This is a genomic window from Herbaspirillum hiltneri N3 (assembly GCF_001267925.1).
GTDB lineage: Bacteria > Pseudomonadota > Gammaproteobacteria > Burkholderiales > Burkholderiaceae_D > Herbaspirillum > Herbaspirillum hiltneri.
The window spans coordinates 171218-227941 of sequence record NZ_CP011409.1 but is presented as its reverse complement, the minus strand read 5'-3'; the positions used below and the strand labels follow the sequence as shown (position 1 = coordinate 227941).

At 62.1% G+C, this 56724-nt stretch carries 54 protein-coding genes and 1 riboswitch (1 of these 55 running past the window's edge); of the genes, 20 read left to right on the top strand and 34 right to left on the bottom strand.

The window, feature by feature from the left end; translation table 11 throughout:
- Positions 1-528: the 3' portion of a carbohydrate kinase family protein gene (locus F506_RS01025; RefSeq protein ID WP_053194933.1), read on the top strand. 375 nt of this gene lie to the left of the window's left edge; the window shows 528 of its 903 coding nt (coding positions 376-903); its start codon lies off the left edge, out of view; it ends in the stop codon at positions 526-528.
- Positions 529-1223: 695 nt separating this feature from the next.
- On the opposite strand, the gene F506_RS01020 is transcribed toward F506_RS01025, so the two are convergent.
- Positions 1224-3521 (bottom strand): UvrD-helicase domain-containing protein, encoded by a 2298-nt coding sequence (locus F506_RS01020; protein ID WP_053201117.1) that lies wholly within the window; start codon positions 3519-3521, stop codon positions 1224-1226.
- A gap of 303 nt (positions 3522-3824) precedes the next feature.
- On the opposite strand from F506_RS01020, the gene F506_RS01015 reads away from it, so the two are divergent.
- Together F506_RS01015 and F506_RS01010 are read left to right on the top strand one after the other, a co-directional pair.
- Positions 3825-4988, top strand: coding sequence for an MFS transporter (locus F506_RS01015; RefSeq protein WP_053194930.1), 1164 nt, complete (start codon positions 3825-3827; stop codon positions 4986-4988).
- 101 nt (positions 4989-5089) lie between these two features.
- A complete protein-coding gene (locus F506_RS01010) occupies positions 5090-5578 on the top strand; it encodes a Dps family protein (protein ID WP_053194928.1) in 489 nt (162 codons plus the stop codon).
- An 82-nt stretch (positions 5579-5660) separates the two neighbouring features.
- On the opposite strand, the gene thiE is transcribed toward F506_RS01010, so the two are convergent.
- From thiE to F506_RS00960, 10 genes are all read right to left on the bottom strand, one after another.
- Positions 5661-6290, bottom strand: coding sequence for a thiamine phosphate synthase (gene thiE, locus F506_RS01005; protein ID WP_053194927.1), 630 nt, complete (start codon positions 6288-6290; stop codon positions 5661-5663).
- Positions 6287-7120, bottom strand: coding sequence for a bifunctional hydroxymethylpyrimidine kinase/phosphomethylpyrimidine kinase (gene thiD, locus F506_RS01000; RefSeq protein ID WP_053194925.1), 834 nt, complete (start codon positions 7118-7120; stop codon positions 6287-6289). The genes thiE and thiD overlap by 4 nt, the downstream gene beginning before the upstream one ends.
- Before the next feature lie 14 nt (positions 7121-7134).
- Entirely contained in the window at positions 7135-7944 is an 810-nt protein-coding gene (locus tag F506_RS00995; RefSeq protein ID WP_053194923.1) for a thiazole synthase, read from the bottom strand.
- Positions 7945-7962: 18 nt separating this feature from the next.
- Entirely contained in the window at positions 7963-8163 is a 201-nt protein-coding gene (thiS, locus tag F506_RS00990; RefSeq protein WP_053201116.1) for a sulfur carrier protein ThiS, read from the bottom strand.
- A 26-nt stretch (positions 8164-8189) separates the two neighbouring features.
- Complete coding sequence (gene thiC, locus F506_RS00985) at positions 8190-10103, bottom strand: phosphomethylpyrimidine synthase ThiC (protein WP_053194922.1); 1914 nt, start codon at positions 10101-10103, stop codon at positions 8190-8192.
- Between the two features lie 79 nt (positions 10104-10182).
- Positions 10183-10287, bottom strand: a riboswitch (TPP riboswitch).
- Positions 10288-10372: 85 nt separating this feature from the next.
- Positions 10373-12235 carry a TRAP transporter large permease gene (locus F506_RS00980; RefSeq protein ID WP_053201113.1) on the bottom strand — a complete coding sequence of 621 codons (1863 nt, stop codon included), beginning with the start codon at positions 12233-12235 and terminating at the stop codon, positions 10373-10375.
- Positions 12235-13275, bottom strand: a complete 1041-nt coding sequence (locus tag F506_RS00975) for a TRAP transporter substrate-binding protein (protein ID WP_053194920.1) — start codon at positions 13273-13275, stop codon at positions 12235-12237. Before F506_RS00975 ends, F506_RS00980 begins: the two co-directional genes overlap by 1 nt.
- 88 nt (positions 13276-13363) lie before the next feature.
- Positions 13364-14371 (bottom strand): transketolase family protein, encoded by a 1008-nt coding sequence (locus F506_RS00970; RefSeq protein ID WP_053194918.1) that lies wholly within the window; start codon positions 14369-14371, stop codon positions 13364-13366.
- A 35-nt stretch (positions 14372-14406) separates the two neighbouring features.
- The gene (locus tag F506_RS00965; protein WP_053194916.1) at positions 14407-15246 is read right to left on the bottom strand and encodes a transketolase; all 840 of its coding nucleotides are present in this window, start codon (positions 15244-15246) and stop codon (positions 14407-14409) included.
- 21 nt (positions 15247-15267) lie between these two features.
- Positions 15268-16017, bottom strand: a complete 750-nt coding sequence (locus F506_RS00960) for an SDR family NAD(P)-dependent oxidoreductase (protein ID WP_053194915.1) — start codon at positions 16015-16017, stop codon at positions 15268-15270.
- A 190-nt stretch (positions 16018-16207) separates the two neighbouring features.
- On the opposite strand from F506_RS00960, the gene F506_RS00955 reads away from it, so the two are divergent.
- The 4 genes from F506_RS00955 to F506_RS00940 all read left to right on the top strand — a co-directional run bounded on the left by F506_RS00955 (position 16208) and on the right by F506_RS00940 (position 22027).
- Complete coding sequence (locus tag F506_RS00955) at positions 16208-17095, top strand: LysR substrate-binding domain-containing protein (protein WP_053194913.1); 888 nt, start codon at positions 16208-16210, stop codon at positions 17093-17095.
- Positions 17096-17177: 82 nt separating this feature from the next.
- On the top strand, positions 17178-19997 hold the full coding sequence (locus tag F506_RS00950; RefSeq protein WP_053194912.1) for a valine--tRNA ligase: 2820 nt from the start codon (positions 17178-17180) through the stop codon (positions 19995-19997).
- A gap of 187 nt (positions 19998-20184) precedes the next feature.
- A complete protein-coding gene (locus F506_RS00945) occupies positions 20185-20637 on the top strand; it encodes a DUF2147 domain-containing protein (protein WP_053194910.1) in 453 nt (150 codons plus the stop codon).
- A 274-nt stretch (positions 20638-20911) separates the two neighbouring features.
- Positions 20912-22027: a branched-chain amino acid ABC transporter substrate-binding protein gene (locus F506_RS00940; protein ID WP_235471318.1), complete on the top strand. Its 1116-nt coding sequence runs from the start codon at positions 20912-20914 to the stop codon at positions 22025-22027.
- A 17-nt stretch (positions 22028-22044) separates the two neighbouring features.
- Here the strand turns inward: F506_RS00940 and F506_RS00935 are convergent, their stop codons facing one another.
- The 4 genes from F506_RS00935 to ruvA form a co-directional block, all read right to left on the bottom strand.
- The gene (locus tag F506_RS00935; protein ID WP_053194906.1) at positions 22045-22500 is read right to left on the bottom strand and encodes a YaiI/YqxD family protein; all 456 of its coding nucleotides are present in this window, start codon (positions 22498-22500) and stop codon (positions 22045-22047) included.
- 99 nt (positions 22501-22599) lie between these two features.
- Positions 22600-23442: a 2-keto-4-pentenoate hydratase gene (locus tag F506_RS00930; protein ID WP_200907697.1), complete on the bottom strand. Its 843-nt coding sequence runs from the start codon at positions 23440-23442 to the stop codon at positions 22600-22602.
- Between the two features lie 304 nt (positions 23443-23746).
- The gene (gene ruvB, locus F506_RS00925) at positions 23747-24802 is read right to left on the bottom strand and encodes a Holliday junction branch migration DNA helicase RuvB (RefSeq protein WP_053194903.1); all 1056 of its coding nucleotides are present in this window, start codon (positions 24800-24802) and stop codon (positions 23747-23749) included.
- A 10-nt stretch (positions 24803-24812) separates the two neighbouring features.
- Complete coding sequence (gene ruvA, locus F506_RS00920; RefSeq protein ID WP_053194902.1) at positions 24813-25391, bottom strand: Holliday junction branch migration protein RuvA; 579 nt, start codon at positions 25389-25391, stop codon at positions 24813-24815.
- 152 nt (positions 25392-25543) lie between these two features.
- On the opposite strand from ruvA, the gene F506_RS00915 reads away from it, so the two are divergent.
- A complete protein-coding gene (locus tag F506_RS00915; protein ID WP_053194900.1) occupies positions 25544-26455 on the top strand; it encodes a DUF808 domain-containing protein in 912 nt (303 codons plus the stop codon).
- Here F506_RS00915 and ruvC read toward each other — a convergent pair.
- From ruvC to tyrS, 9 genes are all read right to left on the bottom strand, one after another.
- The gene (gene ruvC / locus F506_RS00910; protein ID WP_053194899.1) at positions 26452-26994 is read right to left on the bottom strand and encodes a crossover junction endodeoxyribonuclease RuvC; all 543 of its coding nucleotides are present in this window, start codon (positions 26992-26994) and stop codon (positions 26452-26454) included. The two genes, F506_RS00915 and ruvC, sit on opposite strands and share 4 nt — an antisense overlap.
- Positions 26995-27047: 53 nt before the next feature.
- Complete coding sequence (locus F506_RS00905; RefSeq protein ID WP_083457498.1) at positions 27048-28247, bottom strand: branched-chain amino acid ABC transporter substrate-binding protein; 1200 nt, start codon at positions 28245-28247, stop codon at positions 27048-27050.
- A 146-nt stretch (positions 28248-28393) separates the two neighbouring features.
- On the bottom strand, positions 28394-29965 hold the full coding sequence (gene purH, locus F506_RS00900) for a bifunctional phosphoribosylaminoimidazolecarboxamide formyltransferase/IMP cyclohydrolase (protein WP_053194895.1): 1572 nt from the start codon (positions 29963-29965) through the stop codon (positions 28394-28396).
- A gap of 101 nt (positions 29966-30066) precedes the next feature.
- A complete protein-coding gene (locus tag F506_RS00895; RefSeq protein WP_007883354.1) occupies positions 30067-30300 on the bottom strand; it encodes a Fis family transcriptional regulator in 234 nt (77 codons plus the stop codon).
- 80 nt (positions 30301-30380) lie between these two features.
- Entirely contained in the window at positions 30381-31397 is a 1017-nt protein-coding gene (gene dusB / locus F506_RS00890; protein WP_053194893.1) for a tRNA dihydrouridine synthase DusB, read from the bottom strand.
- A 186-nt stretch (positions 31398-31583) separates the two neighbouring features.
- A complete protein-coding gene (locus tag F506_RS00885) occupies positions 31584-32282 on the bottom strand; it encodes a histidine phosphatase family protein (RefSeq protein ID WP_053194892.1) in 699 nt (232 codons plus the stop codon).
- Between the two features lie 21 nt (positions 32283-32303).
- On the bottom strand, positions 32304-32945 hold the full coding sequence (locus F506_RS00880; protein ID WP_053194890.1) for a YbhB/YbcL family Raf kinase inhibitor-like protein: 642 nt from the start codon (positions 32943-32945) through the stop codon (positions 32304-32306).
- Between the two features lie 50 nt (positions 32946-32995).
- Positions 32996-33448 carry a D-aminoacyl-tRNA deacylase gene (dtd, locus tag F506_RS00875; RefSeq protein ID WP_053194889.1) on the bottom strand — a complete coding sequence of 151 codons (453 nt, stop codon included), beginning with the start codon at positions 33446-33448 and terminating at the stop codon, positions 32996-32998.
- Between the two features lie 19 nt (positions 33449-33467).
- The gene (gene tyrS / locus F506_RS00870; protein ID WP_053194888.1) at positions 33468-34712 is read right to left on the bottom strand and encodes a tyrosine--tRNA ligase; all 1245 of its coding nucleotides are present in this window, start codon (positions 34710-34712) and stop codon (positions 33468-33470) included.
- A gap of 311 nt (positions 34713-35023) precedes the next feature.
- Between tyrS and F506_RS00865 the strand changes: the two genes are divergently transcribed.
- On the top strand, positions 35024-36424 hold the full coding sequence (locus F506_RS00865) for a M23 family metallopeptidase (RefSeq protein WP_053194886.1): 1401 nt from the start codon (positions 35024-35026) through the stop codon (positions 36422-36424).
- A 91-nt stretch (positions 36425-36515) separates the two neighbouring features.
- Positions 36516-37679: an anhydro-N-acetylmuramic acid kinase gene (locus F506_RS00860; RefSeq protein ID WP_053194884.1), complete on the top strand. Its 1164-nt coding sequence runs from the start codon at positions 36516-36518 to the stop codon at positions 37677-37679.
- Between the two features lie 34 nt (positions 37680-37713).
- Here the strand turns inward: F506_RS00860 and F506_RS00855 are convergent, their stop codons facing one another.
- Positions 37714-38169, bottom strand: a complete 456-nt coding sequence (locus tag F506_RS00855; RefSeq protein WP_053194882.1) for an outer membrane lipoprotein — start codon at positions 38167-38169, stop codon at positions 37714-37716.
- 289 nt (positions 38170-38458) lie between these two features.
- Here F506_RS00855 and F506_RS00850 point away from each other — a divergent pair, with 289 nt between their 5' ends.
- Positions 38459-39613 (top strand): branched-chain amino acid ABC transporter substrate-binding protein, encoded by a 1155-nt coding sequence (locus F506_RS00850; protein WP_235471316.1) that lies wholly within the window; start codon positions 38459-38461, stop codon positions 39611-39613.
- A 39-nt stretch (positions 39614-39652) separates the two neighbouring features.
- Here F506_RS00850 and corA read toward each other — a convergent pair whose 3' ends face one another.
- From corA to mpl, 8 genes are all read right to left on the bottom strand, one after another.
- Positions 39653-40618 carry a magnesium/cobalt transporter CorA gene (corA, locus tag F506_RS00845; protein ID WP_053194879.1) on the bottom strand — a complete coding sequence of 322 codons (966 nt, stop codon included), beginning with the start codon at positions 40616-40618 and terminating at the stop codon, positions 39653-39655.
- Positions 40619-40818: 200 nt separating this feature from the next.
- On the bottom strand, positions 40819-41574 hold the full coding sequence (gene mtgA, locus F506_RS00840) for a monofunctional biosynthetic peptidoglycan transglycosylase (protein ID WP_053194877.1): 756 nt from the start codon (positions 41572-41574) through the stop codon (positions 40819-40821).
- A 113-nt stretch (positions 41575-41687) separates the two neighbouring features.
- Complete coding sequence (gene aroE, locus F506_RS00835; protein ID WP_053194875.1) at positions 41688-42503, bottom strand: shikimate dehydrogenase; 816 nt, start codon at positions 42501-42503, stop codon at positions 41688-41690.
- A 24-nt stretch (positions 42504-42527) separates the two neighbouring features.
- On the bottom strand, positions 42528-43418 hold the full coding sequence (locus F506_RS00830; RefSeq protein ID WP_053194873.1) for a TonB C-terminal domain-containing protein: 891 nt from the start codon (positions 43416-43418) through the stop codon (positions 42528-42530).
- A gap of 46 nt (positions 43419-43464) precedes the next feature.
- The gene (locus tag F506_RS00825) at positions 43465-45522 is read right to left on the bottom strand and encodes a ribonuclease catalytic domain-containing protein (protein WP_053194872.1); all 2058 of its coding nucleotides are present in this window, start codon (positions 45520-45522) and stop codon (positions 43465-43467) included.
- Positions 45519-46106, bottom strand: a complete 588-nt coding sequence (locus F506_RS00820) for a chorismate--pyruvate lyase family protein (RefSeq protein ID WP_327063291.1) — start codon at positions 46104-46106, stop codon at positions 45519-45521. Before F506_RS00820 ends, F506_RS00825 begins: the two co-directional genes overlap by 4 nt.
- Positions 46106-46720, bottom strand: coding sequence for a YqiA/YcfP family alpha/beta fold hydrolase (locus F506_RS00815; protein ID WP_053194870.1), 615 nt, complete (start codon positions 46718-46720; stop codon positions 46106-46108). Before F506_RS00815 ends, F506_RS00820 begins: the two co-directional genes overlap by 1 nt.
- On the bottom strand, positions 46717-48117 hold the full coding sequence (gene mpl / locus F506_RS00810) for a UDP-N-acetylmuramate:L-alanyl-gamma-D-glutamyl-meso-diaminopimelate ligase (RefSeq protein WP_053194868.1): 1401 nt from the start codon (positions 48115-48117) through the stop codon (positions 46717-46719). The genes F506_RS00815 and mpl overlap by 4 nt, the downstream gene beginning before the upstream one ends.
- A gap of 191 nt (positions 48118-48308) precedes the next feature.
- Between mpl and F506_RS00805 the strand changes: the two genes are divergently transcribed.
- The 9 genes from F506_RS00805 (at position 48309) to F506_RS00765 (ending at position 56045) form a co-directional block, all read left to right on the top strand.
- Positions 48309-48929, top strand: a complete 621-nt coding sequence (locus tag F506_RS00805) for a hypothetical protein (RefSeq protein WP_053194867.1) — start codon at positions 48309-48311, stop codon at positions 48927-48929.
- Positions 48926-49465 (top strand): TlpA family protein disulfide reductase, encoded by a 540-nt coding sequence (locus tag F506_RS00800; RefSeq protein ID WP_053194865.1) that lies wholly within the window; start codon positions 48926-48928, stop codon positions 49463-49465. The genes F506_RS00805 and F506_RS00800 overlap by 4 nt, the downstream gene beginning before the upstream one ends.
- Positions 49466-49540: 75 nt before the next feature.
- Positions 49541-49975 (top strand): type II 3-dehydroquinate dehydratase, encoded by a 435-nt coding sequence (aroQ, locus tag F506_RS00795; protein WP_053194864.1) that lies wholly within the window; start codon positions 49541-49543, stop codon positions 49973-49975.
- A gap of 106 nt (positions 49976-50081) precedes the next feature.
- Complete coding sequence (accB, locus tag F506_RS00790) at positions 50082-50558, top strand: acetyl-CoA carboxylase biotin carboxyl carrier protein (protein ID WP_053194862.1); 477 nt, start codon at positions 50082-50084, stop codon at positions 50556-50558.
- A 134-nt stretch (positions 50559-50692) separates the two neighbouring features.
- Positions 50693-52072, top strand: a complete 1380-nt coding sequence (gene accC, locus F506_RS00785; RefSeq protein WP_053194860.1) for an acetyl-CoA carboxylase biotin carboxylase subunit — start codon at positions 50693-50695, stop codon at positions 52070-52072.
- 14 nt (positions 52073-52086) lie between these two features.
- Positions 52087-53001: a 50S ribosomal protein L11 methyltransferase gene (gene prmA / locus F506_RS00780; protein WP_053194858.1), complete on the top strand. Its 915-nt coding sequence runs from the start codon at positions 52087-52089 to the stop codon at positions 52999-53001.
- 82 nt (positions 53002-53083) lie between these two features.
- Positions 53084-54415, top strand: a complete 1332-nt coding sequence (locus tag F506_RS00775; RefSeq protein ID WP_053194856.1) for a DUF3426 domain-containing protein — start codon at positions 53084-53086, stop codon at positions 54413-54415.
- 96 nt (positions 54416-54511) lie between these two features.
- Positions 54512-55447, top strand: coding sequence for a carbohydrate kinase family protein (locus F506_RS00770; protein WP_053194855.1), 936 nt, complete (start codon positions 54512-54514; stop codon positions 55445-55447).
- A gap of 52 nt (positions 55448-55499) precedes the next feature.
- Positions 55500-56045: a peroxiredoxin gene (locus F506_RS00765; protein WP_053194853.1), complete on the top strand. Its 546-nt coding sequence runs from the start codon at positions 55500-55502 to the stop codon at positions 56043-56045.
- Between the two features lie 97 nt (positions 56046-56142).
- Here F506_RS00765 and F506_RS00760 read toward each other — a convergent pair whose 3' ends face one another.
- The gene (locus tag F506_RS00760; protein ID WP_053201110.1) at positions 56143-56685 is read right to left on the bottom strand and encodes a YggT family protein; all 543 of its coding nucleotides are present in this window, start codon (positions 56683-56685) and stop codon (positions 56143-56145) included.
- Between the last annotated feature and the right edge of the window lie 39 nt (positions 56686-56724).

The window sequence follows — 56724 nt, the reverse complement described above, 5'->3', positions numbered from 1 at the left end:
TTCGGCTGCATCAGCCTGACGCGCGAACCATTGGCGTCTCGCCTGCTTGCGATTGCCGCCGAAGGCGCGCAACGCGGCAAGCGCATTGCCTTCGATCCGAACTGGCGCAAGCTGATGGATCAGCCCGGCTATCACGTGCTGATGCGCAAGCTGCTGGCGTTATCGCATTACGTGAAGGTGTCGGACGAAGATCTGGAGAAATTATTCCCTGACGATGCGCAGCCGATGGCGACGCTGAAGTCGCTGGCGCCGCAGGCGGAGATCCTGTTCACGCGTGGAGCCGATGGGCTGTCCTGGATCAAGGGAGAGAGCGTTGTCGATCAAGCGGCTTATCGGGTGGAGGTGATTGATACCGTCGGTTGCGGCGATGCTTCCATGGGAGGCTGGATCGCCAGCATCTTGCGTCAGGCGGATGCGCCGGTGGTGACGCATTTGCAGTGTGCTGCTGCGGCGGCGGCGTTGTCGGCGGCGCGGGCGGGGGCTTATGCGGCGACCTGGGATGAGGTGCAGGAGCTGGTTAATCGCTGAGCGCTTTTTTGTTTTGTTCCGACTGGTGGTTCTTCGGTAATTTGGATTTTTTTCTTCGATCAACCCTTCGCCGGGGGTAGCCCGGCAGCTACTCACTTTTCTTGTCTCGCCAAGAAAAGTAAGCAAAAGAAGCGACCGCTGGTTCGTAGCCCCCTGCCGGGGGTTCCCGGCGTCGTCAGGCGCAAATCGGGAGGGGAAACAAACTCGCTGCGCTCAGACAAGTTTCCCCTCTTTATCCGATTTGCACCTGCCGCCACCGGCTACTCGCAAGCGGACGGCCAGACTGGCTCGCTGCGCGTCGCCAGGGGATGGAGGTGGAGTGAAAGCCACAGTTCTCCGCTATCAATCAAACCAAAGATGGCAATCACGATGCCGAAGGCGAGCCCCCCCAAGGCAATGCGAAGCGAGCCGAGAAAGAAGTTCCGCTTATGAGTCGCCGTTGGTGCCGTACTCAAATCGGATAAAGAAGGGAAACTTGTCTGAGCGCAGCGAGTTTGTTTCCCTTCCCGATTTGAGTACGGCACCAACGGGTACCCCGAAGGGGCGGCGAATCGCGGTCGCCTTTCTTTGCTTACTTTCTTTGGCGAAGCAAAGAAAGTGAGCGGCTGCCGGGCCGCCCCCGGCAACCACGGTCGTCCGAAGAAAGAAAAGATTTAGGTAGATAAGACAAGTCCGTCGGAACAACCGACAAGAACTCACCCCACCTTATCCAACTTCGCCACACTCAAATCCAGCAACTTCATCCCGAACTTCCCGAAGTTGATATGCGCCCGCGTACTCCCCCCGCCGCCTTCGATATTGACGATCACCCCCTCGCCAAACTTGGCATGCGCCACATTCTGCCCGATCCGCCATCCGGAATCCGGCCGCGAAAAGTTTTGTGCGATCTTGTTGTTGCCGGATTCCGGCGCAGCGTCCCAGGCCGACTTGGGATGCGCAAACCAGCTGTGCTGCTGCGGCTGAATCTTCGGCGAAAGCCACTTGATGGACTCGTCCGGGAGTTCGTCAAAGAAGCGTGAGCGCATGTTGTAACGCGTCTGGCCATGCAGCATGCGCGTCTGGGAAAAACTCATGTACAACCGCTTGCGCGCGCGCGTGATGGCCACGTACATCAGGCGCCGCTCTTCTTCCACGCCGCCCTCTTCCTTGGCACTGTTCTCGTGCGGGAACAAGCCCTCCTCCAACCCGGTAATGAACACCGCGTCGAACTCCAGTCCCTTGGCCGAGTGCACGGTCATCAGTTGCAAAGCATCCTGCCCGGCCTGCGCCTGGTTGTCGCCGGCTTCCAGCGATGCATGCGAGAGGAAGGCCGACAGGGGCGACATGATGGTCGTCAGCGCGGCGTCGGCGTCGATGATCTCGATACCGTCGGCGGTCGTGATGGACGTGCCGGCAACGGCTTGCGCCTGCGGTCCCAGGAAGGCAGGCGCATCCAGGCCGTAGCCTTCTTCCGAGACGAACAAGGTCGCGGCGCTGACCAGCTGCTCCAGATTCTCGATGCGGTCGGCGCCCTCTTTCTCGTTGCGGTAGTGCGTCAGCAAACCGCTGCTGTCGAGCACCACCTGCACCATTTCCTGCAAGGGCAGATTCTGCGTTTCAAAACGCGCGGCTTCGATCAGCTTGACGAAACCGTTGAGCGTCGAACCGGCCTTGCCCGCCACGTAAGGCACCGCCGCATACAGCGAGCAGTTGTACTGGCGCGCAGCATCCTGCAATTGCTCCAGCGCCTTGGCGCCGATGCCGCGCGTAGGGAAGTTCACCACGCGCAGGAACGCCGAGTCGTTGTGCAGATTGTCCATCAGCTGCAGATACGCGATTGCGTGCTTGACTTCGGCACGCTCGAAGAAGCGCTGGCCGCCGTACACGCGATACGGAATCGCCGACGAAAACAAGGCATGCTCGAGCACCCGCGACTGCGCATTGGAACGATACAGCAAGGCGATCTCGCTGCGCGCCCAGCCTTCGGCGATCAGGTTCTTGACCTGCTCGATGATCCATTGCGCTTCCTGCAGATCGCTGCTCGCTTCGAACACGCGCACCTGCTCGCCATGGCCGGCGTCGGTGCGCAGATTCTTGCCGAGGCGCTTACTGTTGTTGGCGATCAGGATGTTGGCGGCGTCGAGGATGTGGCCGTGCGAGCGGTAGTTCTGCTCCAGCTTGATCAGGTTCTGCACGCGGAACTCGCGCTCGAACGCCGTCATGTTGCCGACATTGGCGCCGCGGAATGCATAGATGCTCTGATCGTCGTCGCCCACCGCAAACACCGCGCCGCCGTCGACCTGGCCCTGGCCGGACATGATCTTGAGCCACTTGTACTGCAGGTCGTTGGTGTCCTGGAACTCATCCACCAGCACGTGGCGGAAGCGGCGCTGGTAATGCTCGCGCAACGGCTGGTTGCGCGACAGCAGTTCATAGGTGCGCAACAGCAGCTCGGCAAAATCGACCACGCCTTCGCGCTGGCATTGCTGGTCATACAGGTCGTAGAGCTCGACGAACTTGCGGTTGTAGTCGTCATGCGCCTCGACGTCCTTGGCGCGCAGGCCCTGGTCCTTGGCGCCGTTGATGAAGTACATCAGATTGCGCGGCGGATACTTCTCGTCGTCCACGTTCATCTGTTTGAGCAGACGCTTGATGGCCGACAGTTGATCCTGCGAGTCGAGGATCTGGAAAGTCTGCGGCAACGCGGCGTCGCGGTGATGCGCGCGCAGCAGGCGGTTGCACAGGCCGTGGAAGGTGCCGATCCACATGCCGCGCGTGTTGATCGGCATCATCGCCGACAGGCGCGCGGTCATTTCCTTGGCCGCCTTGTTGGTAAACGTCACCGCCAGGATGCCCGAAGGCGACACTTGCCCGGTCTGGATCAGCCACGCGATGCGCGTGGTCAGCACGCGCGTCTTGCCCGAACCGGCGCCGGCTAGGATCAGTGCGGATTGTGCGGGAAGGGTGACGGCGGCAAGCTGCTCGGCGTTGAGATTGTGGAGAAGATTTTGCATCCCGCGATTATACGTCCGCACGTCATCGCGGATGCGCGCAGCCTGCATATTCCGGCTTGGCGCGGCCCCGCCGGCCCGCCGAAATCCCGCGCCGCCGGCAGGTTTCCGTCAAACGGCGTAAAATTCTGCACGGCAACACGGTATCACGGCATCGCCGCCGCTTGCCCTCCTGCTCGCCCTCCTCTTACGTCCAACATGTCCGAAGAAGCATTACGCCCAGTTCCCCTCGCCGCCGAAGGCGCATCCCCGCACGCACACGCGCAGTCGACGCCGATTTCGGCATCGCCCTCCCAAACCGCCGTCATGGTCCAGATCCTGTCGACCGTGCTGTTCACCTTCCTTGCCTACATGACCATCGGCATCCCGCTCGCGGTGTTGCCCGGCTATGTCCACCTGGATCTCGGTTACAGCTCGTTCATCGCCGGCCTGTCCATCAGCGTGCAATATCTGTCGACCTTGATCACGCGCGCCCAGGCCGGCCGCATGGTCGACACCGTCGGCCCCAAGAAGACCGTCATGCGCGGCATGCTGGCCTGCGTCGCCAGCGGCGCTTTCCTGGTGCTGGCGGCATGGTCGGCGGAACTTCCGTGGCTGAGCCTGTCCATGATTCTGGTCAGCCGCTTCTGCCTCGGCATCGGCGAAAGCCTGGCCGGCACCGGCTCCATCATCTGGGGCATCGGCCGCATCGGCGCCGCCCATACCGCGCGCATGATTTCGTGGAACGGCATCGCCACCTATGGCGCACTGGCCATCGGCGCGCCGCTGGGCGTGGCGCTGCTGCACGTGGGCGGCTTTGCGGCCATCGGCTTCCTGGCGCTGGCGTTGCCGCTGATCGGTTACGCGATCGCGCGCCGCCGCCCTGCCGTCCCCGTCGTGCGCGGCGAACGCCTGGCCTTCCGCCTGGTGCTCAACCGCGTGCTGCCATACGGCATCGGCCTGGCGCTGGGCACGGTCGGCTTCGGCGCCATCGCCACCTTCATCACCCTGTATTACGCCAGCCATCAGTGGTCCAACGCGGCGTTTTCGCTGACGCTGTTCGGCGGCTGCTTCATCGGCTCGCGCCTGTTGTTCGCCAACGCCATCAATCGTTTCGGCGGCTTCAAGGTGGCGATTGCGTCCTTCATCGTCGAGGCATCCGGCCTGATCATCTTGTGGCTGGCCGGTTCTGCGGAAGTCGCCATGGCCGGCGCCGCGCTGGCCGGTTTCGGTTTTGCGCTGGTGTTCCCGTCGCTGGGCGTGGAAGCGGTCGGCCTGGTGCCGGCGCCCAACCGCAGCGCGGCGCTGGGCGCGTATTCGGTGTTCCTCGACCTGGCGCTGGGCATCACCGGTCCGCTGGCGGGCCTGATCGTGGGGCAATTCGGCTACGAAGAAGTATTCCTCTTCGCCGCCGTCGGCGCACTGTGCGCGGTGGTGCTGACGCTGTCCCTGTTCCGGCGTGCGCAACTTGCCGTCGAAACAACACGCTGACGCCTTGTGATGATGCCTTTCATCCCCAAGTGTTATTCATGGGGCTGCAGTTTTGGCATAAAATCGCAGCGTTGCATTCCATCACACCAAGGAGCGAAACAATGGCAAAGAAAAACGTAGCAGCGATCAACATCGGCATCAACGACAAGGATCGCAAGAAGATTGCGGACGGTCTCAGCAAGCTGCTGGCCGATACCTACACGCTCTACCTCAAGACCCACAATTTCCACTGGAACGTCACCGGCCCGATGTTCAACACGCTGCACCTGATGTTCGAAGGCCAGTACAACGAACTGGCGCTGGCCGTCGACCTGATCGCCGAACGTATTCGCGCGCTGGGTTATCCGGCGCCCGGTTCGTACAAGGAATTCGCCAAGCTGTCGTCGATCCCCGAAGCCGAAGGCGTGCCATCCGCACAAGACATGATCGCCCAACTGGTGGCCGGCCAGGAAGCGGTGACCCGCACCGCGCGTTCGCTGTTCCCGGCCGTCGACGCCGCAGCCGACGAACCGACCGCCGATTTACTGACGCAGCGCATGCAGCTGCATGAAAAGAACGCATGGATGCTGCGCAGCCTGCTCGAAGGCTGATATCCGGCATCTGCCGCGCATGAAAAAATGCCGCTGACATCATGACGATGCAGCGGCATTTTTCATTTCCGGCACGACGCGTTCAGAACAGATCGGCAAACCGGCGCGCCGCCGCCTCCGGATCGTCGGTCATGTAGACGCTGCTGATGGCGGCCACCATGTCGGTCCCCTGAGCTATCAGCGGCAGGCAGTTTTCCTGCGTCATGCCGCCGATGACGACCACCGGCAGCGGTATTTCCTTCTTCGACTCTGCCACGATTTCCGGCGCGGTCCTGAAATCGTACTTCTTCACGCGCGACGGGTAGAAGCCGCCGAACGCCACGTACGTCGCTCCGGCCGCGTACGCATCGCGCGCCAGTTGCAAGGTCCCGTAGCACGAGGCGCCGACGATCTTGTCCTTGCCGACCCGTGCGCGTACGTCCGCCACCGACGCATCGGTGCCGCCGACATGGATGCCTTCGGCGTCAAGTTCCAGGCAGAGGTCGACGTGGTCGTTGATGATGAAAGGCGTATCGTGGCGGCGGCAGACTTGCAGCAAGGCGCTCGCCTGCTCCTTGCGCAGGTCCGCAGCAGCGGTCTTGTGCCGGTACTGCACCAGCTTCGCGCCCCCTCTAATGGCTTGTTCGGTTGCGTCGACCAGTTTGCCGGTCTCGTCCCAGTCCGGCGTCACGATGTACAGTCCGCGCAAGGACCATGGTTTCACTTCACTCATTTGTATTCTCCTGCAAAGGATTTTTCATGCAACGGCACGCGATTGGGAATGCGCTGCCCGGGTGCAATCGCATAGGAGGTCGCCAGCGCGTGCTGGCAATAGTGCTGTGCCGCGTCGATGGCGTCGCGCATGCCGAGGCCGTGCGCCAGCATCGCCGACAAGGCCGCCGCCAGCGTACAGCCGGTGCCGTGGAATTCATCCGGCAAACGCGGCCAGCGCCACGATGCACCTGCGCCCTCCGGACCGAACCAGCGATTGACCACATCTTCCTCTTGCGGACCGTGGCCGCCTTTCAGCAAGACATGTTCGCAGCCGCGTTGCATCAATATCGCGGCCTGCGCTTCCCTGCCATGCTCGCCGCCGCACAGGCGATCTGCTTCATTCAGATTGGGCAAGATGACGGTGGCGACGGCATACAGAGGCGCAATCGCCTGCGCGGGGTCATCCGTGGACAGGCGATTGCCATGGCCGCTGGCCAGCACCGGATCGACCACCACGGGCAAATCCGGCCGGCGGGATCGCAACTGCAAGATCAATTCGACGATCGTCTCGGCGTTGCGCCGATTGCCGGCGATGCCCAGCTTGACCGCGCGAATGTCGAAGCGGTCGATCAGCACCTGCGCCTGATGGCGGATCAGCTCCGCATCGATCGGATGCACGGCAAACACGCTGACGTTGTCCTGCACCGTCAGCGCCGTCGGCACCGACAGCGGATGGCAACCGAGCGCGCTGATGGCAGGAATATCGGCCTGCATCCCTGCACCGCCGCTGGGGTCGGACCCGGAAAACACCAGCACGCACGGTGGCGCCGGACGATAGGAAGTCGTCATCAGGCCCGGCCCGCTCAGACTACGCGTCCCGCCATCGGCGACGACGGCGACGCCGCGAAGCGTTTCGGGATACGACCGGCGAGGAAGGCTTCGCGGCCGGCTTCCACCGCCAGCTTCATCGCCCGCGCCATGCGAAGCGGATCGCGCGCACCGGCGATGGCCGTATTCATCAGCACGCCGTCGCAACCGAGTTCCATCGCAATGGCCGCATCGGAGGCCGTGCCGACACCGGCATCGACCAATACCGGAATCTTCGACTGCTCGATGATCAGCGAGAGATTCCACGGATTCAGGATGCCCATGCCGGAGCCGATCAGCGACGCCAGCGGCATCACCGCGACCACGCCGATATCTTCCAGCATGCGCGCCTGGATAGGATCGTCGCTGCAATAAACCATCACGTCGAAACCATCCTTGACCAGCGTCTCGGCGGCTTTCAGCGTCTCCGGCATGTTCGGGAACAGGGTCTTTTCATCGCCCAGTACTTCCAGCTTGACCAGCTTGTGGCCGTTCAGAAGTTCACGCGCCAGTTGCAAGGTGTAGACCGCATCCTCAGCGTTGTAACAGCCGGCGGTGTTCGGCAGGATGGTGTAGCGCGAAGGCGGCACCGCGTCGAGCAGGCTGGGCGCATTCGGGTCCTGGCCGATGTTCACGCGACGGATCGCCACGGTGATGATATCCGCGCCGCTGGCCTCGGTGGCCAGACGGGTTTCGTCGAGATCCTTGTACTTGCCGCTGCCGACCAGCAGGCGCGAGTTGTAGGTCTTGCCTGCAATGGTCAGACCCGCATCTGCAGTCAGCGCGGGAGCGTCGTTCATATTCATGTCAATTCCTTTCAGGTTTCAGCCGCCGCCGATGGCGCGCACCACGTCGACACGATCGGCGTCGGCCAGCACGCGTCCGGCCCACAGCTGCGACGGCACCACTTGCCGGTTCACGGCCACCGCCACGGCCTTGCCGGTCAGCTCCAGCTCGGCGATGAGCTGGGCCAGGTCGGCACCGTCGGCCAGGGCGTGCGGCTTGCCATTCAATTCAATCTGCATCGCATTCACCGCAATCGTCAAAGCAATCAGGTCTTGGAGTAAATCTCGGCGCCCATCTTCACGAACTCCACCGACTTCACTTCCATGCCCTGCTTCAATGCGGCGATCTCCGAGATGCCTTCCTTGGCGGCGTAGTCGCGCACTTCCTGGGTGATCTTCATCGAGCAGAAATGCGGTCCGCACATGGAGCAGAAATGCGCCACCTTGGCCGAATCCTTGGGCAAGGTCTCGTCATGGAATTCGCGCGCCTTGTCCGGATCGAGGCCGATGTTGAACTGGTCTTCCCAGCGGAATTCGAAACGCGCCTTCGACAGCGCGTTGTCGCGGATCTGCGCGCCCGGATGGCCCTTGGCCAGGTCGGCTGCATGCGCGGCGATCTTGTAGGTGATGATGCCGTCCTTGACGTCGACCTTGTTCGGCAGGCCCAGATGTTCCTTCGGCGTGACGTAGCACAGCATCGCCGTGCCGTACCAGCCGATTTGCGCGGCGCCGATACCGGAAGTGATGTGGTCGTAACCCGGCGCGATGTCGGTGGTCAACGGTCCCAGCGTGTAGAACGGCGCTTCGTGGCACTGCTCCAGCTGCAGGTCCATGTTTTCCTTGATCAGGTGCATCGGCACGTGGCCGGGACCTTCGATCATGACTTGCACGTCATGCTTCCAGGCGATCTGCGTCAGTTCGCCCAGGGTCTTCAGTTCGCCCAGTTGCGCTTCATCGTTGGCGTCGTAGATCGAACCCGGACGCAGGCCATCGCCAAGGCTGAAGCTGACGTCGTAGGCCTTCATGATCTCGCAGATGTCTTCGAAGTGCTCGTACAGGAAGGATTCCTTGTGATGCGCCAGGCACCACTTGGCCATGATGGAGCCGCCGCGCGAGACGATGCCCGTCATGCGCTTGGCGGTCAGCGGCACGTATTGCAGGCGTACGCCGGCGTGGATGGTGAAGTAGTCGACACCCTGTTCGGCCTGCTCGATGAGCGTGTCGCGGAAGATTTCCCAGGTCAGGTCTTCGGCCTTGCCGTTGACCTTTTCCAGTGCCTGATAGATCGGCACGGTGCCGATCGGCACCGGCGAATTGCGGATGATCCATTCGCGCGTTTCGTGGATGTTCTTGCCGGTCGACAGGTCCATGACGTTGTCGCCGCCCCAGCGGATGGCCCAGGTCATCTTTTCGACTTCTTCGCCGATGGAAGAGGTTACGGCCGAGTTGCCGATGTTGGCGTTGATCTTGACCAGGAAGTTGCGGCCGATGATCATCGGCTCGACTTCAGGGTGGTTGATGTTGGCGGGGATGATGGCGCGGCCGCGGGCGACTTCGTCGCGCACGAATTCCGGCGTGATCATGGCCGGGATCGAGGCGCCGAAGGACTGGCCCGGATGCTGGCGGCCCATCAGGTCGGCCAGCTTGTTGCCCATCGGGCCGGAGGCCTTCAGCTGCTCCAGGTATTCCTGGCGGCGCAGGTTTTCGCGGATGGCGATGAATTCCATTTCCGGCGTGATGATGCCTTTGCGCGCGTAGTGCATCTGGGAGACATTGCCGCCGGCTTTGGCGCGGCGCGGTTTGCGGTGCAGGTTGAAGCGCAGCTCGGCGAGCGCCGGGTCGTTCAGGCGCGCCTGGCCGTATTCGGAAGTCGGGCCATCCAGTTCCTCGGTGTCGTCGCGCTCGAGGATCCACGGCAGGCGCGGTGTCGACAAGCCGTTGCGGATGTCGATCTTGGCGTCCGGATCGGTGTACGGACCGGACGTGTCGTAGACGTAGATGGGCGGATTCTTTTCCGAACCGAACATGGCAGGCGTATCGGACTGGCTGATCTCGCGCATCGGCACGCGGATGTCTGGACGCGAACCGGTGACATAGATCTTGCGGGAATTCGGTAACGGCTGGACGGCTGCTTCGTCTACCGTGGCGGTAGCGGAGAGGAATTTCGGATTGGCGTTCATTTTGGCTCCTTTGCGGTTGGCTTTTGGAGCCAGCAAAGGAGGATTCGGAAAGGGACCTGTTGCGTGCAGAAGATGCAATACGGTAGTTCCGGCGCTTCCCTTCGCTGGCATTACCCAGATCAGGTTCAAGGGTATTTCTCACCCGTTTGCCGTATGTTGGCATTCAGGACCCCTAGCATTTGTTCTCTTACCACGTTCAGTTTCAAACGTCGTGGGCCGGATTCTACACCCATAATCCGGCCCGTGACATCACAAATTTCGACTAGTTGTCATGAGAGAAATCCTATGGAAATCCATGGCACCGCAGCAACAATCAGCAGCCCGGCAAGCAGCGCGCCGAGGTAAGGCCAGATCTTGCGCATGCCGGCATCGGGGCTGACGCGGCCGATGGTGCAGGCGCTGTAATAGCCCAATCCGAACGGCGGCGCGAACAGGCCGATGCCCATCGCCAGGATCACCACCATCGCGTAATGCACCTCGTGCACGCCGAGTTGCCTGGCGATCGGAAACAGCAGCGGCCCGAACAGCACCATCGCCGGGATGCCTTCCAGCACGCTGCCCAGCACGATGAAGGTGACGATGGAAATCAGCAGAAAACCCCAGCGTCCGCCCGGCATCAGCGACATGATGTGCGCCAGGTCGTGCGAAAAGCCCGACTGCGTCAGTGCCCATGCCATGCAGGTCGCGGTGCCGATGATGAACAGGATCGCGCCTGACAGCGAAGCGGTTTCGACCAGCATCGGATACAGGCGCTTCACGTCGAAGCGGCGATAGACGAGGATGCCGACCACGATGGTGTAGGCGATGCCGATGGTCGAGACTTCGGTCGCCGTCGCCACGCCTTCCACCACGGCGGTGCGGATCAGCACGGGAATCGCCAGCGCCGGCAGCGCCACGACGAAGGTGCGCAGCACGACTTGCAGCGATGCACGCTTGACGTCCTTGAGGTTGCTCTCCGAGATGCGCTGGCGCGCAAGGATCGCCAGCGCGATCGCCAGCACGATGCCCGGCAACAGGCCGCCGGTGAACAAGGCGGCAATCGACACGCCGGTGACCGAGCCGATGGTGATGAGGACCAGCGACGGTGGGATTGTCTCGGCCATCGCGCCCGATGCCGCCAGCAGGGACACCAGTTCGCCTTCCTCCATACCGCGTTTTTTCATCTCGGGGAACAGCACCGGCGCTACCGCCGCCATGTCGGCCGTCTTGGCGCCGGAGATACCCGACACCAGCATGATCGCGCCCAGCAGCACGTACGACAAACCACCGCGCACGTGGCCCAGCAGCGAGGCAAGAAAAGCCACCATGGCCTTGGCCATCTGCGTCATTTCAATCAGTTGCCCGAGGAGGATGAACAGCGGCACCGCCAACAGGATCAGCGAACTCATGCCTTCGTTGATGCGGCCCGGCACCACCTCCAGCGGCGTCGACGTAGTGCACAGCAGATAGGCAATCGTCACCAGCCCGAAGCAGAATGCAATCGGCACGCCGGCCAGCACGCCCGCCCCCAGCAACGCGATAAAGAAGAACGCCAGGTTCCAGTTGCCCATGGCCTGCAACTGGCTGCCGCCCAGATACAAGGCGGCGGCAATCGCCGCCAGCACCACGGCGACGAATCCCAGATCGCGCCAGCCGTGCCGCGCCAGACGCAGGCCGGAGACGCACAGCATCAGCAGACATCCCACCGCCAGCGCCGCCTCGCGCACGGTGCCGGGCAAACCCAGCGCAGGCGTCTCCACCACCCATTCGTTCTGTGCGTAGTCGACGGCGGGCAGCAACAGCATGCCGATGAACAGGCAAGGCGTACCGACCGCAATCGCTTCGATGCGCGCGCGCCAGGCCGGCGACAGTTTGCCGATCAGCGCCGTCATGCGCATGTGTTCGCCGCGCCGCAAGGCGACCGCGGCACCGAACATCGCCAGCCACAGGAACACCGTCGACGCCAGTTCATCGGCCCACACCAGCGGCTGATGCAGCACGAAGCGCGAGAACACGCTGGTCAGCAAAATGCCCACTTCCGCCACCACGGCGATGGCAGCCGGAATCTCGATGAGCATGCCCAGCGCACGGTCCAGATGCGTCAAACCCAGACTGGGGCACGGCATGGTCTCTATGTGATGGCCGGCGGCCATCATGCCAGCTCTCCGGAATATTGCTGCAGCAAATGCCAGCCTTGTTCGCCGAACTTGGCTTTCCAGTCTTTATAGAACGTGGTCTTGCGCAAGGCATCGCGGAAGGCGTTCTTGTCGACGTCGATGAATTGCAGGCCCTTGCCGCTGAGCTCCTGGCGCAGCGAATCGTTGAGCCTGGCGATGTCGGCGCGCTGATCCAGCGCCGCCTTGTCGAATTCACGCAGCACGATGGCCTGCACGTCCGCCGGCAATTTCTGGAAGGCGCGCTTGTTGCCGAGCACCAGATACGCATCCCACACGTGGCTGGTCATGCTGCAATACTTTTGCACTTCATACAGGCGCGCCGTAGCGATGATGGGCAACGGATTTTCCTGGCCTTCGACCAGCTTGGTCTGCAGCGAGGAATACACCTCGTTGAAATTGATCGGCGTCGGACCTGCGCCCAGCGACTGGAACAGCGAGGTCAGAATGGGCGCCGCCGGCACGCGCAGCTTCATGCCGCGCAGGTCGTCCGGCGTGCGGATCGGCTTGACGCCCGAAGTGATCTGGCGGAAGCCGTTGTTCCAGGCGCGTGACATGCTCATCACGCCGACCTTGTCGATCTGGCTGAAGATGTACTTGCCGAGATCGCCGTCCATCGCCTTCCACACTTCATCGTAGTTGGAGAAGGCGAAGCCGGTGTTGACGATGCCGGCCGCCGGCACCAGCGTCGCCAGGATGGACGCGGCGATGTTGAAGAACTCGACGCCGCCGTTGCGCACCTGCGCCAGCAAGTCGGTATCCGAGCCGAGCTGGTTGGCAGGAAACAGCTTGATGTCGACGCGACCGCTGGTGGCTTCCTTGATGCGGGTGATGGCGTCTTGCGCGCGTTTGTTGACCGGGTGCGTGGGATCCTGGCCGGTGGCGAACTTGTAATTGAATTCGGCGGCATGGGCATATTTGGCGATCCATGCCGACATCGGCAAGGCCGCACCGGCGGCACCGTAGGTGAGTAGCTTGCGGCGGGTGGTCCCGCTCTGCGTGAGTGTGTCCTTGGTCATGTCTGTCTCCTTGATTTTGGTTTTACTTGTTATTGCATGCAGTCGTTCCTGTTTTTCCTGTCTTGTTTCCTTTTCTGGTGCGCAGTACTTATAGCCACGACTTGATGTTGGCCGACATCACTGCGGCCGAGATACCGTAGCGGTCGTGCAGGGTCGGCAAGGCGCCGGCGTCGAGGAAGGCGTCCGGCAGGCCGATCTGGCGGAAAGCCGGCGGCCGCACGTTGGCGCGCATCAGCACGCCGGCCACCGCTTCCCCGAGACCGCCGACGACGGAATGGTTTTCCGCGACGATGACCATGCGGCCGCTGCGCGCCGCTTCCTTGCGGATGGTCTCCTCGTCGAGCGGCTTGATGGTCGGCACATGCAGTACGCCGACGTCCACGGTGTCCTTTTGCAGCAGCTTGGCCGCCTCCAGTGCGCGCATGGTCATCAGGCCGGTGGAAATGATCAGCACATCGCGGCCGTCGCGGATCATCTTGGCCTTGCCCAGCTCGAACTTGTAGTTGTACTCGTCCAGCACCGCAGGCACGTTGCCGCGCAGCAGGCGCATGTACACCGGTCCCCGGTGATCGGCGATCTGCGGTACGGCCTGTTCGATATCGAGCGCGTCGCAGGGATCGACGATGGTCAGGTTGGGCATGGCGCGGAAAATCGCCAGGTCGTCGGTGGCCTGATGGCTGGGGCCGTAACCGGTGGTCAGTCCCGGCAAAGCGGCGACGATCTTGACGTTGAGGCTCTCCTCGGCGATCGCCATGCAGATGAAATCGTAAGCGCGGCGCGACGCAAACACGGCGTAGGTCGTGGCGAACGGCACCATGCCTTCGCGCGCCATGCCGGCGGCGGCGCCCATGAGCAGTTGTTCCGCCATGCCCATTTCATAGAAACGTTCCGGATGTTCCTTGGCGAAGATATGCAGGTCGGTGTACTTGGCCAGATCGGCGGTCATGCCGACGATGTCGGTGCGCACGTTGGCCAGCTCCGCCAGCGCGTGGCCGAACGGCGCCGGACGCGTGGCTTGCCCCTCCGCCGCCAGCGAGGCGATCATCGCGGAGGTGGTCAAACGCGGCTTGGCGGGCGCCTCGTTCTTTGCGTCCATTTGTTTTTCTATTACCTGATTTTCTTTTACCTGACTCATGCTTCGCTCCCGACATAAAGCGTATCGAGCGCGAGTTGCCATTCTTCAGGATCGACACGGATAAAGTGATTCTTTTCGCGCCCTTCGAGGAAAGGCACGCCCTTGCACATCTTGGTGTCGCAGATGATCACGCGCGGCTTGTCTTCCGCCAGCACGCGCGCACGATCGAATGCCGCGACCACTTCCTTGAGGTTGTTGCCGTCGACGCGCTGCACGTACCAGCCGAAGGCTTGCCATTTGTCGGCCAGCGGTTCGAAGTTGAGCACGCTCCTGGACGGACCGTCGGCTTGCTGGTTGTTGACGTCGACGATGGCGATCAGGTTGCCGAGCTTCCAGTGCGCGGCGGACATGGCCGCTTCCCAGGTCGCGCCTTCATCGAGCTCGCCGTCCGACAGCAGGTTGTAGACGAAAGAAGAAGATTTCTTGCGCTTGAGGCCGAGCGACATGCCGACCGCCACCGTCAGTCCCTGCCCCAGCGAGCCGCCGGTGATTTCCATGCCGGGCGTATAGGCCGCCATGCCCGACATCGGCAAACGGCTGTCGTCGCCGCCATAGGTTTCCAACTCTTCCTCGGGCAGCACGCCGGCCTCGATCAGCACCGCATACAAGGCGATGGCGTAGTGGCCGATCGACAGCAGGAAGCGATCGCGCTCTTCCCAGTGCGGATTGCCCGGCTTGTAGCGCAGCGCGCGAAAATACGCGACTGCCAGCACGTCGGAGATGCCCAGCGCCTGGGCGATATAGCCCTGTCCCTGTACCTCGCCCATGCGCAGCGCTTTCTTGCGGATGCGGTAGGCGCGTTCGGCGAGCGTGAAATTTTGTTCCGTGGTGGTCATTGCAACTCCTTGGTGAATCGGCTAGTGAATCAGCATGCCGCCGTTGACGTCCAGCGTGACGCCCGTCAGATAGGACGACAGGTCGCTGGCGAGGAAGAGGCAGCTGTTGGCAACGTCATCCGCAACGCCGAGACGATTGAGCGGAATGCCCTTGAGGATGTCGACCTTCATCTCGTCGGTCAGCTTGCCGGCGGTGATGTCGGTCTGGATCAGGCCGGGCGTGAGCGAGTTGACGCGGATGTTGTCCGGTCCCAGTTCACGCGCCATGGCGCGCGCCAGTCCGAGAACGCCGGCCTTGGCGGCGGAGTAATGCGGGCCGCCGAAGATGCCGCCGCCGCGTTGTGCCGACACCGACGACAGGCAAACGATGGAACCGCTGCGGCGGCTGCGCATGTGCGGGATCAGCGCCTGGCTCATGTAGAGCGTGCCGCGCAACGAGACGTCGGTGACGGCTTCGTAGTTCTCCGGCCGGATGTCCATGATCTTCAACGGCTGCGTAATGCCGGCGTTGTTGACCAGGATGTCGACCTGGCCGAGACGCTGCAGGATTTCTCCGGCGGCGCGTTCGCAATCGGCCTTGACCGTGACGTTGCAGGCCAGCCCGATATGGCCGGCGCCGATGTCGCCGGCAGCAGCGACGGCGGCGGCTTCGTCCAGATCGAGAATGGCGACGCGGCCGCCATGCGCGGCAAACAAACGGGCCACGGCCTTGCCGATACCGCGAGCGGAAGCAGCGCCGGTGATGACGGCGACTTTGTCTTTGAGTAACACTTTTGTCTCCTTGATGGATTTGTTCGTTCCTGGCGCCAGGCCGGCTCTATTAGATTTATTTCACAACGGGCCTGGCGACGGATGGAGTATTCACCCCGCTCAATGGGCCGGCAAGCTAGAATCCCTCAACATGCTTTGAATAATTTTCATAACAAGAACAAGCAAAAGAACCCCTGCAGGGAGACACGCCATGCACCATCTGCCGCCACTCAAGTCGGTGATCGCCTTCGAGGTAGTCGCGCGCCTGGGCAACATCAGCAAGGCCGCCGAAGAGCTGAACCTGACGCCCTCGGCCGTCAGCCACCAGATCACCAATCTGGAGAATTTCGTCGGCCTGAAACTGTTCGGCCGCACCTCGCGCGGCGTCGTGCTGACGCCGGCCGGGGAGCGCTATCAGCAAAGCCTGGCCGGCGCGCTGGCACTCATCGCCAGCGCGGCGCAAAATGCGCATGCCGACGACGGCATCGAAGTGCTGCGGGTGCATGCTTCGCCGAGTTTCGCCAGCTTGTGGCTGATGCCAAGGCTGCCTGCCTTCATGCACGAACATCCCGACATCCGCATCCGGCTATCGGCGTCGTACATGCATTCCGATTTTTCGCAGGGGGAGATCGACCTCGATATCCGCTATGGCGCGGCGCGCTGGGCCGACCTGCATGTGGAAACGATCTCGACGGAAGAGGTCATGCCCATGATCAGTCCCGCGCTGGCGCAACGGCTGAATCTGCACAATCCGCACGACCTGCTGCAGCAAAGCCTGATCTTTTCCGAAGTCAATCTGGTGCAATGGCCGCAATGGTTTGCCGCACACGGCATCCAGGTCAGTCCGAGCCAGTACGCGCTCAGTTTCGATCGCGCCTATCTGGCCATCGAAGCAGCGATACAGGGATTGGGAATCGCGCTCGACAGCACCTGGCTGGCCGCCACGGCGCTCAAGGAAGGCCGGCTGGTGCCGGTGTTTCCGGATCGCAAGGGCATCCGCGTCCATGCGCATCACCTGGTGTATCCGGCCACGCATGGAAAATGGGCCAAGGTGGAGCGCTTCAAGCGCTGGCTGTCGGCGCAGGCGCAACACGGCTGAATGTGCCGAATTCCGGGCTGGGAGCCTGTTTGGGCGGCGACTCCTTTATAATGGACGGTTTCGCAAAAACACACGTCAAATCATGGAATTAGCCAAGTCGTTCGAGCCTGCCGATATCGAAAAATTCTGGCGCGAGGAGTGGGAAAAGCGCGGATATTTCGCCGCCACCACCGCGCCTGAAAAGCCGTCGTTCAGCATCCAGCTGCCGCCGCCGAATGTGACCGGCACGCTGCACATGGGCCATGCGTTCAACCAGACCATCATGGACGGTCTGACCCGCTACCATCGCATGCGCGGTTTCAACACCGCCTGGATCCCGGGCACCGACCACGCCGGTATCGCCACGCAGATCGTGGTGGAGCGCCAGCTCGATGCGCAGAAAATTTCACGCCATGACCTCGGCCGCGAGAAGTTCGTCGAGAAAGTGTGGGAATGGAAAGAAAAATCCGGCTCCACCATCACCGGCCAGATGCGCCGCATGGGCGCCTCGACCGACTGGGACCGCGAGTACTTCACGATGGATCCCAAGATGTCGAACGTCGTTACGGAAGTGTTCGTGCGCCTGTTCGAGCAAGGCCTGATCTATCGCGGCAAGCGACTGGTGAACTGGGATCCGGTGCTGGGCACCGCGGTCTCCGACCTGGAAGTGGTGTCGGAAGAGGAAGACGGTTCGATGTGGCATATCCGCTATCCGCTGGCGGATGGCAGCGGCAGCATCACGGTCGCCACCACGCGTCCCGAGACCATGCTGGGCGACGTCGCCGTGGCGGTGGATCCGACTGACGAACGCTACGCGCACCTGGTCGGCAAGATGCTCAAGCTGCCGCTGTCGGATCGCGAGATCCCGATCATCAAGGATGAGTACGTCGACAAGGAATTCGGCACCGGCTGCGTGAAGATCACCCCGGCGCATGACTTCAACGATTATCAGGTCGGTGCGCGCCACAACCTGGAAAAGATCAGCATCTTCACGCTGGACGCCAAGATCAACGAAAACGGCCCGGCCAAATACCAGGGTATGGACCGCTTCGAAGCCCGCAAGCAAATCGTTGCCGATCTGGACGCCGCCGGACTGCTGGATCTGGTCAAGCCGCACAAGCTGATGGTGCCGCGCGGCGACCGCACCGGCGTCGTGATCGAGCCGATGCTGACCGATCAATGGTTCGTCGCGATGAGCAAGCCGGCGCCGGAAGGCACCTACTTCCCCGGCAAGTCGATCGCCGAAGTGGCGCTGGAAAAAGTCGCCAACGGCGAGATCAAGCTGATCCCGGAAAACTGGAGCAACACCTACAACCAGTGGCTCAACAACATCCAGGACTGGTGTATCTCACGCCAGCTCTGGTGGGGCCATCAGATCCCGGCGTGGTACGACGAAGACGGCAAGGTCTACGTTGCCCGCACCGAAGCGGAAGCGCAGGCGCAGGCCGGCGGCAAGGCCGTGACGCGCGACAACGACGTGCTCGATACCTGGTTCTCGTCGGCGCTGGTGCCGTTCTCGACGCTGGGCTGGCCGGAAATTACGCCCGACTACAAACTGTTCCTGCCGTCGTCGGTGCTGGTGACCGGCTTCGACATCATCTTCTTCTGGGTGGCGCGCATGGTCATGATGACCACGCATTTCACCGGCCAGGTGCCGTTCAACACGGTCTACGTGCACGGCCTGGTGCGTGACGCCAGCGGCCAGAAGATGTCCAAGTCCAAGGGCAACACGCTCGATCCGATCGACCTGATCGACGGCATCGGCGTGGATGACCTGGTCGCCAAGCGCACTGCCGGCCTGATGAATCCCAAGCAGGCCGCCAGCATCGAGAAGGCCACGCGCAAGGAATTCGCCGACGGCATCCCGGCCTTCGGCACCGATGCGCTGCGCTTCACGTTCGCTTCGCTGGCGACCCTGGGCCGCAACATCAACTTCGACCTCGGCCGCTGCGAAGGCTATCGCAACTTCTGCAACAAGCTGTGGAACGCCACCCGCTTCGTGCTGATGAACACCGAAGGCCAGGACTGCGGCTTCGACGGCCACGTCAAAGGCGAGTGCAACAAGGAAAAGCTGCAGTTCTCGCAAGCCGACCGCTGGATCGTGTCGCTGATGCAGCGCACCGAAGCCGAAGTCGAAAAGGGCTTCGCCGACTACCGCTTCGACAACATCGCCTCGGCCATCTACAAGTTCGTGTGGGACGAGTACTGCGACTGGTACCTGGAAATGGCCAAGTCACAAATCCAGAACGGCAATGAAGCGCAGCAGCGCGCCACCCGCCGCACCTTGCTGCGCGTGCTGGAAGGCGTGCTGCGCCTGGCGCATCCGGTGCTGCCGTTCATCACCGAGGCGCTGTGGCAAAGCGTGGCGCCGCTGACCGACAAGAAGCTCGATCCGACCGGCGACTCCATCATGCGTCAACCGTATCCGCAAGCCGATCTGGAAAAGATTGACGCCGATGCGGAAGCCTGGATGGCGCAGCTGAAGACCCTGACCGACGCCTGCCGCAACCTGCGCGGCGAGATGCAATTGTCGCCGGCGCTGCGCGTGCCGCTGATCGTCGAAGCAGCAGACGCGGCAGACGCGGAAGCGGTGAACTCCTTCCTGCCTTACCTGCAAACGCTGGTGAAGCTGAGCGAAGCGCAAGTCGTCACGCTGTTGCCGGAGTCGCCTGCGCCGGTCGCCATCGTCGGCGATCTGAAGCTGATGCTGAAGGTGGAAATCGATGTCGCTGCCGAACGCGAACGCATGGCCAAGGAGATCACCCGCATCAGCGGCGAGATCGTCAAGGCCAATGCCAAGCTGTCCAACGAGAGCTTCGTCGCACGCGCACCGGAGGCGGTCGTGGCGCAAGAGAAGGAGCGCCTCGCCAACTTCACCACGACGCTGGCGAAATTGCAGGAGCAGCTGGCCAAGCTGAAGTAAGCCGAAGCAGCTGCCGCGCCTGTTGCCGGGCGCAAAAACAAAGCCGCCATCCCTTGTGGAACGGCGGCTTTTTTATTCCTTGCGGGACATCCCAAGCTTGTCTACACTAGTCGAATAAATTAGAACAACCGTGCTTTTATACGCGGATTTTTATTCCCAACCATCCCCATCACTGGACGGAGACATCATGAAGACTCGCATCATCCTGAGCAGCATCCTGCTGGCCCTTGGCACACTGGCCGGCGCCACCGCCTGGGCCGAGGGATCACCCGTGGGCTTGTGGAAGAACATCGACGACGCCACCGGCAAACCGAAGGCGCTGATCCGCATCACCGAGAGCGACGGCGAGCTCAAGGGCAAGATCGAGAAGCTGTTTCGCCCCGCCGAAGAAGAGCAGAATCCCAAGTGCGAAAAGTGCGAAGGCGCGCTCAAGGATCAGCCCATCATCGGCATGACCATCCTCTCCGGCCTGAAGAAGGACGGCGATGAATACAACGGCGGACAGATTCTCGATCCTGCCAACGGCAAGTTGTACAAGAGCAAGCTGACCGTCATCGAAGACGGCAAGAAGCTCAACGTGCGCGGCTACATCGGCATGCCGATATTGGGCCGTACCCAGACCTGGGTGCGCGAAGATTAGGCCGCATCAGTGTTTCCGGACAACAAGGCGGCTTCGGCCGCTTTTGTTTTTGCGCGACATTTTTGTCCGGCGCGGCGGTTTTCTTGTTTTATAATCAAGTTCGCTGTCACTGAAAATCATATAAAAAATAAGTGTTTTTTCATGGGACCGGACCTGCTCTTTCAGGTTCGTCGGGAGCATCGTGATTCCCTGCAATCCCATTCCGCAAAACGTATGGCTTCAGACCGGGGGGCGTATGTGGCAACGGTGGCATGGCTTTCTTTCGCGACACGTCGTGTCTGTGCTATTCATTTCAGCTCTAGCGGCGGCAGCCTCGGCAACCGATCTGCCAGTAAAGATCGTTCCGATCGGCTTTGCCGGACCGCTGAGCGAGATCAATGCCAGGAACGGGCGCAATGCGGCGATCCTCGCCATCGAAGAAATCAATAAGGGCGTCCCGCGCATCAATGGCCAGGCGGTGATTTTTGAACTCGTCGAACAAGACGACAAAGCCGATCCGCGCATTGCCGAATACATTGCCCGTTACTTCGCCGGCAGCAAAGCCATTGGCGTCGTCGGCCATTGGACCAGCAACGCCACAGTGGCTGCGGCCCCCATCTATAACGAAGCGGGAATGGCGCAGGTGTCTCCGGCATCGTGGAGCCGCGGCTTCACTGAGAAGTCTTTCAAGACCGCTTTCCAGATCCTTGGCACCGATGATGCCGGCCTCGCCTATGCTGCCGACTATCTGGTCAGGGAACAGCAACTCAAGCGCGTATTCGTGCTGGACGATGGCGCCTATCTCGGCACCAGCATGGCCGATTATCTGTCGGCCCATGTCAAGGCGGCGGGCGGCGAGATCGTGTACCGGACGTCGGTCAACGGCAAGACCTCCGACTTCAACGCCCCGCTGCAAAAAGCCCAGCAGGTCAAACCGGATCTGATTTTTTTCAGCGGGCGCGTGATTCAGAGCGATGTGCTGGCGCGCAACCTGCACCGCTTCAACCTGTCTGCAAAGTTGCTGATCACCGGCAGCGTCGTGACCGGCAACTTCCTGCGCAATGCCGAGAAGATCAACATCAGCCTGATGGCTATCCTACCCAGCACGCCGATGGAAAAACGTCCAGGCGTAGTGGCGCTGCAAAAAAAATACATGGAGAGATTCAATATGGAGATGCTGCCGTTTGCGGCATACGCCTACGACAGCGTGCACGTGCTGGTTGCCGCGGCCAAGAAGGCCAACTCGCTGGATCGCGGCAAGATCGTCGACGCGCTGCACGAAATAAAATACAGCGGCATCACCGGCACCATTTCCTTTGACGCCAATGGCACGCTGCTTAAGCCCGCCTATACGCTGTACAGCATGGAGCAGCAAAAGTGGGTGCCGCTGCGCGTCTTCACGGCAAAGTGAACGACCGACACTGCGGGTTATGGCGCCGGCTTGTATTTGGCGACATAGCTGTCGAGCTGGCGTGCGAAGGCGCGGCCATCGCTCTGACTGAACGCAGCAGGTCCACCGGTTTCCACGCCGCTGCTGCGCAGCTCTTCCATGAAATTGCGCATGGTCAGGTGCTGTTGGATATTGTCGGCGGAATACATTTCGCCACGCGGATTAAGCACAGCCCCACCCTTGGCGATGGCCTCTGCTGCCAGCGGAATGTCGGCGGTGATGATCAGGTCGCCGGGTTGCGTCAGCCTGACGATCTCCTTGTCGGCGACGTCGAAGCCGGCCGGCACGACAACAGCTTTGATGAAGCGCGATGGCGGCACGCGCAGGAGTTTGTTCGCCACCAGCGTAACCTGGATGTGCGTGCGCTCGGCGAGACGGAACAACATGTCCTTGATGACGCCCGGACAGGCATCGGCATCAACCCAGATTTGCATAATCAGCTCTCACGTCGCGGCTCTCACATCGGCTCTCGAAAAAACATCGGACCGCAACGGGTCCGATGAGAAGTGCGGCATGCAGCGAACGCGCGGGTATCAGACAAACGACACCGTCAGTCCCGGCAAGGCGACGCCGGAAAATGCCGTGATCCAGGTCTGCCCGGCTTCCACCGGATAGGCGTCGGTCCAGGTGCCGGTGGTAATGATTTCGCCGGCTTGCAGCGGCGTGAATTGCGGCTGGGTGTTGAGCAGCTGATGCAGGTGCCACAGCGCGTGCAAGGGGCTGTCGGCTTCGTCGTTGAAGAAGCCCGCGGCATGCAGCCGGCCGGTGCTGTCGGTGCTGCTCGACAATGACACGCTGGCGCTCGCCAGGATCTGCGGCAGGTTGTGGCGCGTAGCCGACGACAGCACATGCGGCTCGCCGATGATGAGCGTGCCATGCAGGCCGAAGGCGGCGATCGAATCGGCTACCGTGAATTCCCAGTTGGCGAACGGACAGGTGACGATCTCGAAACCGTGCGCCATCCATTCGATGCATTCGGCCAGTTCGTCGATGGTCGCGTCGCGCGACGGCGCCCGGCCGAGCTTGAAGACGATTTCCGGTTCGATGCGCGGCTGCAGCGCACCGCGCAGGCATTGCTTGCCGTGATTGTCTTCGGCGTAGCGCACCGTGGAGTCGTAGATGTGCGCCCAGATCGGAATGCGGGTGTCGTCGGTAACGCCGTATTTGTCCCAGGTCTTGTGCACGGTGAAGCCGATTTTGCGGCCGACCGGCTGTTCGCCTTGCGCCACGCGGATATCGACGATACGGCGGGCGATGTCGTAGGCATCGTCAACGGACAGCGGTTGGGAAGAGGACAGGAGCGGCAACAGGCGTGTGTTTGCACGGGCATCGAGGAGTTGATGCGCGTACCTGCTGGCTTGGCTCGACATAAGCATGAGAGGCTCGCCCACAAAGATAGTGATTAGCTATCCATTGTCGGTGACGATTAATTTTTGCACAAGTGAAAATAAAGAAATCACAAGAAGATCGCATGAAATTCTTGGCAAATTTCTAATGAATTGACGACATGGCGAGACATTTTTCAGGCGATGCAATCACCCGGCCAAATGGTCAGGCCAGTTCAGTTTGAACGTGAGTTGACGCTGCTCAACAGCTGTTGCCGATCGGCACGCATGGAAGTGATGGCCATCGGATGAAGTGTACCGGCGGCAGCGCCGATACAATTTCCGCAGGGAGAATTCAACCGGCCCAAAGATCGCCGTTGGGACCGGTGCGCGGCGCGGTCACGCCGAAGTGAGTGTACGCCGCCGGCGTCGCCACGCGACCGCGCGGCGTGCGCTGCAGATAGCCTTGCTGGATCAGGTAAGGCTCGAGCACGTCTTCGATGGTGTCGCGTTCTTCGCCGATTGCCGCGGCCAGATTGTCGAGACCGACCGGGCCGCCGTTGAATTTGAACAGCACCGCTTCGAGCAGCTTGCGATCCATCACGTCGAACCCGACCGGATCGACGTCGAGCATGACCAGCGCAGCATCCGCCATCGCTTGCGTGATCCGACCGTTGCCCTTGACTTCGGCATAGTCGCGCACGCGGCGCAGCAGGCGGTTGGCGATGCGCGGGGTGCCGCGGCTGCGCCTGGCGATCTCCAGCGCGCCTTCTTCGACGATCGGCGCGTTCAGCAGGCCGGCGCTGCGCGTGACGATGCGCGCCAGTTCGGGTGGCGTGTAAAACTCCAGGCGCGCGACGATGCCGAAGCGGTCGCGCAGCGGATTAGTCAGCATGCCGGCGCGCGTGGTGGCGCCAACCAGGGTGAACGGCTGCAGGTCGAGGCGCACCGAACGCGCCGCCGGGCCTTCGCCGATCATGATGTCGATCTGGTAGTCCTCGAGCGCGGGATAGAGGATTTCTTCCACCACCGGCGACAGCCGATGGATCTCGTCGATGAACAGCACGTCGTTGGCTTCGAGATTGGTCAGCAGCGCTGCGAGATCGCCCGCGCGCTCCAGCACCGGGCCGGAAGTCTGGCGCAGGTTGACGCCCATTTCGCGCGCGATGATGTGCGCCATGGTGGTCTTGCCGAGACCCGGCGGACCGAACAGCAAGGTGTGATCAAGCGCTTCGCCGCGCTGGCGCGCCGCCGAGATGAAGATCTCGAGCTGGCCGCGCACTTTTTCCTGGCCGACGTATTCATCGAGCTGCTTGGGCCGCAGGGCGCGTTCGATTGCCTCCTCGTTGGCCGAGGCCGGCGTGGCGGCAATGATGCGTTGTTCGGAAAAGTCGTCGGTCTGGATGCTCATGATTTACCGTTCAGGCTTTGGATAGTGCTTTCAGCGCGTGCTTGATGCCGTCGGAGACACTGGCGTCGGCCGGCACCTGCTTGAGCGCCAGGGTTGCTTCCTTGTCGGAATAACCGAGCGCCAGCAAGGCGTTGAGGATATCCGAAGTCGCATCGTGATGCACCGCGCCGCCGACCACGCCGAGGTCGGCGCCGAGCTTGCCCTTGAGTTCGAGCAACAGGCGTTCGGCGGTCTTCTTGCCGATGCCGGGGACCTTGGTGAGACGCCCGGCTTCCTGCAGCGTCACGGCCTGCGCCAGATCGCTGACGGACATGCCGGACAGGATCGACAGCGCCGTACGCGCACCGACGCCGGAAATCTTGATCAGTTCCTTGAAGGTGTTGCGCTCTTCGGCGCTGCCGAAGCCGAACAGCACGTGTGCGTCTTCACGGATCGCCAGGTGCGTCAGCAGCACCACTTTTTCGCCGAGGCCCGGCAGGTTGTAGAAGGTGCTCATCGGCACGCCGACTTCATATCCGACGCCGTTGCAGTCGACCAGCAATTGCGGGGGATTTTTTTCGAGCAGGATTCCGGAGAGGCGACCGATCATGATGGCTGGGCAGAAAGATGAATGGTGGAATGATACAGTACTGTTCGGATAAACAGTATATGAATCCGCCAAGGCAGCCCCGTACGCTTGCCTTGAAGCACCTTGCCGGGCTATCGTCTGGCCTCACGTACCCATAACCACGCAAGGATCCCATGGCAGGCAGCAGCTTTTTCGCGTTGATCGACGACATCGCCGGCATCCTCGACGACGTTTCCGCAATGACCAAGGTCGCAGCCAAGAAAACCGCAGGCGTGCTGGGCGATGATCTGGCGCTCAATGCGCAGCAGGTGTCCGGCGTCAACGCCGACCGCGAATTGCCGGTGGTGTGGGCGGTGGCGCTCGGTTCGCTGAAGAACAAGGCGATCCTGGTGCCTGCCGCGTTGGCGATCAGCGCCTTCGCGCCGTGGGCGGTGACGCCGCTGCTGATGCTGGGCGGCGCCTTCCTGTGCTTTGAAGGCTTCGAAAAACTGGCGCACAAGTATCTGCCGCACGAAGAAGAACACCTTGACGAGGCTGCCGCTCCTGAAGCCGCCGAAAGCGAGCAGGACAAGATCAAGGGCGCCATCCGCACCGACTTCATCCTGTCGGCGGAGATCATCGCCATCACGCTGGGCACGGTCGCCGGCGCGCCGTTGCAGCAGCAGATCACGGTGCTGGCCGGTATCGCGCTGATCATGACGGTCGGGGTCTACGGCGTGGTCGCGGGCATCGTCAAGCTCGACGATGGCGGCCTCTACCTGCTGCGCACCGGCGGCGCATTCGGCCGCCGCATCGGCCGCGCCATCCTGGTCGCGGCGCCGATCATGATGAAGAGTCTGACCGTGATCGGCACGGTGGCGATGTTCATGGTCGGCGGCGGAATTCTGACGCACGGCTTTGCGCCGGCGCATCACTGGATCGCCGGCGTCAGTGCGCCGCTGGCGGCAATACCGGCCATTGGCGGCTTGTTGTCGGCAGTGGCGCCGTCGGTGCTGGATGCGGTGTTTGGCGTGATCGCCGGCGGTGTGGTGCTGCTGCTGGTGACGCTGGTGCAACGCGTGCTGAAGATATTCAAGAAGGATTAGCCGACCAGACGGCCGCCGCGCATGCGCAGGCCTTTCTTCGCAAGCGCCGGCGCCAGTCCGCCAAGCGCGCTGAGGATCTCGCCGCTATGCGCATGGCAGATCGCTACGCCGAGCGCATCTGCCGCGTCGGTGCCCGGCAAACCCGGCAGCGCCAACAGGCGCTGCACCATGTCCTGCACCTGCTGCTTCTGCGCCTTGCCGTGACCGGCGACGGCTTGCTTGACCTGCAGCGCAGTGTATTCCGCTACCTGCAGGTCGGCCTGCACCAGCGCGCAGATCGCAGCACCGCGCGCCTGGCCGAGCAGCAAGGTGGATTGCGGGTTGACGTTGACGAAGACTTTTTCGATCGCGGCGCAATCGGGTGAATACGTCTGGATGACTTCGCCGACGCTGTCCAGGATGACCTTGAGCCGCGGCGCCAGATCGCCGTCCGGCGTCTTGATGGTGCCGGACGCGATATAGGTGAGCTTGCTGCCCTGCTTGTGGATCACGCCAAAGCCGGTGGTGCGCAAGCCGGGGTCGATGCCGATAATTTTCATGCAAACAGAATGTGAGTCAATCGTTTCAGAAGGAGATCCGGGCGAGAAGGCAATCAACGCCCCTTGAGCGCCTTCACTATTTTCCAGTCGCCGCCCTGTGCTTCATACACGGTAAACACGGGATCATTCAGGTTGCCTTCCCGGTCAAACGAAATCACGCCGGTCAGTCCCTTGAATTTTTCCGCGTGCAACGCTTCGATCAGTTTGCGCGGATCGACGGAATTGCCCGAGCGAATCGCTTCGCCCACCGTCTGCACCGTATCATAGGCGCGTAAACTGCTGACGTCGATATACGATGAAGAAAACCGCGCGACATAATTCTTTTCAAAATTCTTCCATCCTGGCAGTTTATCTCGTTGCTGGTCCGATTCCAGCGTAAAGATATTGCCGGCGCCGTTGACCTGGTTCAGGAAGTTCCGGTTGTTCATGCCGTTCATCGCATTCAGGAAGCGCGTATTCACGCCCAGCCGCTTCGCGTTCACTATCATGTTGGCGGCCTGCAAATGCGTGCCGCCCCAGAATATCGCATCCGCCCTGCTCTCCTTGATATCGGCCAGCACCTGGTTGAAATCGGAGGTCTTGTCGCTGACCGAGTACCGACCGAGCAAAAGCCCCCCTGCTTTCCGGAAGCCCTCGCTGAACTGATCCGCCATCGCCGTGCCAGACGGCGTCTTGTCGTCGATCACCGCCATGCGATCGACCTTGAGGTCGTCATACACATAGTGCCCGAAAAGAATGCCGCCCTGTTCGCTGTGGCCGAACATGCGAAATGTGTTGTCGTAGCCGAGCTGCGTGAATTTGTGGTTGGTCGCGCCGACCGAGATGTAAGGGATGCGCGCGGCCTGGACCTGTGCGGCAGTGGCGATGCATACCGTGGAACTATGGCAGACAAGCGCCGTGAGGTTTCTCTTGAGCAGATAATCCGTCGCCAGTTTGCCGGCGTTGGCGTCGAAACGATCGTCTTGCGGGATCAGTTCAAAGACGGCCCTGGTGTTGTTGACCTTGATGGCTTTCTTGTTGAGTTCATCGATCGCCAGTTGTGCGCCGTTGATCATGCTGGCGCCCCGCGCCTGATTGGATCCGCTGAGGGGCGCCAGAAAACCGATGACGACCTTGATTTCGTGGGTTTCCTGAGACGAGGCGGGGACAGGAAAACCGCTGAGACCGACCCAAGACAGCAGCAGAAACACACCAATGCGCCACGCAGGAGAGCGAGGATTCTCGTTACGACACGACAGCAACGGACGGTTCATCGGCAACCTCCCACGAGAGAAAGTGATCGCTCATTATCCATCGAAAAATTGCCTTGATGCCAACATCGGACTTCACCCCACGCAAAAAACAACAAGCCCGGCACGTGTGCCGGGCTTGGATGCCGTGTTGCAGCGCCAGAGAAGAATCAGTGGCGGAAGTGGCGCGTACCGGTCAGCAGCATCACGACGTCGCGTTCATTCGCTGCATCGATCACTTCCTGATCGCGCATCGAACCGCCCGGATGGATCACGCAGGTCGCACCAGCGTCGACCACCACGTCCAGGCCGTCGCGGAACGGGAAGAAGGCATCCGACGCCACTGCCGATCCGGCCAGCGTCAGGCCCGCATTCTGCGCCTTGATCGAAGCGATGCGGGCGGAGTCGATACGGCTCATCTGGCCGGCGCCGACACCCAGCGTCATGCCGTTGCCGCAGAAAACGATCGCATTGGATTTGACGAACTTGGCGACGCGCCAGGCGAACATCAGGTCCTGCAATTGCTGCGGTGTCGGTTGCTTCTTGCTGACGACCTTGACGTCGGCCAGCAGCACGTTCTTGGCGTCCGGCGATTGCACCAGCAGGCCGCCCCCGACGCGCTTGAAGTCATGCGCATTGAGGCCGTTGCCGAGCGGGATTTCCAGCAGGCGGACGTTTTGCTTGGCGGCGAAAATCTTCTTCGCTTCGGCGCTGAAGGACGGTGCGATCAGCACTTCGACGAATTGCTTGGCGACCGCTTCGGCGGCCGCGCCGTCGAGTTCGCGATTGAAGGCGATGATGCCGCCGAAGGCCGAAGTCGGATCAGTCTGCAAGGCCTTGCTGTACGACTCCAGCGGATTGGCGCCGATCGCCACGCCGCATGGATTGGCGTGCTTGATGATGACGCAGGCGGTCGTGTCGGCGGCATCGAAGGTCTTGACGCATTCCCACGCGGCGTCGGCATCGGCGATGTTGTTGAACGACAGTTCCTTGCCTTGCAGCTGGGTGTAATTGGCCAGCGCGCCGTCGACCTTCTTGACGTCGCGGTAGAACGCGGCCGATTGATGCGGGTTCTCGCCGTAGCGCATGTCCTGGACTTTTTCGAAGTGCAGGTTCAGGGTTTCCGGATAGGCACTGCGCGTGGCATGTTGCTTGTCTTCGCCCAGCGAGGTGAAATAGTTGGTGATGGCGCCGTCGTATTGTGCAGTGTGGGCGAATACTTTCTTGGCCAGTGCAAAGCGCTTTTCGTACGGCAGGTCGCCGCCGTTTTGCAGGTCGGCCAGCACGCCGGCGTAGTCGGTCGGATCGCAGATCACGACCACATCCTTGTGGTTCTTGGCCGACGAACGCAGCATTGCCGGGCCGCCGATGTCGATGTTTTCGATCGCGTCTTCCAGCGAGCATTCTTCCTTGGCGACGGTCTGCTGGAACGGATACAGGTTCACCACCACCATGTCGATGGTCGGGATGCCGTGCTTGTCCAGGGCGGCGACATGCTCGGGGAAATCGCGGCGCGCCAGGATGCCGCCATGCACTTTGGGATGCAGCGTCTTGACGCGTCCATCCAGCATTTCCGGGAAACCGGTGTAGTCGGCGACTTCGGTCACCTTGACGCCGTTGTCGGCCAGCAGCTTGGCGGTGCCGCCAGTGGACAGGATGTTGACGCCCATGGCGGACAGCGCGCGCGCAAAGTCGAGCACGCCGGCTTTGTCGGAAACGGAGATGAGTGCTTGTTTGATCATGATGGCATGAAGGAGAAGAAGAACTGCGTGGATGAAGGAATTCGGCGACGGTGTAGGTGTGACCGGCGATGCGCTGGCAGGCGCACCGCCGCATGCAAGTGTTACAGCAAGCCGTGCTGCTGCAATTTCTTGCGCAGGGTATTGCGGTTGATGCCGAGAATTTCTGCGGCTTGCGACTGATTGCCGTCGGCGCGCGCCATCACTGCTTCGAAGATCGGTTTCTCGACCGTCAAAACAACCATGTCATAGACATTCGATGGCAGCTGCTCGCCCAGGTCCTTGAAATACTTGTCAAGGCTCTTCCTGACGACATCCTCGATACTTTCTTTACTCATTACGAAATGCTTCTGTTCTTTTTAGTGTGTTGATCAATGAAAAGCCGCTGGCTCCAAGTCCAGGCCAATCCGCCTCGCAGCTATGCTGCCAGCGGCTGATCGGCAATCCCGTATTGTAACCGCTCGCCATATGCCGCCTGCGATTCAAAGAAATCGCGCACTGCGTTCCATTGCAGCTGGCAATCTTCGAGACGGTTCATGCGCTGCCGGAATTGTTCCCCCTCCGGCAGGTCGCGGACATACCATCCTATGTGCTTGCGCGCCGTGCGTACGCCGAGATACTCGCCGTAAAACGCGTAGTGCGCCTGCAGATGTTCCAGCATCAGTTCCTGCACTTCCGCTACCATCGGCGCCGGCAAATGCGTGCCGGTGCGCAGGAAGTGATCGATTTCGCGGAAGATCCACGGCCGTCCCTGGGCTGCGCGGCCGACCATGACGGCGTCGGCGCCGGTCACCGCCAGCACATGCCGTGCACGCTCGGGCGTGGTGATGTCGCCGTTGGCGACCACCGGAATCTTCACCGCCGCCTTGACGGCGGCAATCGTTTCGTACTCGGCTTCGCCGCTGTAGCCGTCGGCGCGCGTACGGCCGTGCAGCGTCAGCATGGCGATGCCGCTTTGTTCGGCCATGGCGGCGATGGCCAGGGCGTTCTTGTTTTCGCGGTTCCAGCCGGTGCGGAATTTCAGCGTCACCGGCACGTCGACCGCATTGACGACCGCGTCGAGAATCTGGCCGACCAGCTTTTCGTTTTGCAGCAAGGCCGAACCGCACCAGCTGTTGCACACCTTCTTGACCGGGCAGCCCATGTTGATGTCGATGATCTGCGCGCCGCGGTCGACGTTATGTTTCGCGCAATCGGCCAGCATGGCGGGATCGGCGCCGGCGATCTGCACCGCCTTCGGCTCCATCTCGCCGTCGTGGTTGGTGCGGCGCGACGTCTTCTCGCTTTGCCACAAGCGCGGATCCGAGGCCGCCATCTCCGACACGGCGTAACCCGCCCCCAGTTGCTTGCACAACTGGCGGAAAGGCCGATCCGTCACACCAGCCATCGGGGCGACGAAAACGTTATTGCGCAGGGAATGCGGGCCGATATTCACGGGTCGTTGGACGGTGCGGTCGTGTGGTTGCAGGGGAAGGGCGTCATTTTAGCGCGATTGGCCGTGCGCCCCAACAAGAATCGGTCTTGCAGCGCAGCGGCGACAACACATTTGACGAAGCGACAAGAATTGCCACCCGGCGTCGTATCCAGCCCGACAGAACGGAACGGGAAGGCAGGAAGGGGTTTAGCGATCGACCTCGTCCAGCACGCCGGCCGACAAATGCGCCACGTCGGCCCACTGCGCGATGTGGAGGTGCTCGCCATCCCATTGCATGCGATTGATGCCGGCGTTGAAGATGTCGAAATCGCGCGCGTGCCCAAAGCCGGTCCGGCGCGACCAGCGATAGATGCATTCGAGCACGCCGCCATGCGTGACGATAGCGATCTTGCGGTGCTGCAGGGCGTTGCTGTGGCGAATCAGGCGCGTGACCGCACCGACGGTGCGCTCGGAGAATTCGCGCATGGTTTCGGCGATGCGTTCTCCGGCCGGATAGCGGGCATCGGGTTCGCGTGCTTTCCAGGCGGCATAGTCCAGCGGATAACGCTGTGCGATGTCGTGATGCTGCAGGCCTTCGAAGCCGCCATAGCAGCGTTCGCGCAGCGCTGCATCGACGTGCACGTCCTTGCCCTGCAGCGCGGCGACCGCCTGCGCCGTGTCGCGCGCGCGTTGCAGGTCGCTGGCGTAGATCGCGTCGAGCGGCTCGCTGCCGAGCGCCCGGCCCAGCGCCGCCGCCTGCCGCCGCCCTTCGGCGTTGAGCGGAATATCGATGTGGCCTTGCAGCCGTTTGTCGACATTCCAGTCGGTCTCGCCGTGGCGAATCAGCAAGATATCAGTCGTGGCGGCCGTGGCGGTCGTAGAGGTCTTGGCGGGCGTGGCGATCATGGCGCGTGCGGTAGTTGCTGATTACTTGATCAGGTCGGGATTGAGCGTGTACGTGCCGGTGATGGCCGCCTGCGCCAGCACGTGGCCTTGCAGCGCATTGTGCACGTCGGTGCCGGTGAACTTGCCGGTGACGGTCAGTTGTTCCTGGTCGATGGCGTACAGCGTGAAAATGTAACGATGCGCGATGGCGTCGTTCCACGGCGGGCACGGACCGTCGTAGCCGAAGTAATCGCCGCTCATGTCGCCGTCGCCGGCGAACCAGCTGGTGTAGTCGTTGAGGCCGTGGCGCGCGCCCGACAGCGGATCGCCGGGAATCGCCGGGCCGGCCTTGCCGCGCGTGGTGACGGCGCTGCTGAATTGCCCCGCGGCCAGCTCGGTGACGCCGGCCGGAATATCCACCATTGTCCAGTGGAAGAAATCGACGCGCGGCAAATCGGCCGGCACGGTCTTGCCTTCTTGGTTGACGTCGTCGCCGCGCGACGGCACATCGGGATCATGCACCACCAGCACCAGCGACCTGGTCCCGGGAGGCAGATCGCTCCAGGCCAGGTGCGGGTTTTTGTTGGACGACAAGGCTACGTGGTTTTTGGGATCGGCGACGGCAAAGGCGAATTCGCCCGGAATGACTGCGCCGTCCTGAAAAGAATCGCTCCAGAGTTTCATATGTGCTCTCCTTTGAAAATCAGCCTGCTATTGAATGCCATCAACTATCGTCAGGTGGCAGCCGGTTTTACCTGCAGCCAGAACGTGACGGGCCCGTCATTGGTCAAGGAGACCTGCATGTCGGCGCCGAAGCGGCCGGTCTCCACCACGCCGTGGCGGGCTTTTGCCTGCGTAACGAAATGATCGAACAGGTGCTTGCCTTCCGCCGGCGGTGCGGCCGGCGTGAACGACGGCCGCGTGCCGGAGCGGGTGTCGGCCGCCAGCGTGAACTGCGGCACCAGCAGCAAGCCGCCCAGCACGTCGGTCACGCTGCGATTCATCTTGCCGGCCTCGTCGGCAAACACGCGATAGGCCAGCAGCTTGGTCAGCAGCCCGTCGGCTTCCCTGACGGTGTCGCCGCGTTCGGCGCAGACCAGCACCATCAGGCCTGCACCGATGGCCCCGACCTGCTCGCCTTCCACTACGACATCAGCTTTGCGGACTCGTTGCAACAATCCGATCATGACGCTGCTGCCGTCGCTGTCATTGCGACAAGGTAACGCGGGCGAACTTGCGCTTGCCGACCTGCACGACGAATACGCCGGCGTCGACCTTGAGCCCCTTGTCGCTGATCACCGTACCGTCAATGCGCACGCCGCCCTGCTCCACCATGCGCAAGGCCTCCGAAGTCGAGGCGCACAGGTTGGTCTGCTTGAGCAGCTGGCCGATGCCCAGCGGCGCGCCGGTCAGGCTGACTTCCGGCACATCATCCGGAATGCCGCCCTTGGAGCGGTTGACGAAATCGGCCAGCGCATCTTCGGCCGCCTGTTGCGAGTGGAAGCGCGTGACGATTTCCTGCGCCAGCGCCACCTTGATGTCGCGCGGATTCTTGCCTTCGGCGACCTCGGCCTTGAAGCCGGCGATGTCGGCGATCGAACGGAACGACAGCAGTTCGTAATAGCGCCACATCATCACGTCGGAAATGCTCATCACCTTGGCGAACATGGTGTTGGCCGGTTCGGTGATGCCGATGTAATTGTTCTTGGACTTGGACATCTTGTCGACGCCGTCCAGGCCTTCCAGCAGCGGCATGGTCAGGATGCACTGCGGCTCCTGGCCGAAATCCTTTTGCAGCTCGCGGCCCACCAGCAGGTTGAACTTCTGGTCGGTGCCGCCCAGCTCGAGGTCAGACTTCAACGCGACCGAGTCATAACCCTGCATCAGCGGATAAAGGAACTCATGCACCGAAATCGGCGTGCCTTCCTTGAATCGCTTGGTGAAATCGTCGCGCTCCATCATGCGCGCCACGGTATAGCGCGAAGCCAGCTGGATCATGCCGCGGCTGCCGAGCGGGTCGCACCATTCGGAGTTGTAGCGGATCTCGGTCCGGGCCGCATCCAGCACCAGGCTGGCCTGGGCGAAATAGGTCTTGGCGTTGACCTCGATCTGCTCGCGCGTGAGCGGCGGGCGGGTGGCGTTGCGGCCGGACGGGTCGCCGATCATCGAAGTGAAATCGCCGATCAGGAAAATCACGTTGTGACCGAGGTCCTGCAGCTGGCGCATCTTGTTCAGGACCACGGTGTGACCCAGATGCAGGTCGGGCGCAGTCGGATCGAGGCCCAGCTTGATGCGCAGCGGCTGGCCGCTCTTTTCGGCGCGCGCCAGTTTTTGCGCAAATTCGTTTTCGATGAGCAATTCGTCAACGCCGCGCTTGGTGATGGCCAGCGCTTCCTGGACTTTATCGGACAGGGGCAGGAGAGTTTGGGGTGTAGGCTGTTCGGCGTTCATTGATATAACTAAAAAATAGGCTTTTGTAGGACAGTACCGGATTGACGCTTTGCTATAATCGCGCTTTCGTCTTTCTGCCGCACGCCATCTAGAAGCGCAATCAGCAGAGAATTTAGCATTCATCGCCTGTCGAGAATCTGTAAAAAGCGTGCGTCATCGGGGAGTCATTGACGCTGCTTGCGGTTGAATGGCAACCTGGTTGGCCGGTCGTATGTTTCACCACACCGGCAGCGCGGAACGATCCGCCAACTTCATTGCCATCCTGCAACAGGATTCGGAACAAGCGTAAACGGTAGATTTTAACGTATTGCATGTTCCCTAAAGATAAATTCGCGCGCGTCGCCTCCCTATACCGCACCACCCATCTCCTCTGCCAGGAGAAATTCCACGGTTCTTCCCGCAAGACCAAGATCCTGTCCGCAGGCGCCCTGTTCCTCGGCGCCTTCACGATCGGCGCCGCCGGCTTCGCCCCGGCCGAGCCCGACACTTCCGATGCGCCGGTCCACGCCATCGTCAAGGATCTGGCCTTGCCGGATTTGCAACAACAGGTCGCGCAACTGGAAGACCGTGAAGAGTTTTACGTCAACGAAGAAAAAGTCCGTTCCGGCGACACGCTGGCCACGCTGCTGACACGCCTGGGCGTGGACGACGAGGCCGCCGCCAACTTCATCAAGTCCGACACCCTGGCCCGCGCGGTCATGCAATTGCGCGCCGGCAAGCGCGTGATGGCGCGCACTTCCGAAGATGGCGAGCTGCAACAGCTGACCGCGACGCTGAGCGACGGCCGCGACGGCCAGCAGGTCAACAATCTCGTGATCGAACGCAGCGGCGACACGTTCAAGGCCAGCACCGCGCCGGCCGTACTGGAACGCCGCGTCGAAATGCGCTCCGGCCAGATCCGCTCGTCGCTGTTCGCGGCGACCGATAATGCGCAGATCCCGGACAGCGTGGCGACCCAACTGGTCGACATGTTCTCCACCAACATCAACTTCGCGTCCGACCTGCGCCGCGGCGACCGCTTCAACGTGGTCTATGAAACCTTCTACAACAATGGCGAACCGGTGCGCACCGGCCGCGTGCTGGCAGGCGAATTCAGCAACGCCGGCAACACTTACCAGGCGGTCTGGTTCGACGAACCGGGCAGCAAGATCGGCGGCGGCTATTACTCCTTCGACGGCAAGTCGCTGAAGAAAGCCTTCCTCAAGTCGCCGCTGGCCTTCACGCGTATTTCATCGGGCTTCTCGATGCGCGTGCACCCCATCCTCGGCATCTGGAAGCAGCACACCGGCGTCGACTTTGCAGCACCGACCGGCACACCGATTCATGCTTCGGGCGACGGCGTGGTTGACTTCGTCGGCAAGCAAAACGGCTACGGCAACATCGTCGTGATCAAGCACTGGAACAATTATTCCACCGCTTACGGCCACATGAGCCGCTTCGCTACCGGCCTGCGCAAGGGCGACAAGATCAGCCAGGGTGAAGTGATCGGCTTTGTCGGCATGACCGGCTGGGCTACCGGCCCGCATCTGCACTACGAATTCCGCGTCAGCAACGTGCCGCGCAATCCGCTGTCGGTCGACGTGCCGAATGCGCAACCGCTGAGCGGCGGTCAACTGGCGCGTTTCCGCGCGGTCTCCACCGACATGAACCGCCGTCTTTCGCTCCTGCGTCCGGCCGGTGAAAACGGCAACCTGACGGTGGCATCGCGCTAAGAACCTGTTCACGATCCGCCGGAACCTCCGGGACTCAAAACCGGTGATGGAATCGCTGTAGAATTGCAGCGACTCCATCACCGGTTTTTTTATGCCCGCCGAACTCTCTTCGCCGCAGCGCTCCGCCTCCTCATCCCTGTATATCGGCCTGATGTCCGGCACCAGCCTGGACGGCGTTGACGGCGTGCTCGCTTCACTGCCCGACGACGGCCAGCCGATGGCGACGCTGGCGACGGCCTACGTGCCGTTCCCGCAAGATTTGCGGGCCGCGCTGATGGCGCTGCAATCCAACGGCGAGAATGAATTGCAGCGCGAAGCATTGGCCGCGAACCAGTTGGCCAATCATTACGCGCAATGCGTGGCGCAACTGCTTGAAAAAAGCGCGATTCCTGCGGCATACATTCGCGCGGTCGGCGTGCATGGACAAACCATCCGCCATCGCCCCGAACTCGGCTATACGCGCCAGACCAACAACCCCAGCCTGCTGGCCGAACTGTGCGGCATCGACGTCATCGCCGACTTCCGCAGCCGCGACGTCGCCGCCGGAGGCCAGGGCGCACCGCTGGTGCCGGCCTTCCATCAGGCAGTATTCGGCAGCGACAGCGAGATGCGCGTCGCGGTCAACATCGGCGGCATCAGCAACATCAGCATCCTGCCTGCCGGCCGGCAAGCTGCCACCTCAGGCTTCGACACCGGTCCGGGCAATGTATTGATGGATGCATGGATCGCGCGGCATCAGGGTCAAAGCTATGACGCCGACGGCGCCTGGGGCGCTTCCGGAAAAGTGGACGCCGCCCTGCTGGCGGCCTTGCGCAGCGATGCCTATTTCGCGCTGCCGCCGCCCAAGAGCACCGGCCGCGACTTGTTCCACGTCGAATGGCTGGAACAGCGCCTGCAAGGTTTCTCGCAGCTGCCGCCGGCTGACGTGCAGGCGACGCTGACGGCGTTCACCGCAACCACCATCGCCGACGCCATCGTCGCGCATGCACCTGCCACCGCTGCGCTCTATGTCTGCGGCGGCGGCGCTTACAACGGGTACTTGCTGGAGCAGCTGGCGCAAGCCTTGCAGGCCAGTGCGGGCCGCACCGTTCCGGTCATGTCGACCGAAGTGCTGGGCGTGGCGCCCAATCATGTGGAAGCATTGGCCTTCGCCTGGCTGGCGCAACGCTTTTGCCTGCGCCTGCCAGGCAATCTGCCCGCCGTCACCGGCGCACGCGGTTTGCGCGTGCTCGGCGGTCTCTATCCGGCGCAATAATCGGTAATCCGGCGCGCCGGATTTGCAGACTTAATCAATACCGGTAAACTCTGCCGCCGTCGAGGCGCACGCGATCTCCGATGCGCAGATCACCGGCGCTGTCCTGCGCGAACGTCTGAGTAGAACCGTCATTCATGCGCACGCGGATATTGTAGACTTCGCGTCCGCCGTGATTCTTCTGCACCTGATTGCCCACCACGGCGCCGCCGACTGCGCCGGCCACGGTTGCCGCCGTGCGTCCCGAGCCGCTGCCGATCTGATTGCCGAGCAAGCCGCCCACCGCACCGCCTATCAGCGTACCGCCGACGCCGCTGCTGTTTTCATGCGCGACATCAATGGCTTCAATGACGCCGGTGGTGTTATAGGAATAGGAAGGCGGCGGCGCACCCGCGTTGTTGGGCTGCGAACGGTAGTCGGGACCGGCGCAACCATTGAGGATGGCCAGCATGCTCAAGCCGATGGCGAGCAGGGAGATGTAATGATGTTTCATTGCCGGGTCCTTGGAGTGTCTGAGGGCGGGAACGCGTGCAGCGCGCGGCTGTGTGTGCCTATTTATGCCTATTGTCGACGGGCATGCCGGGCTGCAACATCGGATAAGTGCTCAAATCCTTGTCAGACATTCCCCGCACGCAAGACGCCGCTGCAGTGCGATGGCAACAAAATGTTTCCATGAAGACAAACAATCCGGAAGAGCGCGCCGAACTCGCGTCTTTTCCACGCTATGTGCCGCAACCGAGGGAGGTAGCATGAATACCCGTCAGCCTTCCCGAGGAGCTCCGATGCGCCGCACCCTCTCTCTTTTGTTTGGTGTTGCACTGTGCACGGCCATGACCACGACGGCGACTGCTGTGCCCGCGGACGGAGCGTCACCGCCATCTCAATTCCAGACCGTGCTGATCGGCGTGATCGGTCCGCTGACGATTCCGCGCGGCAAGACCACTCGCGACGGGGCCCAATTTGCGGTAGATAAGATCAACGCGCAAGGACTGCGCGTCGGCGATAAGAACATCGTGCTGAGGTTGTTCCTCGCCGACGACAAGAACGACCTCAATCTGGCCGTCATCAATGCCCGTGCCGCTGTTGCTGCCGGGGTGGTCGGCGTGGTCGGCCACCTCACCACCGACGCCAGCATCGCTGCCGCCAAAATCTACAACGAAGCCGGCGTGCCGCAATTGTCGCCGACCTCGTCCGGCCGCGAATTCACGCAGCTCGGCTATTCAACCGTCTTCCAGTTGCTCGGACACAGCGAATACACCTCGCAGTACCTGGCGGAAACGGCCATCAAAGTGCTGCGCGCCAAACGCATCATGCTGATCGACAACGACACGCTGCTCGGCAAGGCGCTGGCGCGCGGCTTCGCAGCGGCCGTGACGCGCCAGGGCGGACAGATCGTGGACAGCGACAAAATCAACGCCAAGAGTTCGGATTTCAACGCCGCCGTGGCGAAGATCAGGAACGCCAGCCCCGATCTGGTGTTCTTCGCCGGCGTGGAGCCGCAGACCAGCGCTTTCGCCGTGCGCTTGCGCCAGTTCGGCCTGCAAACCCGACTGCTGCTGGCAGGCGGCGCCGTCAACCCGCTTTTCCCGCGCAAGACCGAGGAATATCCCGAAGGAACGCTGGTGCTGGTGAATGGCCATCCGGTGGAGAAAGTACAGAATTTCAAGCGGCTGGAGCAGGCCTATCGCGAAAAGTACACCTCCCCGCTGATCCCCCGAACCTGGTTCGCCTACGATGCAGTGGATATGCTGGCCGAAGCCATGAAGCGCGCGGGCTCGACCAATCCACGCCTGCTGTCGCCGATCCTGCATCAGATGAAATTCAACGGGCTGTCCGGGGCGATCTCGTTCGCGCCCGACGGCAGCCTGATAGCGCCTCCTTACACCTTGTATCGCGCCGAACAGGGCCGCTGGAAAACCCTTAACACGCTGCCCTGACACTGGAACAGCAGGTTGGCGGAAGCTGCCTGTCCGTGCTCAGTTCAGCCAGCCGCGCCGGCGGAAGTACCAGAACGGCGCGATCGCCGAACCGATCATCATCGCAATCGCCAGCGGGTAGCCGCCACCCCAATGCAGCTCCGGCATCCAGTCGAAGTTCATGCCGTAGATGCTGGCGATCAGCGTCGGCGGCAGGAAGGCGACCGAGGCCACCGAGAAGATCTTGATGATCTTGTTCTGGTTGATGTTGATGAAACCGACGGTGGCGTCCATCAGGAAGTTGATCTTGTCGAACAGGAAGGCGGTGTGGCCGTCCAGCGATTCGATGTCGCGCAGAATCTGGCGCGCGTCCTCGAACTGGTCCGCGCTGAGCAGGCGGCCGCGCATCAGGAAGCTGACCGCGCGGCGCGTATCCATCATGTTGCGGCGGATGCGGCCGTTCAAGTCTTCTTCGTGGGCGATGGTGTTGAGCACTTCGGCGGCAGCCTGGTCGGACAGGCTTTTCTTGAGCACGCTGTGGCTGACCGCTTCGAGCTTCTGGTAAATCCCTTCGAGCGCATCGGCCGAATACTCGGCGTCGGTTTCGTACAGGTCCAGCAGCACGTCGCGGTAGTCGCCGATCGAACCGGGACGCGAACGGGCGCGCATGCGCACCAGGCGAAACACCGGCAAGTCTTCGGCATGCACTGAAAACAGGATATTGCGCGCCAGGATGAAGGCTACCGTCATGGTGGCCGAGGTGTCGTCGTCGCCTTCGAACAGGAAATCGGTGCGCAGGTGGAGGTCGCCGTTCTCGGCTTCGAAATAGCGCGCCGAGGCTTCGATGTCGCTGAATTCGTCTTCGTCTGGCAGCGTCACGCCGTAGATGCTCTTGACCCAGGCACGCTCGTCGTCGGTCGGCTCGGTCAGGTCGACCCACACCGGCGCAATCGTTTCCAGATCGCTGCGGCTGTCGATATTGACCTGGTTCAGTCGACCGTTCTGCAAAACAAAAACATTAATCATGTGATCTCACTGTCAGGACAAGACGACTGAAGATGCAGGCGCCGCTTTTGGCGCCGCCGACAACACGCCGGTACGGCCGGGCTGCAGAAACTTGCTGAATCGACATGCACCGCAGAAGGCCGCCCGCGAAACGAACGCAAGTGTACGTTTTAGCTCCACCGCAGGCAAGCACGTTCCTGCAACGGCGGTGCCCGGCGGTCTTATTTCCTGGCCGGCGGCTTGGCGACCGGTTTGGCGGCCGGCTTTTCCACCGGTTTGGCCGGCGGCAGTTCGGCTGCGTTCATGCGGCGCAGGATCAGTCCGGTGCGATTGGCGAGGTAGGCCGAGCCGGGATTCTTGTCATAGAAGCGCGGGCGCGGCAACATCACCGCCAGCCGCGCCGCCTGGCTGGGGCCGAGGCTGGCGGCGGATGCGCTGTAGTAATGCAGCGATGCGGCTTCGGCGCCGAACACGCCGTTACCCCACTCCACCACGTTGAGATAGATCTCGAAGATGCGCTGCTTGTCCATCAGGAACTCGAGCATGTAGGTGATGATGAATTCCTGCGCCTTGCGCAGGTAGCTGCGCTCGCCCGACAGAAACAGGTTCTTGGCCAGCTGCTGGGTAATGGTCGAGCCGCCGGCCACCACCTTGCCTTTTTTGGTGTTCTTTTCGTACGCCTTTTGCAGCGCATCCCAGTCCACGCCTTCGTGCTCGGAAAAATTGGAATCCTCCGACGCAATGATGGCGCGCTTGAGGTTGTTGGAAATGCGGTTGTACGGCACCCACTTGAATTGCAGCTGCGCATTGGGATTCTTTTCCTGCAGCAGCGACAGCTGGTGGCGCATGAAGCTGGTGGATTCGGGATTATGATCGACCCACCACCAGATCTGCACGAAGAAATACAGTTGCAGCAGGAACAGCAAGGTGATCGGCAAGACGATCAGCCACAGGAACAACTTGCGCAGGAGCTTCATTTTTTTATCTGAGTATTTTTGGCGTGATGCGGACAAGCGTAGTCGGTGGCGGGCAAAGCTGCAAGCGCAAGCAACGCGCCGCAACACAATTTCCCTGGAACGGGTTCACGATCTTACTGGCTGAGCTGGCGGCGCAACGCGCTGAAGACGTCGGCGGTTTCCGGCCGCACGCCGCGCCACAGCAGGAAGGCTTCGGCGGCCTGCTCGACCAGCATGCCGAGGCCGTCGCGGGTGACCGCGCCGTGGCGACGGGCGAACTCCATGAACACCGTCGGCTGCTTGCCGTACATCATGTCGTAGGCCAGCGTGGCGCCGGAAAACACGCTCGCCGGCAGCGGCGGCACATCGGCGTCGAGGCTGGCGGAAGTGGCGTTGATGATGACGTCGAAGCTGCCTTGCAAGGCGGCGAATTCAGCGGCGTCGAGCCGGCCGAATTCGGCGAATTGGCTAGCCAGCTCTTGCGCCTTGGCGTGGGTGCGATTGGCGATGGTCAGCGCCGCCGGCTGTTGCTCCAGCAGCGGCAGCAGCGCGCCGCGCGCGGCGCCGCCGGCGCCCAGCAGCAGCACGCGCTTGCCGGCCAGCGCAACGCCGGCGTTGTGCACGATGTCGGCCACCAGCCCGGCGCCGTCGGTGTTGTCCCCGAGAATCTCGCCGCCGTCGAATCTGAGGGTATTGACCGCGCCGGCCAGGCGCGCGCGTTCGGTCAGGCGATCCGCCAGGGCGTGGGCATCCAGCTTGAACGGCACCGTGACGTTGGCGCCCTTGCCGCCGTTGGCGATGAACACCTTGACCGCCGCCTTGAAGCCTTGCAGCGGCGCCAGCAGGCGCTCGTAAGTCAGTTGCTGGCCGGTCTGCGCAGCGAACTGCGCATGGATTTCGGGCGATTTGCTGTGGGCAATCGGATTGCCGATGACGACGTATGCATCCATGGTGTCTGCCTCTGTCTTCTTGTCTTAGTTGGACCCGCTCAGGTCGGTCTGCAGCGTCTCGTCACGTGTGAAACGAAAGCGTGTGATGACTTCCCAGATATCATCCTTGCCGCCGGTGGTGCGCATGTTGTCGGGGAAGCGGCCGAACGGCGCCGAACGCCGTACGATGGTCAGCGCCGCCGCGTCCAGCGCCAGGTTGCCGGAACTGCGCTCGACCCGCACGCCGCCTTCCTTGTCGTAAATGCTGCCGTCCTGGTACACCGGGATATATATCACCAGCTCGCCGTACAGCTTCTTGCCGTCTTTCTGCGGGAAATTCAGCGTGCCGATCTTTTCGATCTTTTCCTGCAACGCCTTGTAGTACATCGCGTAGCCCGCTTCACGCGTGCGCGCGGTGATCTGTGTCTTCTTCGGACGCTTGTTGTATTCCTCGATGTTCTTGGCGACTTCCGCCTCCATGCGCGCGACCGCCTTGGCGGTGTCGAGCAGGTCCTTGGCATTGAGCTGCGGCTGCACTTCCTTGTGCGGCTCGCGCTCGGGCGTGGCGACCACGGGCGCATTCTTGTTCATCTGCGCGAGGATTTTCTGCTGCTGCGCTTCGAGCTCGGCCACCTTGCGCTGCGCTGCCTTGACGCTGTCGCCGGTCTCGACCTTGCGCATGTCCGGCAAGGGCGATTTGGCGCGACCCTGGTTGGCGTTGCCGCCGCCGTCGAGGTTGGCTTGCGCGATGGCATCGGCCTTGACCGGCGCCTTGTCGTGCTTGGCGTTGACCAGGATCACTTCCAGCCCGGGATCGGCCGGCTTGAGACGGAACGCCTCCGGCGCGGCAAACCGCACCGCCAGCAGGGCCGCGTGCACCAGCACAGACCCGGCGAGGGCGATGGTCAGAAAACGGTTTTCAGCGAAGAATTTCACAGGTGCATGGACAAGAATAAAACGCGATTTTACGACAAAGACCGGCTCATTCCGCAGCGGAAGGCGCGCCCGCGGTTTGCTCGCCGGCGACTGGTTCGGCCTCGTCGACAACACTAGCGTCGGCGCCTTCGGCGGCGCTTTCCATGCCGTCGAGCAAGGCCTCCTCGTCTTCGTCCATCTGCTCTGCGCCGGTGGCCGGTTGCACGGCCGGGACGTCCAGCAGGCGCGCTTCCACGGTCAGGTCAACTTCATCCCAGCGCAGCAGATCGAGCTTGACCTGCAGGCCGCGCGCAACCTGCGGCATGCCCGGCAGACGGATCACCAGCGGGATATCGACCAGGCGCAGGACTTCGTCCTTGAGCACGACGGCGTCGACCTGGCGCGCTTGCTCTTGCGCCAGCCAACGCAGGCACCAGTAGCGCTCCATGCCGGACTGGAAGTCGGCATAACCGGAATACGCCGAGTCGAAGCCGGAGACGATGGCGAACAGGTCGGCGTCGCGCGGCTTGAACGGCGCCGCCAGAGGCGCGGTCACGCCATGCTCGAGACAGGCCAGGATCTGCCATTGATTGACCAGGTCGGTATAGCGACGCAGCGGCGACGTGCTCCACGCATATTGATCCACGCCCAGCCCCTGGTGCGGCGCGGCGTGCGTGACCATGCGCACCTGCATCTTGGCGGCCCAGCCTCCGGCGCCGCCACCCTGTGCACGGTAGATGCCCGGCACGCCGTGGTCGGCCATGAACTTGCCCCAGGTGCTGTTGGCGAAGATCATCAGCTCGGCGACGATCTTGTCGAGCGGCGCACCGCGCTTGCGGCGCGTGATGGTGACGACGTCGTCGTCAACGTAGAAGTTGAAATCGACGCGATTGTTCTGCTCCGGACGCAGGCCGAAACTTTCGCGCTTGGCCATGCGCCCTTGCTCGAGAACCTGCACCCATTGCCACAGCAGCGTAATGTCATCCTTGTGCGGATACTCGCCGCTGTTGTTCGCCAGCGCCTCTTCGGTAACCAGCGCGTCGAGATCGTTGTGGCGCAGGTTGGCGGAAATCGGCACCATCTCGGCGCGCGTCTCGGTGGAGATCACGGACCAGTCGGCCGGGTTGAGCGTGGCGTACAGCGACAGCGCCGGGCAGCTCTTGCCGGCGTCGAGCGTGAAGGCTTCGACCAGCACGTCGGGCAGCATGGTGATCTTTTCGCCGGGCATGTAGACAGTCGACATGCGCTGGCGCGCGATCGCGTCAAGCGCATCGTCGCGCTTGATGCCGAGGCCGGGCGCGGCGATATGGATGCCGACGCGGACGTTGCCGTCGGCCAGCCTGACCACCGACAGCGCATCGTCGATTTCGGTCGTGGTGACGTCATCGATGGAGAACGCCTGCACGTCGGCCAGCGGCAAATCCTTGGGCACGGCGGGGATCGTCACGTCAGGGAAGCCGCTGCCTTTCGGGAAGAACTCGAACAGGAATTTGGCGTAATGCAAATCCTTGGGCGAAGCCAGTCCGCCGGTCTGCAGCATCAGGCGCTGCGGCGTGGTCTGCAATTCCTTGCAGGCGGCGTCGAGGGCCTTGAATTCGATGCCGTTCTTGTCGGGCCGGAACAGCAAGGACAAGGCCAGCGGTTTGAACGCGTCCGGCAACTTGCCGGCCTTCAGCTCGTCGACGTATTGCGCCTGCACCAGCGCCTGCTGCTTCTTCTTTTCCAGGCCTGCCTGGGCCGCCTGCAGCGAAGCCAGCGGTGCCGCCTTGTAGCGTCCCTTGCCCTTCTTGTAGAAATAGATCGGCGCCGAATGCAGGCGCAACAGCAGACCTGCCGCCTCGTGCGGCAGCGGCGCATGGCCGAAATATTCAGCGCCCAGTTCGGCGAAGCCGAACTCGTCCTCGCCCGCGACTTCCCACAGGAAATCGAGGTCGATGTCCTGCGCGACCGCTTGCGCGTCTTCCAGCAACCTGGCAGGGGCCGGCGATGCAAATTGCAGCATCACGTCCTTGGACTTGACCTTGGTGCGCTTGCCGGAAGCCAGTTCGACCTGATAGGCCTCGCCTTGCTGCGACAGCACGGCGCCAGCCTTGAAATCGCCGGATTCTTCAAAAAATAAATTCATCGGGTGCTTGCTTGCGTATTCAATGCCATCAGTTTGCTGAGGGCGGGTAAAAAAACATCGGTCACCAGCATGACGCTGCCGTGGCGACGGAACAGGGAGCGGCGCGCATACAGCGGTAGCTGAGGCGGCAACATGGAATGAAGATCAATCACGGCGCCGATGCGGCGCACCAGCGGATGATTGGCATGGAGGCGCGCGTATTGCAGCGGCGCGCGTGTCACCAGCGGATCGGAAAACAAACTGGCGCCCAGCGGCCGCACACCGAGGCGGCGAAAGAACGGCCACGCCGAGGCAGACGCCAGCGGCGTCACGGTATGTCCGAAGATGACCGGCTCGCCGTCGCAATACAAGATCACGTCGCGCTCTTCCACCGGCTGGCGCGGCGTCGCCAGGCCGACGAATCCGGCCTCGTCGGCTTGCGCATTGCCGGGACGCTGACGCAGGCGCAGCACGCGCAATTCATTGCAGCGCGCGCGCAGCTTGAAGGTCATCGAACCGGGATCGGTCAGCCACGCCCGCAGCGCCGGCGCCGGTTGCAGCGCATTGGCATGGTCGAACCAATGCGCGTGGGTCTTCTTCATCATCAGCTTAGCGCCTCGCCGCCGTCTTGCAAGGCGTTCAATGCATCGGGTTCAACGCCGCAAAAGCGCAGCACGCTGTCGGCATGGTCGGCGAATTCGGCGATGCCATGGTCGCTGCCCTGGATCACGGTCTGCCGTGCTCCAGGGTAGTGCGCGACCATCTCGCGCCAGTCCAGTACTTCGTCGCCGGTGGCGGCGATCAGGAAATAACGCTCGGGTCGGGTAATCTTGACCACCGCCAGGGCGCGCAGCTCGTCGATATAGGCGTGCTTGAATTCGAACGGTTCGTCGGAATGGTAATGCGTGGTCACGCCGACGTAGGACTCCAGATCGCGCGGCGGCTTGACGGCGGGATTGAGCAACACCGCACGGCAGCCCACACGTTCGGCCAGCCAGGTGGCGTAGAAACCGCCCAGCGAGGAACCGATCACGGTCAGCTGCTCCGGCGAAAATTGGTCCGCATGCGCCAGCGCCAGCCGGATCGCTTCGGCGGGCGAAGCCGGCAGTTGCGGGCAATAATATTCGTCGGCGCGTCCCAGCGCCTGCAGGCGCTCGGCCATGTGGCGCGCCTTGAAGGAATGCGGCGACGAACGAAAGCCGTGCAGGTACAAAATCATGCCAGCGCGTCCAGCAACTTCTGATGGACCCCGCCAAAACCGCCGTTGCTCATGACCAGCACGTGATCGCCCGGACGCGCGGCCTGTTTGATCGCCTGCACCAGCGCACCGAGATCGTCGAAGGCGCGCGCCTTCTCGCCCAGCGGCGACAGCGCTTGCGCCAGATCCCAGCCCAGGGCTTCCTTGCCGTCGCCCTTGGCGCCGTAACCGAACACCAGGTCGGCATCCGCCAGGCTGGCCGGCAAGGCGTCTTTCATGGTGCCCAGCTTCATGGTGTTCGAACGCGGTTCAAGCACGGCGAGGATGCGCCCGCCGCCATCCTTGCCGATCTTCTTGCGCAGCCCGGCCACCGTGGTGGTGATGGCGGTCGGATGATGGGCGAAGTCGTCGTACACGGCGATGCCGTTGACGGTGCCGCGCAGCTCCATGCGGCGTTTGACGTTCTCGAATTTTTCCAGGGCGGCAATGGCTTGCGCCGCCGGCACGCCGACGTGGCGCGCAGCGGCGATCGCCGCCAGCGCGTTCATGCGGTTGTGCTCTCCGGTCAGCGACCAGCTGACCGTGCCTTGCGGCACGCCGTCGAAGCCGATGTCGAAGCTGCCGTCGTCGTGCGTGTCGAGCGACCAGCCGGCCTGGCCGGACTCCACGCCGAAGTTCTCATGCTCGCTCCAGCAGCCGCGCGCAATCACGCGTTCCAACGCCGGCTCGCGGCCGTTGACGACCAGCCGGCCGATGCCGGGCACGGTGCGCACCAGATGGTGGAATTGGGTTTCGATCGCCGCCAGATCGGGGAAGATATCGGCGTGATCGTATTCCAGGTTGTTCAGGATCGCTGTCCTGGCGTGGTAGTGCACGAACTTGCTGCGCTTGTCGAAGAACGCGGTGTCGTACTCGTCGGCTTCGATGACGAAGAAGACGGAATCCGCCTTCTTGCCGTTCCTGACGCCGGACAGGCGCGCCGAAATGCCGAAGTTCATCGGCACGCCGCCGATCAGGAAGCCCGGCGCGTAACCGGCGTCTTCGAGGATCCAGGCCAGCATCGCCGAGGTGGTGGTCTTGCCGTGCGTGCCGGCCACCGCCAGCACCCATTTGTCGCGCAGGATGTGGTTGCCCATCCATTCCGGACCGGATACGTAAGGCAAGCCGCGATTGAGGATTTCTTCCATAAGCGGATTGCCGCGCGAGACCACGTTGCCGATGACAAACAGATCAGGCTGCAACTGGACTTGCCCGGGATCGAAGCCCTGGATCAGCTCGATGCCCTGCGCTTCCAGCTGGGTGCTCATCGGCGGGTAGACATTGGCGTCGCACCCGGTGACCTTGTGGCCGGCTTCTTTCGCCAGAACCGCCAGACCGCCCATGAAAGTGCCGCAAATGCCGAGGATGTGAATGTGCATAGTGAATCAGGACTTACGCAAAATTGTCCCGGCTAGGCATGTCGACGAAGGTAGTACGCATAGTACGACTAGGAGACATAACGACGCTGGGGCGGTTTTGCGAAAGTCCTATTGATAAGGAATCCCGAGATTTTACCTGAGCCGACGGCCTCGCCGGGCGATAACTGCACGCCCGGAGTATTATTGCGGCCATGCACCAAACTGACATCGAACTCCTGCGCGCGGAAATCGCTGCAGCCGCCGCCCGCATGATCGCCGAAGACGGCGCCGATTACGCCAGCGCCAAGCGCAAGGCGGCACGCCAGATCCTGGGCGACACCAAGGCGCGTGGCGAGATCCTGCCCGATAACGCGCAGGTCGAAGACGAAGTGCGCGCCTATAACGAATTGTTCTTCAGCGACACCCAGCCGGCCAGGTTGTTGCACTTGCGGCAACTGGCGGTGCAGGTGATGGAAGAACTCGCGCGCTTCACTCCCTACCTGACCGGCGCGGTGCTCAACGGCACCGCCGGCGAGCATTCGGACATCCATTTGCAATTATTTACGTCCAGCGCCAAGGACGTCGAGATTTACCTGCTGAACAAGAACGTCAACTTCGAAGTCAGCGAAAGCAGTCATTTCAAGGGCGGCCAGGCGGTAGTCGAGACGCTGAGTTTCCTGTTGCCGCAGAAAGGCCGGGCACCGGAAGGCGTGCACCTGGCCGTGTATGATGTCGACGACCTGCGCGGCGGAGTGCGGACGGCGTCTGGCAAACGAACCGAACGCGCCGATATCGAAGCAGTTCGACGTCTCATCGTGGAAGAAGACTCATGAAAAAACGAAATTACCTGCTGTTTGTGCTGATTGCGATCCTCGCCGCCGGCGTCGGCGTCTACACCAGCTATCAACACGCCCAGCCCCAAGCCGTGCAGCAGACGCCGGAAGCGCGCGCCGTCGCCAACCTGTTCGCGCAGACCATGCCCGACGCCGCCGGCAAGCCGCAGGCCTTGTCGCAATGGAAAGGCAAGCCGCTGATCATCAACTTCTGGGCCACCTGGTGCGCACCTTGCGTGGAGGAAATGCCGGAACTGGCGGCCTTGCAGGCGGAAGTCGCACCGGTGCAAATCATCGGCATCGGCGTCGATTCCCAGGAGAACATCGCGCAGTTTGCAGAAAAATTCCATATCTATTATCCTCTCTACGTTGCCGGAACCGGCGCCACCGATCTGCTGCGGCAGTTCGGCAATCAGGCCGGCGGTCTCCCCTTCACGGTCCTCGTGGGACTGGACGGCAACCTGAAAAAGGTCTATCTTGGGCGCCTGAATTTTGATGAGCTGCGCCGCGACCTCGCCTCCCTCAAAAACATGTAACTAAAGTTTTTCTTGCCAAATGAAGGCATTTGACGGCAAAATGCGCGCATCGTCGTCAAACGGAGCTTTATCTCCATGGCAATAAACCTTCTCCTCCTCAATGGGCCCAACCTGAATCTGCTGGGCACGCGGGAGCCTGAAGTCTACGGATCGACCACCCTGGCTGACATCGAGCAGCGTGCGGCTGCGCAAGCAAGCAAAGCCGGTGCGCGCCTGAGCGCATTCCAGAGCAACCACGAAGGTGCGTTGATCGATCGCATTCATGCCGCCAGGAAAGAAGGCGTGGACGCCATCGTGATCAATCCGGGCGGACTCACCCATACCAGCGTGGCATTGCGCGATGCGCTGGCGGGCGTGGCCATTCCTTTTGTCGAAGTGCATATCTCGAATATTCACCAGCGCGAGGAATTCCGGCACTTTTCTTATCTTTCCGGCATCGCCAAAGCCGTGTTGTGCGGCTTCGGCGTCGATGGTTACCGGCTGGCGATTGATCACCTGCTGCAGCCATAAGGATCCCACCCCATTCTTTTCTATCAGCGTCGCCACCTTGTATGAAGCATGAGGCGATGATGGCCCAATCAACTAGTTATATCCCTATTAATACTGAGGAATTCACATGGATTTACGGAAACTCAAAACCCTGATCGACCTGGTCGCGGAATCTGACATCGAAGAGCTGGAAGTGACCGAAGGCGAAAGCAAGGTCCGCATCGTCAAGTCGTCCGCCACGCCGCAAAACCAGGTCGTGATGATGCAGCCGCAGGCAGCGTATCCGCAAACCCTGCAAGCCGGCGCCGCGCCGCTTGCCCCGGCTGCTGCCGCTGCACCGGTCGCTCCGGCGGCGCCTGCCGCACCGGAAGGCCACATCGTCAAGTCGCCGATGGTCGGCACCTTCTACCGTTCCTCCGCTCCGGGCGCTCCTGCGTTCGTCGAAGTCGGCAAGGAAGTCAAGGAAGGCGAGACCATCTGCATCATCGAGGCAATGAAACTGCTCAACGAAATCGACGCCGACAAAGCCGGCGTGATCAAGCAGATCCTGGTTGAAAACGGCCAACCGGTCGAATTCGGTCAACCACTGTTTGTGATCGGCTAAATCCTGCCAGAATACGGATGCCTGTCCGGCGCGCCTGCCTGCGTAAGATCGCGGCAGGCAACGCACCGGCCATCCGCGGCGGATCTGGTTATCTGTATGTAAACGCTTGACTATTGGCGACGCACATTCCTCCTATGTTTGAAAAAATCCTTATCGCCAACCGTGGCGAAATCGCTCTCCGTATCCAGCGCGCGTGCCGTGAAATGGGCATCAAGACCGTGGTCGTGCACTCCGAAGCCGACCGCGAGGCAAAGTACGTGAAGCTGGCGGACGAATCGGTCTGCATCGGCCCGGCCCCTTCCGCACTCAGCTACCTGAACATGCCGGCGATCATCAGCGCGGCCGAAGTGACCGACGCCCAGGCGATCCATCCCGGCTACGGCTTCCTGTCGGAAAACGCCGACTTCGCCGAGCGCGTCGAAAAATCCGGCTTCGTCTTCATCGGCCCGCGTCCTGAAAACATCCGCATGATGGGCGACAAGGTGTCGGCCAAACAGGCGATGATCCGCGCCGGCGTGCCGTGCGTGCCGGGTTCGGAAGGCGCCTTGCCCGACAATCCGAAGGAAATCGTGCAGATCGCGCGCAAGATCGGCTATCCGGTCATCATCAAGGCGGCAGGCGGCGGCGGTGGCCGCGGCATGCGCGTGGTGCATACCGAAGCAGCGCTGATCAACGCCGTCACCATGACCAAGACGGAAGCCGGCGCAGCGTTCGGCAATCCGGAAGTCTATATGGAGAAGTACCTGGAAAATCCGCGCCACGTGGAAATCCAGATCCTCGCCGACGAACACAAGCAAGCCATCTGGCTGGGCGAGCGCGACTGCTCGATGCAGCGTCGCCACCAGAAGGTCATCGAAGAAGCGCCGGCGCCGGGCATCCCGCGCAAGATCATCGAGAAGATCGGTGAACGCTGCGCCGAAGCCTGCCGCAAGATGAACTACCGCGGCGCCGGCACATTCGAATTCCTGTACGAAAACGAAGAGTTTTACTTCATCGAAATGAACACCCGCGTGCAGGTCGAACATCCGGTCACCGAGATGATCACCGGCGTCGACATCGTGCAGGAGCAGATCCGCATCGCCTTCGGCGAGAAGCTGCGTTACCGCCAGCGCGACATCGAGCTCAAGGGCCACGCCATCGAGTGCCGCATCAACGCCGAAGACCCGTTCAAGTTCACACCGTCGCCAGGTCGCCTGACTGCCTGGCACGTGCCGGGCGGTCCTGGCATCCGCGTCGACTCGCACGCTTACGCCGGTTATTTCGTGCCGCCGAACTACGATTCGATGGTCGGCAAGGTGATTTCCTACGGTTCGACCCGCGAGCAGGCCATCCGCCGCATGCAGATCGCACTGTCGGAAATGGTGGTCGAAGGCATTTCGACCAACATCCCGCTGCACCGCGAGTTGATGGTGGATGCCCGCTTCATCGAAGGCGGCACCAACATCCACTATCTCGAGCACAAGCTGTCGGAGCGCCCGACAGCGCCGGCCGCAGACAAACCGGCGAAGAAGTAAAGGCAAAGAAACCGATGGGCTGGACCGAAATTGTTATCCAAGTCACGCGTGACCAGGCTGAGGCGCTTTCCGACGCCTTGATGGAGTCCGGCGCGCTGTCGGTTTCGGTGGAAGACGCCGACGAAGGCACCGTTGCCGAGCAGCCGCTGTTCGGCGAGCCCGGCATGGAACCGGCCGAAGCGGCGTGGGAACGCAGCCGTGTAGTCGCCCTGGCCGACGTCGATGCCGACCACGCCAAGATCGTCAACGACGCCGCCAAGGCCATCGGCCTGGACTACGCCCTGCCGTTCGCGCTGCGTTCGGTGGAAGAGCAGGACTGGGTGCGCTTGACGCAATCGCAGTTCGAACCGATCCACATCGGCAAACGCATTTGGGTGGTGCCGAGCTGGCACGATGCACCTGAACCCGACGCGCTGGTGCTGGAACTGGATCCGGGCCTGGCCTTCGGCACCGGCAGCCATCCGACCACGCGCCTGTGCATGGAGTGGCTGGAGCAATATGCCGTCAATGCTGCGACGGTGCTCGACTACGGCTGCGGTTCCGGCATCCTGGCGCTGGTGGCCAAGAAGCTCGGCGCGCAGCATGTCATCGGCGTCGACATCGATCCGCAAGCACTGGAATCGGCCCGCTTCAACAGCGAACGCAACAACTGCGAGATCGAGTACCACCTGCCGGAAGCCTTCGTCCGCAACTATCCCGAAAACCAGAGCTTCACCATCGTGGTCGCCAACATCCTGGCCGGCCCGCTGCAACTGATGGCGCCGATGCTGGCCGGCCGCGTGGCGCCGGGCGGTTCGCTGGTGCTATCGGGCGTGCTCGATCGCCAGGCGCAGGAAGTCATCGCCGCTTACGCGCCTTACCTCGAACTGAGCGTGTGGGCCGAGCACGAAGGCTGGGTCGCCCTGGCCGGCCGCGCGCCGACGGTGTAAGCATGCAGTACGGCTTCGTCCATCGCCGATACAACAGCGCCGGATCGATTCCGGCCTGCACCGAACCCAACGAGGTCCGCTGATGGCGCTGGCGACCCAATGTCCCTTCTGCCAGACGACATTCCGCGTCGCCCAAGATCAGCTCAAACTGCGCGGCGGCCTGGTCCGCTGCGGTGCCTGCAAGGAAGTCTTCAACGGCAACGACCATCTGATCGCACCGGAAATAGCCCAGCAACTGGTGATCGCACCATCCACGCCGGCCACCGAAGCTCGCTCAACCGACTCTGCAGCACCGCATGCGCCGCTCGGTTGGCCGCCTTTGCCGGGCTCACCGCCGGTGCCGCCCACGCACGTTGCGACTCCCCCGGCGTCCCCTGCTGCAAAATCCTCCGCGCCCGCAACACCGCCGCCATGGATGGCCACGGCCAACCTGTCCGCCGCCTTCGCCAGCATCGCAGCGGAAACCAACGACGCCCCCTGGGGTGCTCAGCCGGCACAGAAGGACGAAACGCCCGCCGCGGCATCGCCCGAGACGCCGGAAGCCGTACCTGAACCGTCGCCGGCGGCTTCGTTTCCGCTGCCGGGTTCACCCACAGCCGCGCCCACGACCGCGCCGGCTGTTGCCGGCGAAACGGCATCGCCGCTTGCCGCGCCGGACGCCAGCATCAACACGCTGACGCAAGCATTGTCGTACCCGGTTCCGCAAACCTCCTCCGCCATACCGGAAAACGCCGGCACCGCTGAAACAGAGACTGAGACAGCAGCGGCTCTCCCCCCGAAACCGCGCCCGCACGAAGAAGCCGGCAGAAAAAAACTCGCCGACGCCGAGGAAGAAGAAGTTGAGGAGGACGAGGCCGGAAGCGACGAAGACGACGAAAATGACGAAGACGCTCCCGCCTTCGTCCAGAAAGCCGAACGCCGCGAACGCCTGGGCCGGATCGCCCGCGTCTTCATGATCGTCGGCGCCGTCGTCCTCGGCATCGCGCTGCTGCTGCAGGCGACCTATGTCTGGCGCAACACCATTGCCGCATGGCTGCCCTCAACACGACCGTTGCTGGCGGCAGCGTGCGCACCGCTGCATTGCTCGGTCGGCCTGCCGACCAGCATCGACCAGCTGGTGCTGGAGTCAAGCGAGCTGCAACTGGTGCCGCCCAACCAGAACATCTACACCTTGTCGGCGCTGCTGCGCAACCGCAGCTATGGCGCGCAGGCGTGGCCTTATCTTGAGCTCACGCTCAACGACGGGGACGAAAAAGCCATCACCCGCCGCGTCTTCACGCCGCGCGAATACCTGGGTTCGGCAAAACTGGTCGACAGCGGCCTGGCCGGAGAAGGCGAACAGCAAATCAAGATGACCTTCGAGCTCACCCAGCCCGCCGCATCGGGCTACCGGATCTATCTGTTTTATCCCTGATCCGCGGATCCCGCATGGCCACGCGCGGCAACAAAAGGCGCAAAGGTGGCGGGATTCTTCTACAATGCTGCATTCCCAACTTTTTCAGACTACGCCATGAGTTCACTGATTTGCGGCTCGCTCGCCTACGACAACATCATGCAATACGACGGCCGCTTCTCCGAAGCGCTGCTGGCCGATCAGTTGCACAAGATCAACGTGTCCTTCCTGGTGCCGACCATGCGCCGCGAATTCGGCGGCTGCGCCGGCAACATCGCCTATAACCTCAAGCTGCTTGGCGGCGAACCGGTGATCATGGCGACAGTCGGCCAGGACAGCGCGCCGTACCTGCAACGCTTCAAGGATCTCGGCATTTCCACCCGCAACATCCGCGTGATCGACAGTTCGTTCACCGCGCAATGTTTCATCACCACCGATGCGGGCAGCAACCAGATCACCGCCTTCCACCCGGGCGCCATGACCTTCTCGCATGAGAACAAGGTGGCCGACGCCGGCGCGGTCAAGTTCTCCATCGTGGCGCCGGACGGCCGCGACGGCATGCTGCAGCACGCCGAGCACAGCGCCGGACTGAATATCCCGCTGATCTTCGATCCGGGCCAGGGCCTGCCGATGTTCAGCGGCGACGACCTGAAGCATTTCATTGACCTCGCCACGTATGTCGCCGTCAATGACTACGAAGCCGAATTGCTGACCGCACGCACCGGCCTGAGCCTGGAGCAGATCGCCGGGAAAGTGTCGGCGCTGATCGTCACGCGCGGCGAACTGGGCGCCGAGATTTACGCCGACGGCCAGAAAATCGACATCCCTTGCGTGCCGGCCGAGACCATCGCCGACCCGACCGGTTGCGGCGACGCTTTCCGCGCGGGCATGCTGTTCGGCCTGGAAAAAGGTATGGACTGGGCCACCATCGGCCGCCTCTCCAGTCTGATGGGCTCGATCAAGATCGCTTCGCAAGGACCGCAAAATCACGCGCCCACCCTGGCTGAAATCGACGACCGTTTCCACAAGGCCTTCGGTTACCGCTTCGCCTGATCGTACCGGGCACTGCCGCCGGCGCCGCGCTCGGAACCTGAAAGGATTGACCATGAAACGCCTTGTTTCCACGCTCATCTCGTGTGCGATATCCCTGCTGGCGGCGCCCGGCGCCATGGCGGCCCTGAAAGCGGGCGACAAGGCGCCGGACTTCACGGCACAGGCCTCGCTCGGCGGCCAGGTCTCGACGTTCTCGCTGGCCGAGGCCCTCCGAAAAGGGCCGGTGGTGCTGTACTTCTACCCGGCCGCATTCACGACGGGCTGTACCATCGAAGCCCATCTGTTCGCTGACGCCATCGACCGCTACAAGGCGCTCGGCGCGACGGTGATCGGCGTGTCCAACGACAAGATCGAAACCCTCAACAAGTTCTCCGTGAGCGAATGCCGCAGCAAGTTTGCGGTAGCCGCCGACACCGACAAGAAGATCATGAAATCCTACGACGCCGTGATGATGATCAAGTCGGACTACGCCAGCCGCACCTCCTACGTCATCACTCCCGACCACGCCATCCTGTACGAGTACAGCAGCATGAACCCGGACAAGCATGTCGAGAATACCCTGCAGGCGCTGCAGCAATGGGCGGCCAAAAAGAAGTAGGCAATCAAAGCAAGAAAGCAGAAGCAACAAAGCCGGCGATGGTTTCCCACGCCGGCTTTGCTGTTTCTGGTGCGCTGGCATCAAGCCAGGCCCGGTTCTATCCGATCGACAGGATCAATGTGCTGACCAGGCGCACCGCGATCTGCAACAGAATCAACGCCGCCAGCGGCGACAGGTCGACATTGCCGATCAGCGGAAGGACCTTGCGCAGCGGACGCAGCAGCGGCTCGTTCAGCGCACGCACAAAAGGCGCCAGCGGCGCATACGGATTGACCCAGCTGAAGATCGCCTCGATGATCAGCGTGGCCATGAAGCCGTAGAAAATCCATTGGAAGAAGCGCACCAGCGACAGCAGGATGATGGGCTGGAAATCAAACCCCGAGGCGAATCCCAGCGCCGCGATGATCGACAGCAGCACCACCAGGAAAGCGCCGACCAGGCTGGCCCAGTCGTAGCCGCCCACGCCCGGCAAGATCCGGCGCAAGGGCTTCACCAGCCAGTCGGACAGCTGGAACACGAACTGCCCCACCGAAGCCGGCGGGCGCACCTGCACGACCTGCATCCAGAAACGCAGCAACAGCACCCCGGCGAGCACGCTGGCGATGGCGTCAACGATCAACATGAAAATGCTATGCAACACGGTCACTCTCCAAAAGAAGCTGCTTACTTATCGATCTCC

What these genes read in the sequence shown, in the direction of transcription:
- F506_RS01020 (WP_053201117.1), bottom strand. Translation starts at nt 3,521, where the DNA reads ATGCAAAATCTTCTCCACAATCTCAACGCCGAGCAGCTTGCCGCCGTC.
- F506_RS01015 (WP_053194930.1), top strand. Translation starts at nt 3,825, where the DNA reads ATGGTCCAGATCCTGTCGACCGTGCTGTTCACCTTCCTTGCCTACATG.
- F506_RS01010 (WP_053194928.1), top strand. Translation starts at nt 5,090, where the DNA reads ATGGCAAAGAAAAACGTAGCAGCGATCAACATCGGCATCAACGACAAG.
- thiE (WP_053194927.1), bottom strand. Translation starts at nt 6,290, where the DNA reads ATGAGTGAAGTGAAACCATGGTCCTTGCGCGGACTGTACATCGTGACG.
- thiD (WP_053194925.1), bottom strand. Translation starts at nt 7,120, where the DNA reads ATGACGACTTCCTATCGTCCGGCGCCACCGTGCGTGCTGGTGTTTTCC.
- F506_RS00995 (WP_053194923.1), bottom strand. Translation starts at nt 7,944, where the DNA reads ATGAATATGAACGACGCTCCCGCGCTGACTGCAGATGCGGGTCTGACC.
- thiS (WP_053201116.1), bottom strand. Translation starts at nt 8,163, where the DNA reads ATGCAGATTGAATTGAATGGCAAGCCGCACGCCCTGGCCGACGGTGCC.
- thiC (WP_053194922.1), bottom strand. Translation starts at nt 10,103, where the DNA reads ATGAACGCCAATCCGAAATTCCTCTCCGCTACCGCCACGGTAGACGAA.
- F506_RS00980 (WP_053201113.1), bottom strand. Translation starts at nt 12,235, where the DNA reads ATGGCCGCCGGCCATCACATAGAGACCATGCCGTGCCCCAGTCTGGGT.
- F506_RS00975 (WP_053194920.1), bottom strand. Translation starts at nt 13,275, where the DNA reads ATGACCAAGGACACACTCACGCAGAGCGGGACCACCCGCCGCAAGCTA.
- F506_RS00970 (WP_053194918.1), bottom strand. Translation starts at nt 14,371, where the DNA reads ATGGACGCAAAGAACGAGGCGCCCGCCAAGCCGCGTTTGACCACCTCC.
- F506_RS00965 (WP_053194916.1), bottom strand. Translation starts at nt 15,246, where the DNA reads ATGACCACCACGGAACAAAATTTCACGCTCGCCGAACGCGCCTACCGC.
- F506_RS00955 (WP_053194913.1), top strand. Translation starts at nt 16,208, where the DNA reads ATGCACCATCTGCCGCCACTCAAGTCGGTGATCGCCTTCGAGGTAGTC.
- F506_RS00950 (WP_053194912.1), top strand. Translation starts at nt 17,178, where the DNA reads ATGGAATTAGCCAAGTCGTTCGAGCCTGCCGATATCGAAAAATTCTGG.
- F506_RS00945 (WP_053194910.1), top strand. Translation starts at nt 20,185, where the DNA reads ATGAAGACTCGCATCATCCTGAGCAGCATCCTGCTGGCCCTTGGCACA.
- F506_RS00935 (WP_053194906.1), bottom strand. Translation starts at nt 22,500, where the DNA reads ATGCAAATCTGGGTTGATGCCGATGCCTGTCCGGGCGTCATCAAGGAC.
- F506_RS00930 (WP_200907697.1), bottom strand. Translation starts at nt 23,442, where the DNA reads ATGCTTATGTCGAGCCAAGCCAGCAGGTACGCGCATCAACTCCTCGAT.
- ruvB (WP_053194903.1), bottom strand. Translation starts at nt 24,802, where the DNA reads ATGAGCATCCAGACCGACGACTTTTCCGAACAACGCATCATTGCCGCC.
- ruvA (WP_053194902.1), bottom strand. Translation starts at nt 25,391, where the DNA reads ATGATCGGTCGCCTCTCCGGAATCCTGCTCGAAAAAAATCCCCCGCAA.
- F506_RS00915 (WP_053194900.1), top strand. Translation starts at nt 25,544, where the DNA reads ATGGCAGGCAGCAGCTTTTTCGCGTTGATCGACGACATCGCCGGCATC.
- ruvC (WP_053194899.1), bottom strand. Translation starts at nt 26,994, where the DNA reads ATGAAAATTATCGGCATCGACCCCGGCTTGCGCACCACCGGCTTTGGC.
- F506_RS00905 (WP_083457498.1), bottom strand. Translation starts at nt 28,247, where the DNA reads ATGAACCGTCCGTTGCTGTCGTGTCGTAACGAGAATCCTCGCTCTCCT.
- purH (WP_053194895.1), bottom strand. Translation starts at nt 29,965, where the DNA reads ATGATCAAACAAGCACTCATCTCCGTTTCCGACAAAGCCGGCGTGCTC.
- F506_RS00895 (WP_007883354.1), bottom strand. Translation starts at nt 30,300, where the DNA reads ATGAGTAAAGAAAGTATCGAGGATGTCGTCAGGAAGAGCCTTGACAAG.
- F506_RS00885 (WP_053194892.1), bottom strand. Translation starts at nt 32,282, where the DNA reads ATGATCGCCACGCCCGCCAAGACCTCTACGACCGCCACGGCCGCCACG.
- F506_RS00880 (WP_053194890.1), bottom strand. Translation starts at nt 32,945, where the DNA reads ATGAAACTCTGGAGCGATTCTTTTCAGGACGGCGCAGTCATTCCGGGC.
- dtd (WP_053194889.1), bottom strand. Translation starts at nt 33,448, where the DNA reads ATGATCGGATTGTTGCAACGAGTCCGCAAAGCTGATGTCGTAGTGGAA.
- tyrS (WP_053194888.1), bottom strand. Translation starts at nt 34,712, where the DNA reads ATGAACGCCGAACAGCCTACACCCCAAACTCTCCTGCCCCTGTCCGAT.
- F506_RS00865 (WP_053194886.1), top strand. Translation starts at nt 35,024, where the DNA reads ATGTTCCCTAAAGATAAATTCGCGCGCGTCGCCTCCCTATACCGCACC.
- F506_RS00860 (WP_053194884.1), top strand. Translation starts at nt 36,516, where the DNA reads ATGCCCGCCGAACTCTCTTCGCCGCAGCGCTCCGCCTCCTCATCCCTG.
- F506_RS00855 (WP_053194882.1), bottom strand. Translation starts at nt 38,169, where the DNA reads ATGAAACATCATTACATCTCCCTGCTCGCCATCGGCTTGAGCATGCTG.
- F506_RS00850 (WP_235471316.1), top strand. Translation starts at nt 38,459, where the DNA reads ATGCGCCGCACCCTCTCTCTTTTGTTTGGTGTTGCACTGTGCACGGCC.
- corA (WP_053194879.1), bottom strand. Translation starts at nt 40,618, where the DNA reads ATGATTAATGTTTTTGTTTTGCAGAACGGTCGACTGAACCAGGTCAAT.
- mtgA (WP_053194877.1), bottom strand. Translation starts at nt 41,574, where the DNA reads ATGAAGCTCCTGCGCAAGTTGTTCCTGTGGCTGATCGTCTTGCCGATC.
- aroE (WP_053194875.1), bottom strand. Translation starts at nt 42,503, where the DNA reads ATGGATGCATACGTCGTCATCGGCAATCCGATTGCCCACAGCAAATCG.
- F506_RS00825 (WP_053194872.1), bottom strand. Translation starts at nt 45,522, where the DNA reads ATGAATTTATTTTTTGAAGAATCCGGCGATTTCAAGGCTGGCGCCGTG.
- F506_RS00820 (WP_327063291.1), bottom strand. Translation starts at nt 46,106, where the DNA reads ATGATGAAGAAGACCCACGCGCATTGGTTCGACCATGCCAATGCGCTG.
- F506_RS00815 (WP_053194870.1), bottom strand. Translation starts at nt 46,720, where the DNA reads ATGATTTTGTACCTGCACGGCTTTCGTTCGTCGCCGCATTCCTTCAAG.
- mpl (WP_053194868.1), bottom strand. Translation starts at nt 48,117, where the DNA reads ATGCACATTCACATCCTCGGCATTTGCGGCACTTTCATGGGCGGTCTG.
- F506_RS00805 (WP_053194867.1), top strand. Translation starts at nt 48,309, where the DNA reads ATGCACCAAACTGACATCGAACTCCTGCGCGCGGAAATCGCTGCAGCC.
- F506_RS00800 (WP_053194865.1), top strand. Translation starts at nt 48,926, where the DNA reads ATGAAAAAACGAAATTACCTGCTGTTTGTGCTGATTGCGATCCTCGCC.
- aroQ (WP_053194864.1), top strand. Translation starts at nt 49,541, where the DNA reads ATGGCAATAAACCTTCTCCTCCTCAATGGGCCCAACCTGAATCTGCTG.
- accB (WP_053194862.1), top strand. Translation starts at nt 50,082, where the DNA reads ATGGATTTACGGAAACTCAAAACCCTGATCGACCTGGTCGCGGAATCT.
- accC (WP_053194860.1), top strand. Translation starts at nt 50,693, where the DNA reads ATGTTTGAAAAAATCCTTATCGCCAACCGTGGCGAAATCGCTCTCCGT.
- prmA (WP_053194858.1), top strand. Translation starts at nt 52,087, where the DNA reads ATGGGCTGGACCGAAATTGTTATCCAAGTCACGCGTGACCAGGCTGAG.
- F506_RS00775 (WP_053194856.1), top strand. Translation starts at nt 53,084, where the DNA reads ATGGCGCTGGCGACCCAATGTCCCTTCTGCCAGACGACATTCCGCGTC.
- F506_RS00770 (WP_053194855.1), top strand. Translation starts at nt 54,512, where the DNA reads ATGAGTTCACTGATTTGCGGCTCGCTCGCCTACGACAACATCATGCAA.
- F506_RS00765 (WP_053194853.1), top strand. Translation starts at nt 55,500, where the DNA reads ATGAAACGCCTTGTTTCCACGCTCATCTCGTGTGCGATATCCCTGCTG.